Below are 51,488 nucleotides of genomic sequence, written 5' to 3'. Positions count from 1 at the left end.
CCCCGTCCTTATGCCCCTTGAACGTGGCGCGTACCTTGCCGCTCTCCACACCCCACAACCTCGCCGTACCATCGTCACTGCCCGTCGCCAACGAGTCGCCATCAGGACTGAAAGCCACCGAACTCACGTTTGCGCTCTCGTCGTGACTCTTGAACGTGGCGCGAACCTTGCCGCTCTCCACACCCCACAACCTCGCCGTACCATCGTCACTGCCCGTCGCCAACGAGTCGCCATCAGGACTGAAAGCCACCGAACTCACGTTTGCGCTCTCGTCGTGACTCTTGAACGTGGCGCGAACCTTGCCGCTCTCCACACCCCACAACCTCGCCGTACCATCGTCACTGCCCGTCGCCAACGAGTCGCCATCAGGACTGAAAGCCACCGAGCCAACGGGCCATCTGTGGCCAGCAAGGCGGCTACGGAGTGGGAAGGCAGGAGCTGCGTAAAGGGCAGCTCTGGTTTCATCATCCTCGATGGCCTTCCATGCCTTGACAGCAATGAGAGACGCGAAGTCAGGATCACTGTCTGAGATACTGCGAGACTGATCGAGGAGATGTCGCGCCCGCTCAACCTTCACGTCGACGACTCGTTTCTCGTAGAAGGCATCACATTGTGAGACGAGCGCGAGAGCCAGCACCGTTGCGAGCAGACCATTCAGAAGCCGGCCCCGCCGAACCGATGTCAGGCGGCGCTGCCAGTTCGCAGACAATAGCGCCGTAACTTCTGCTGCGACTGGGCGTTCTTCGGCCCATTTCCTGCCTTCTGCGAGTAGGGTTCCACCGAGCAGTTCGTTCTCTGGTAGGCGCCCACTTGTGTGTCGTCGGGGCTGCAGTCCAGCAGCGCGGTTCAGCCAGCTTTGGTACTGCTGGTCCCGGGCGACCCAGTCGCGGAGGTCGCTCCAGTTGCGGATGAGAGCATCGTGGATGAGTTCCGCCGTGGACTCGTCAGGGGCAGTACCTGGCTGTGTCGTCGTACCGGTGGTGATGATGCGGTAACGGGTCAGGTCCGCCAGCACGGCGTTGAAGGTGGTCTCGGCGGCAGAGCTCGCAAGCTCAGGGTCGGTGGCCAAGGTGCGGAGTCGAGTGACAGGGAGAGGCCTTCGCGTGGCAGGAAGGCCGTTGGCTTCATCAGCGGGCCGCACAAGAGCTGTCAGAATGAGCCGTGCGGTCGGTCGTTGACGGGGGGAGAGTTGCCTGAGAACGGTGTTACACCAGGCCGTGAGGCTGCCAGTGATAGTGCCGATCTTGTCATAGGCGGAATGGGTGAGGCACCCATCTTCGCGACGCCGACTCCATAGTTGGCGCAAGGCCAGTTCAAGGAGTGGGAGCTGAGTTACCGGGACCTTCCTCGCTGCCGGTTCTGCGTTCTGGAGGTCGTTGATGATCCTTTCCGGCAGGCCAGCCTCCAATGTCAGCCCGACCATATCGGCGGGCCGACTGATGATCGCGCTCAGCTCTTCGACGCTCAAAGTCGCGGGAACGTTAACCAGGCCTGGCAGAGCGGTGTCCATGAGATCAGAGGCCTGGGCACCGAGGGCGGCGTAAAAATCGTTGCGCATGATCAGGATTACGGTGACCGCGACGTTGGAGTTCATCAGCTCGACCAGTTGCCCAGCAGGAGTCAAGCCTTCGTGGGTTGGCTCGCCACTACCGCTTGGGGCAGGTTGGGTGAGGAGTTCTTCGAACTGGTCGATTACCAAGAGAAGACGGTCGTGCTCGGGTTCGGCATCCATGCGCGCTTCGACCGCCGCAGTGAGGCCGTCGCTGGCTGCTCCAGGTAGGCCAGCCTCCTCTAGTTCCGCCAGGAGGTCCTGTCCCGGCCGGGTGACCACGGGGAGCCAACGGTCGCTGCCAGGAACGGCTCCCTCAGCCAGAGCGGGTAGGACACCGGCTTTCACCACAGATGACTTTCCTGCCCCCGACGGCCCTAGCAGCATCGCCATTTGCCCGTGCCGTTCCAAAGCCGCAAGCACACTCTCAACGACCGTCTCCCGGCCGTGGAACCAGGTGGCTTGCTCTGCTGTGAAGGGTTCCAGCCCAAGATAGGGGCACACGTGGCTGACAGCCAGCCCCGGTTGGACGTTGCGTAGTTCCTCGGAGGGTGTGGCGTAGGCGATGCCCAAGCCCTTTAGGTGGGTGTCTGGGGACGTGATGGAAGTGACCATGCCGATCACTAGGCCCGTGACTTCATCCAGCACTGGCGCGCCGCTGAAGCCAGTCGTCAGGTCGTTAGCCTGCGACAACTGAAGCAGCCTGCTGTTTCCGTTGCCCTTGGGAATCAGGTCGCCGGCCTTGCCATAGCCGAAATGACCGCCAGGCGGCGCCTGGGTGGGGAAACCGAACGATGCCACCGCGTGTCCGCGGCTGCCTGCGCACACCCCCAGGGCCATGCTGCGCGCACCCGCCGGAACACTCTCGAGGTCCAGGATGGCGACGTCCTCGGACTCTGGATCCCGCCACTCCCCAGTCGACACCCGACCCCAGGTTCGCGGTTCATCGGGGAGGTTGGGGAAGATCACCTCAATCCGGCCGCCGGGGGCCTGCCCAGCGGCACGCACGACATGTGCACAGGAGAAGGCAATGCAGTCCCTGGCGAGGAACCCAGCGCCCGCAACATCCCCATCCTCCGAAAGTACTTGGAACACCGAAGCGGCCAGCGACGGACGACGATCCGCGGTGACGCTTCCTGTGTCTAGGCGCTCAGGACCCATCGGCCCACGGCTGGAAGCTAATGGGAGCTCATCCGTCATAGGTCACCTGCTTTCCCTGACATCGTCCTGATCGGAGCCCCCGTGCTTCCAGACCAGGCGGACACGAACGTGGGCGGTGGTCTCAGCACCGGTGATGACGGCCCCGGCCCTGGCCGACAGGTTCAGTCCGAACTCCGCCTCGACCTCCTGCGGTCCCGCTTCCTTCAGCTGATCCATCAACGCCCGTGCTGCCTCCCGCACTGGGACCAATGACTCCTGAACTGTGCGAGGCAACTCGCGGATCGCATCACCAACACGACCCGCTTTCACAGGCCCCCCGGGATCCGACGCGCCTTCCACGTCCTCGAACAGGATTGCCCCGCCGCCCTCAAGCGGCATGCGCGCATACCTAGACATCAACTCCCCCTCCAAACAGCCCAGTCTGTATCGCAGCCAACCAACAGGACAACGCGAGCACCCACTCACCAACTACCGCGGCACAGTCCCCGTGCATGAGTACTACGTGCGGACCGGACAAGTCCGTTTACCTCGATGGTGCCTAGCGGGGACCAGTCGCGCGGTCATCACCGCTGCAGGGAGCGCCTCAGCGAAGGAGCCAGATGCGCTGATCCTGGCCCACAGATGGCCCACACAAGCTGGTCAACGCCGAGAAACACGCGGGACTGGGTGAGACAGAGTGCACATAGAGGGTGCGTCTCCAAACCGGAGACGCACCCTCTGACCTGCCACTTCTCTCACCTCGGCGGAGGCGGTGGGATTCGAACCCACGGTGAGGGATCACCTCACGACGGTTTTCAAGACCGTTCCCTTCGGCCGCTCGGGCACACCTCCCCGCGCCGCCCTGCCCGGGCGACGCGGGGTCAGCCTAGCGAATGGCCGTCGGCGTCACTGATCGCCCTTGCGGGAGCCGAGGGTTACGTCCGTCGTCGACTCCTTGCCGTCCCGCTTGTAGGTGATCTTGACCTTCTCGCCCGGCTTGTGGGTCCAGATCGTGCCGATCAGGGTGGGGCCGCTGTCGATGGTCGTGTCGTCGAGCTTCGTGATGACGTCGCCCGGCTTCAGGCCGGCCTTGTCGGCGGGGCCGTCCTTGGTGACGGGAGCCTGGCCGTTCTGGCCCTTGTTCGCGATGACCGCGCCGCCGCCCTTCTGGTCCATGGTGACCGTGGCGCCGATCACCGGGTAGACGGGCGTGCCCGTCTTGATGAGCTGAACGGCGACCCGCTTGGCCTGGTTGACCGGGATCGCGAAGCCGAGGCCGATGCTGCCGGACTGGCCCTGCTCCAGGCCGCTGCCGCCACCGGCCGACTGGATCGCCGAGTTGACGCCGATGACCGCGCCCTGGGCGTTGAGCAGGGGGCCGCCCGAGTTGCCGGGGTTGATGGAGGCGTCGGTCTGGAGCGCGTTCATGTATGAGGCGTTGCTGCCCTGGCCGTCGCTGGAGGCGACCGGGCGGTTCTTGGCGCTGACGATGCCCGTGGTGACGGTGCCCGAGAGGCCGAAGGGGGCGCCGATCGCGATGGTCGCGTCGCCGACCCTGACGTCGTTGGACTGGCCGAGGGGAAGCGGGGAGAGCTTGCGGTCGTCGGCGTTCTTGAGCTTGATGACCGCGACGTCGTAGCCCTGTGCCTTGCCGAGGACCTCGGCCTCGTACTTCTTGCCGTCGGAGAACGTCGCGGAGAGACCGCCCCCGTCGGCCGCGGAGGCCACGACGTGGTTGTTGGTGAGGATGTGGCCCTGCTTGTCGAAGACGAAGCCCGTCCCCGTGCCCTCCTCGCCGCCGCCCTTGGTCTCGATCGTGACGACGCTCGGCAGCGTCTTCCCGGCTATCCCCGCGACGGACTTCGGCGAGCGGTTGAGCGCCCCCGAGTCCGAGCCCGAGTTGATGGTGGTGGAGGACCCCTCGTCCTGGTCGGCCAGCTGGAATCCGATGCCCCCGCCGATGCCGCCGGCGACCAGCGCACCGACGAGGACCGCGGCCAGCACGCCTCCCGGGAGGCGCTTGCCTCCCGGCGGCGGACCGGGCGGCGCGGGCGGCGCACCCCACGGATACTGCGGGCCGCCCGGGCCGCCCGAGCCTGGACCCCCCGGCCCCGAGTCGCCCGCGCCCGTACCGCCGTACGGGGAGTGGCCGCCCGGAGCGCCGCCCCACGGCGTGCCCTGCGGAGGCTGGCCGCCGGAGCCGTGCCCGCCGCCCGGGCGCCCCGGATCGCCGTACCCCGAGACCGGCAGCTGAGCCGTCTCGTGCGGCTGGCCCGGAGAGGCGGGCGGTGCGGACGGTGCAGGCGGAGTGGATTCGGACTTGCTCATGCTCTGCCCCTGACGGTCGGCGGCTTCGGGTACGGGGGCGCCGGCAGCAGCTTCGTGCGCCTCCCTGTCCCGCACCGCGGGGGGCGTGGGATCAGGCCCTGCCCCCGGAGTGGCGGCAGCGCCCTCGTTCTCGGTGCTCACAGGTATCTCCTCATCAGCTACACGCCGTCGCAAGCCGGGACGTTCACGCATTCCGGCATCCGTTGCATCCGTGCACAGCCTTTCCCATGGTGCGTCAGACGGGCGTAAGGCGCCGCCCGAACCCGGAACGCAGTCCTTTACAACGGACAACACGGGCACTACGCAGCAGGCCCCCCACTGGTCGCTCCCGCCCCGGTGGCACGATAACCCGGTGAGCAATGACAGCCGCCCCGGGCCGGACCTTCCGGCCTCCCGCCCGGTCTCCGTCATCGCGCACCGCGGCGCGTCCGAGGCGGCTCCCGAGCACACCCTGGCCGCCTACCGCAAGGCGATCGAGGCGGGGGCCGACGCCCTGGAGTGCGATGTACGGCTCACGGCGGACGGCCACCTCGTGTGCGTCCACGACCGCAGGGTCAACCGCACCTCCAACGGCCGCGGAGCGGTCTCCGCCCTGGAGCTGGCTGATCTGGCCGCGCTCGACTTCGGCTCGTGGAAGAAGGAGGGCCCCGACGAGGACCCGTACGAGTCGCCGGACCAGGAGGCGAGCGACCGTACGTCCGTGCTCACGCTGGAGCGGCTGCTGCAACTGGTGGCCGACGCGCCCCGTCCCGTCGGGCTCGCCATCGAGACCAAGCACCCCTCGCGCTGGGCCGGCCAGGTCGAGACGCGGCTGCTGGAGCTGCTGGAGAGGTACCGGTCCGTGGTGCCCTCCGTACGGGTCATGAGCTTCTCCGCGCGCTCCCTGCACCGCATACGGGCGGCCGCGCCGTACATCCCGACCGTCTATCTCATGCAGCTGCTGCTGCCGCGGCACCGCGACGGACGTCTGCCGCCGGGCGTCGCCATCGCCGGCCCGAGCCTGCGCATCCTGCGCGCGCACCCCGAGTACGTGCAGCGCGCCCACCGGCTCGGCAACGAGGTGCACGTGTGGACCGTGAACGATCCGGAGGACGTCGAGCTGTGCGTCCGGCTCGGCGTGGACGCGGTGATCACAAACCGGCCACAGGAAGTGCTGACACAACTCGGCTGAGGCGCCGAATTGTCGTCTTCGTGTTACGTGCGACACATGGCGCACCCTCCCGCCGGCGTCCGTCACGACCCAATTCGGCTGCTTTCCACGGCTCTTACCTGGGGTGCATCGGCGCATTCGCTCTGTATTCGATCCCGCGAAATGCGTCAAGCAGCCATGCGTGGCCGGTTTCCGCCAGACGTTCGCGGGGCATCCATCGAATTGGCGTGGGGCAAAGGAGGTCTCGGGGGTGGCGTTGGTTATGGCACAGGACGTGCCTGCTTCGTCGACGATGGTCGTGCCTCACGGCCCCGCCGGAGTAGGGGCAGCACGGCGCCGGATGCGCGCCGACCTGCTGGCGGGCGGGGCTTCGGAATCGGTCGTCGACGACGCCGTTCTGATCCTCTCCGAACTGCTCAGCAACGCGTGCCGGCATGCGAGGCCGCTCGGCCGCGGCGAATCCGTCCGCGCGAGCTGGAACCACGACGGCGACGGCGAGTTGACCATTTCCGTGACCGACGGCGGCGGCCCCACCCGGCCCCTTCCGGCGACTCCTTCGATCAGTGCCCGCGGCGGCCGCGGCCTGGCCATCATCGGTGCTCTCGCACGAGATTGGGGAGTACGGGAGGAACCGCAGGAATTCACGGGCGGAATACGGCAGTCGGAGAATGAACCGGGCAGGGGCGTGACCGTCTGGGTCGTGCTGCCCGTCGTTCCCGGAGGCGTCGGCGAAGGCCTCGCGGACGACCTGGCGTTCGACCTCGCGGCGGTCGACGAGGCCGGCTGACCGGAGGCCGCCTCCCAGCGCGGCAGCGGCCCGCACGGTCGGGACCGCCGCCGCGGCAGCGACACGCGGAACGCCGTACGCGCCGGAACTCACCGGCTAGGCTCGCGGCGTCAGTTGGCGCACGCGCGCCCCTTATGGGCGCGCGTCCGCATCGCCGCCCGGGCCCGTGCCCGGAGCGCCTCGAAGACTCCAAGAGCTTGACGACCGCAGACCTCGACAGCCCCGAAGTCCCGCAAGAACCGGCGGACTTCACCGACCGCAGACCTGGAGAACCGCACCCCATGGCCAAGAAGCGCCGCCCCCAGACCAAGGCGTCCGCACCGCGACACGTGGAGGGGGAAGTGCCCGTCGTCGGCGCGCGCGAGCCCTGCCCCTGCGGTTCGGGGCGCCGCTACAAGGCGTGCCACGGGCGTGCCGCGTCGCACGCCGTGACAGAACTGGTGCAGCGGCCCTTCGAAGGGCTGCCCGGGGAGCCCGACTGGGTCGCGATGCGTGAGCTCGTGCCCGCCGCCACCGCGCAGTTGACACTCAAGGACGGTCTGCCCGAGGGCGTCCCCTCGGTGACGCTCGCGACCGTACTGCCGATGGCGTGGCCCGCCCTGCGGCGCGACAACGGCGAGGTGCTGCTCGGACTTCAGAACGACACCGCTTCGGGCGACATCAGCCGCGACCTCGCGGACACGCTGCAACGCGCGCTCCAGACCGACCCCGGCTCGCCCGTGGACGCGGGACGGGCCGTGCCGGACGGCCCGCGCCTTCAGGATCTGCTCGATCCGCAGGCGGAGTTCACGCCCGAGGTGCACAGCGGGTTCGAGTTCTGGCTGGGGGACGGCAGCGACAGTGCGACGGGTGAGGTCGCCGCGTCCCTGGAGCGAGCCAATTCGGCCGCGATTCCCACGGCCCGCCTCTCCGCGGCGGAGGGCGCGTACTGGTGTGAGACGCCCGACAAGAACCACCTGCGGTGGGTCATGACGCACCCCGAGGAGAAGCTGCTCGACGCGCTCGCGCGGCTCCACGCCGCGGGCGGCTCCTCGCTCGGTGACGACACCCGGCTCGTCGGCTCCTTCCGCGCGCACGGCCTGGTGGTGCCCGTGTGGGACCTGCCGAGCAGCATGACCTCGGAGGACTGCGAGAAGCCGGCGGCCGAGTTCCAGGAGCGGCTGAGTAAGGCGCTCTCCGCCGGTTCGGCGCTGACGGCGGACGAGCGGCGCGCACGCAGCGGGCTCATGAACCGCCAGATCACCCTGAGTTGACCGGAATTGCACATTCCGCGAGGGGTACACGGAGAAAGTGTGACCGTGACTCGCGTCACACGACGCCGTTGAATGCGCATACCGGCAGGTAAATCAACGTCCGGATCTGCGCGATCGAATTTGCTAACGGCAGATCTCTTGTTACCTTTCTAGGAGCCCGGTCGCTGGTGCATCCCCCGTCGCCAGCGACCGGGTTCTTCCATGCACGGGGCCTTTCACGGCCGCCGTTCCTCTCCAAGTCGCTCAGCGCGCAAGGGAGTTGCTGAAGGAGCGCAGCAACAGCCGCTCCCCGTCGGAGGATCCGGCCTCGGCCGTCGCCGCATACGGACGGCCTCCCGCGCGGCTCTTCTCCTGAGGCGTCTCGCACACACCCGGACCGCCCGACGCCGGCATGGCGCACTCGGCGCGCAGAGAGCTCCCGTCCGGCCGTACGAGCGTGAGGGCGGCGCTCAGCGGCGACCCCGTGGCGTTGCGGTAGTGCGTACGCGCCCATGTGCGGCCGCCCTCGGAGACCACGCACGTCTGCGCCGACAGCCCTTCCGCAGCGGTGAGTTCGGGCCCGCACGACGCGGACGGGCCGCCGCTCGCCCCTTGGTCCGCCGTGGGCTCTCCCGGGCGGCCGGCATGGCCCTCACCGGCCCCGGGCCGCGCCGGCCTCCCTGACGGCGAGGGAGCGGCGAGCACCGGCGCCCCCACGCGGCCCTCGCCCTCGCCCCGCGCGGGAGCCGGCCCGGCGGTGGCGGCCGTGAGGGGCAGCGCGACGGCGAGCACCACCGTGCAGGCGAGCGCGATCAGGGAGAAGTGCGGCGCCGGCATACGGCACCGCGGATGCTGCTGAGGCATGGCGGAGGGCTCACTGGCGGGAGAGGGCGGACCGGGGGACCCGAAGGGCACCGGAGAGACGGTGAGGCGAACATATCGGGCGGAAGGGACCCGTTCTCCCGCCCGACCGCCCATTTCCCGTACAGCGCCTGCCAGTTCCTACCCGTACGAGTGACGCGTGCAGAGCGCCGCCGCGGGTTGCTTGCCGGCCGGAGCGGCGCGTGCCGCCCGTGCGGCCTCAATACGTAAGGCTCGTCCCGGAGTCGGGCGCCGTGGCGCTCGCCTCGACGAGCACGTCGAGCACGCTCTCCATACGCGGCAGGAACGGGACGGCGGTCGTGAGCCCGCCGCGGCGCGCGCCGCGCGAGCCGCCGCGCAACGGTCCGCGCCGGGGCTTGGGATCGGCGTCGCCGTGCGCGTGCCCGTCCGCCGCCGAGGGCTCCCGCTCCCAGCGCACCCGGCCCGCGCCGGTGTGCGACGGCGGCAGCGTCACATAGCCGCCCTCGCCGTGGAAGCGCAGCGAACTCGGCACCCAGTCATGGGCGTAGAGCCGCTCGCCCAGTTCCTCCAGGCCGTACGGGGCGACGAGCAGCGTGAAGCGCGTGGGCGTCGCGACGACGGGCCCGAGCCGCTGGCCGCGCCGGTCGAACTCGGCGAGCGCGCGGGCACCCGCGATCGCGGGCAGGCTGAGGGCGGAGGGTGCACGGCCGCCGGTGGCGAGAATCAGCGGTGCGGCGGGCCTGTTCGTCCACCACCAGCGGATCATGCGGGGATCCGTCGTGGCGGCCAGCAGCACCGGGTCGAACGGGTGCGCGCCGGGGACGGCGCACTCGGGGTCGGGGCAGGAGCAGACCGCGGAGAGCGGCTGCTTGGAGTGGTGCGAGCCGCCGGACCAGAGGGACGAGGGATTCGAGGCGGACGAGGGAGGGGTCAGGGTCGCTCCGGGGAGTACGGGCCACTCCCACTGGGTGGCACAGTGCAGCGCCGCGTTACGCAGCGATGACCGGTTCATGCGTCGCCTTCCGAGGATCTCGCGCATGTGCGCTCGTTCCTTTCCGTGAACGCCAACAGATCGTCCCGACAGAGATCGTTCAGCCCATCACAACACGTCACTCACTACTCACTGCGCGTCAGAAAACCGCGGTCATTCCGTAAGCCGAGCATGGAACACGGCTGTGACCGAAGCACGCCTCACGCTCGCGTGCCGTACGCCACCTGTGCTGGTGCCCTCGATAACGCTTGGTATTGCGCCTGTGCTGGCCGTGCTGGCTGTGCGTGTCCGCCGAACCGGAAAGGGGGGAGGCCACTGCCTCATATGACGCGTTGCTCCCTTACCGGGTTCCGTACCCGCGACAGTCGTGCCGATGCTCCGGCCTGCGCTTCCTCGACATCGTGGAAGCGAGCAGATGTGCGGGGCTGCTCCAGTCGACAGCAAATGCCGTCTCTCGCAGGCGATTTTACGCCAACCTCGTACAACCTCGGCCCGCCCCCCTGTAGTCAACAACTGCACACGGACACCATTCGTAGTGCAAGGACGATGCTGGACATCCCGTTACCGCTACGTGTACATCTTGTGCATTGCCAGCGGAGCAGCGTGACATGGGGGTTTGCGATGCAAAGCAGAGAGAGGGACCAGGGCGGGAGAACGTTCTCATGAGCGCCCCGCAGCGGTCGAAAGTGGCCGGATTCAAACCCGTGATCTCCCCGCCACAGCAGACTGCGCCCCCCGCTTCCGACGCGTCCGCCGAGCAGCTCGCAGCCGTCCACGACCGGCTGGCCAGCTGGGTCACGGACTTGACGACTCTTCAGGAGCTCGCCGAACGGCTGGCCGGCACCAGGACCCTCGACGACGCGCTCCGCGAGACGCTGCGCGCGGGCGCCACCCTCGTAGGGGCCCAGCGCGGCCTCGTCGCACTCGAACCCGTCGACAGCGAAAGCCCGGAGCGGACCATCGGCCTCGGGCTCGGCCGGGCCGACATCGGCGAACTGGAGACCGTGCCGCGCAGTTCCTCGTCGTACGCACGGATCCTCGACGGCCTGCCGTCGTCCGTCCCCGAGCCGGCCGACGGCACGCGCGCACGCGACGCGGGCACCGCCCCCGACGAGGACGTCGACCTCGCCCCCGGCAGGGGCGAGGACCGGGGCTATCCCGAGATCACCCACCCCGACATCGCCACCGACGACACCCTCGACCCCCGCCACCGCGAAGTCGCCGCCCGCCTCGGCTATGCCGCCAGCTACGCGACCCGCATCGCCACCTCCGACGCCCCCCGCGTCGGCGCCGCCGTCTGGCTGTACGACGAGCCCGCCGAGCCCACCGCCCGCCAGCGCCATCTGCTCGGCCTCTACCTCCGCTGCGCCAGCGAGCAGATCGCCCGCCACCTCGAACTCGCCCGCACGCGCGCGGATCTGAGCGCCCTGCGCGAGGGACTCCTGCCGAGCAGGCTCCCGCGCGTGCCCGGCGTCGCCATGGCCGTCCGGCACCTGACCGGCCCGGGCGGCGGGGGCGACTGGTACGACGCGCTGCCGCTGCCCGAAGGCGCGCTCGGGCTCTCCGTCGGCGGCGTCACCGGCAGCGGCCCCGGAACGGTCGCGGCGATGGGGCGGCTGCGCGCTTCGCTACGCGCGTATGCGGTGATGGAGGGCGAGGACCCGGTCGCCGTCCTCTCCGACCTCGAACTGCTGCTGCGGCTGACCGAACCCGCGCGTTCCGCGACGGCGCTCTTCGCGTACGCGGAGCCGTCCGTGCGCCGGATCCTGCTCGCCGGCGCCGGCCACTGCCCGCCGCTGATCGTCGGGGAGCACCGCACCGAGTACGTGGAGACGACGCTCTCCGCGCCGCTGGGCATGCTGGCGTGCTGGGAGGCGCCGAGCGTCGAGCTGTCGCTGTACGAGGGCGAGACGCTGCTGCTCTACAGCGACGGGCTGCTGCACCGCACCGGCGAGGAGATGGACCGGGCCTTCGCACGCCTGCACTCGGGCGCCGCGTGCGCCCCGGCCGCCGTACGGGCGGACCCGGAGGCGCTCATCGACCACGTGCTGCGCACGACGCTGCCCGCAGGCGCCGACGGCGACGGCGCGGGCGGACCCCACCCCCTGCCGGGCTCGGCACCGGCCTTCGGCACGAGCGGACAACCGGGGCAGCCGGCCAGCGCCGCCGAGGACGTCGTCCTGCTCGCCGCCCGCTTCTGAGCCTGTTCCGCGTTCTGAGCCCGTTCCGCGGCTCCGAAGACGCCTCCGCGCAGACCCCGATCCCCCTTCACGCACCGTCGCGGACCCCTGTCCGACGGTCGCCGACGAGCTTCCGCGGTCCTGTGGGCCCCCATACGATGGAAGCCGGTCGAACACCGGAACAGGGAGGCAGACGTGGCGGAATCCGCTGACGAGCAGTCGATCAAGCAGCGGAAGAACGGCCTTTACCGGGCCGTCTCCGACGAGCTCGCCGAGAACATGAAGACCGGCTGGGCCGACACGGAGCTGCGCGGACTCCAGCCCCTCCCGCAGGCCGGGCACACGGCCGAGCGGCGTGCCCGCCTCTCCGCGCGCTTCCCCGGTGAGCGGCTGGTCGTCCCGGCCGGCAACCTCAAGACCCGCTCCAACGACACCGAATACCCCTTCCGCGCGTCCGTCGAGTACGCGTACCTCACCGGTGACCAGACGCAGGACGGCGTGCTCGTCATGGAGCCCGACCCGGCGGGCGCCGGGCACCAGTCCACGCTCTACCTGCTGCCGCGCTCGAACCGGGAGAACGGCGAGTTCTGGCTCGACAGCCAGGGCGAGCTGTGGGTCGGCCGGCGCCACAGCCTCAGCGAGGCGCAGCAGCTGTACGGGATCCAGTGCGCGGACGTCCGCGACGTCGCCGGCGAACTGCGCTCGGCCACCGGCCCGGTGCGCGTGGTGCGCGGCTACGACGCGTCCGTCGAGCAGGCCCTGACCGACAAGGTCACCGCGGAGCGCGACACGGAGTTCCAGGTCTTCCTCTCCGAAATGCGCCTGGTCAAGGACGACTTCGAGATCGGTGAGATGGAGAAGGCCTGCGCGTCGACGGTGCGCGGTTTCGAGGACGTCGTGCGGGTGCTGGACAAGGCCGAGGCCACGTCCGAGCGCTACATCGAGGGAACGTTCTTCCTCCGCGCGCGCGTCGAGGGCAACGACATCGGCTACGGCTCGATCTGCGCCGCAGGGCCGCACGCCACGACGCTGCACTGGGTCCGCAACGACGGCGACGTCCGCTCCGGCGAGCTGCTCCTGCTCGACGCGGGCGTCGAGACGCACACGCTCTACACGGCCGACGTCACCCGCACCCTGCCCGTCGGCGGGACGTTCACGCCGTTGCAGCGCAAGATCTACGACGCCGTCCACGAGGCGCAGGAGGCCGGCATCGCCGCCGTCAAACCCGGCGCCAAGTACCTCGACTTCCACCTCGCCGCGCAGCGCGTCCTCGCCACGAGGCTCGTGGAGTGGGGCCTGCTCGACGGCCCCGTCGAGCGCGTGCTGGAACTCGGGCTCCAGCGCCGCTGGACCCTGCACGGCACGGGCCACATGCTCGGCCTGGACGTGCACGACTGCGCCACCGCACGCCGCGAGAGCTACGCCGAGGGCACGCTGGAGCCCGGCATGTGCCTGACCGTGGAGCCGGGCCTGTACTTCCAGCCCGACGACCTGACGGTGCCGGAGGAGTACCGCGGAATCGGCGTGCGCATCGAGGACGACATCCTCGTCACGGACGACGGCCGCCGGAACCTCTCCGCCGGGCTGCCGCGCAGCAGTTCGGACGTCGAGGAGTGGATGGCCCGGCTGTCGAGCTGAGCGGCTCCGTGCCTGGCTGACCAGGGCTCTTCGCCCGAGGACCGAAGGTGCCGGCCCGCGCGGGGCCGGCACCGGCCCGTCTCCGCTCCCCGGTTTCGTCACATCCCGGTCCTGAATCGGGCTTACATGCCTAACCTTGCATGTGTCCGGCATCGTCTTCGGTCGAGGAAGAGAGCTCAAGGGTGGTCACGCTTCAGTTCCGGCCCCGCCTGCTGGCTGCGCTCCCCTTCATCGCCATGGGCATCGTCGTCCTCGTCGACGTCGTAGCGGGCCCCTCGATCGGTTTCCTTCCGATGATGGCGCTGGGGCCCGCGTTCGCCGGGCTCATCGGGAACGTACGGCGCAGCGTCGTGATCGGATGCCTCGCGCTGGCGCTGTCGCTGATGCTCAGCATCTTCAACTCGCAGGTGGACGACCGACGCGGCTACACGACGCTGATCTCCGTCGCTGGCGTCGCCGTCGCCGGTGTCGCGGCCACGGCGATGCGCAAGCGGCGCGAGGCCGAACTGGCCAGCGTGCGCTCGATCGCGGAGGCCGCGCAGCGGGTGCTGCTGCGTCCGGTGCCGCGCGGCGCCGGGCAGCTGCGCGCCGCCGTCTCGTACACCTCGGCGATGGCCGACGCCCGCATCGGCGGCGACCTGTACGAGATGGTGACGTCGCCGACGGGGGTCCGGGTCATCGTCGGCGACGTGCAGGGCAAGGGACTTGAGGCCGTCGAGACCGCGGCCGTCGTGGTGGGCGCCTTCCGGGAGGCCGCGTACGACGAGCCCGACCTGATGGCCGTCGGAAAGCGCCTGGAGAGAGCGCTCGCCAGACATCTGCTCGGCGAGAAGTTCGTGACCGCGGTCCTCGCCGAGGTGCGCGAACGGGACGGTGCCACGCTGCTCAACTTCGGGCACCCGGCGCCGCTGATGATCCGCCCCGACGGCTCGGTGCACTACGCCGAACCTCCCGAACGCGCCCTGCCGCTCGGGCTCGACTTCGAGGACGCCCCCGCGCCCCAGCCGCACGTGGTGGAGTTCGTCCCCGGCGACCAGATCCTCTTCTACACGGACGGCGTGAGCGAGGCGCGCGACCGCGCCAACCGCTTCTACCCGCTCCACGAGCGGGGCGACCTGCTCAAGGACCCCGATCCGGACTCGGCGCTGGCGGCCGTGCGGCACGACCTCGCCGATCACGTCGGGGCTCCGCCGCACGACGACGCGGCGATGCTGCTGCTGCGCTACCGGGAGGGGTGACGGCAGCCCGGTCCGCACGGTTCCCGCGCTCGGTCAGCCTGCCGCGAGGAGCCGGCTGCCGCCGCCCTGCGCCGCCCGGCCGCCGTCGCCCGTACCGCGGTCGGCGTGCTGCCACTTGAGGGTCTTGTCGAAGGTGACGACGGCTCCCCCGCGGCCCGGCCGGTTCCGTACGCGCACGTGGTCCGCGATCGACTCGATCAGGAACATGCCCCGCCCGTGCTCGGCGTCCACGGAGACGCTGCGCGGAAGTGCCGCGGTACGGAAGCCGGGACCGGAGTCGGAGACCTCGATGCGGCACTGGTCGCCGTCGAGGTACGCGGTCACGCAGTAGGCGTCCGAGTGTTCGCCCCGCCCGTGCTCGACGGCGTTCGCACACGCCTCGGAGAGCGCGAGGGACAGTTCGTAGGAGATCTCGGTGTCCACCCCGGCGCTGTCCATGGCATCGAGAAGCAGCCGCCGGGCGAGCGGCACGCTGGCAGCTTCGCGCCTCAGTCGGAGACACCACCACATGCTCATGCTCAACCCTCCACAGGCCGAGGCTCGACGGTCGGCCCCGAAGGGCCACCCCGGCCATGGGCATACGTATTGCCGGTTGGGCGGGCGGTACGCACCCGTGTCTGCTCTTCCCGTCCAATCGGAGGAAGCACGGCCGCCCGGCTGAGCGGCCGCCGAGCGCCGGCGCATAGACGGCGCGGACGACGAGTGCACATGATTCCGGGCGTTTCGACCCCTCGCCGATGCGGATAGAGCGGCGGTGAGATGATGACGCCGCAATGACTGCCGGGGCGGATCTCAGACTCGTGCGGGCCGCGGTGTTCACCGCGGTCTGCGTGACGTTGTCCGCTGCGGGTCACTCGCTGACGGGCGGGCAGCACATGCCGCTGTGGTCGCTCGGCGTCGGCTTCGCCGTCGTCTTCGCGGTCGCGGCGCCGCTCGCGGGACGGGAGCGTTCGCTTCCCGGGATAGCCGCGCTGCTCGCCGCCGGTCAGATCGCGCTGCACACACTCTTCGCATGCGGACGGCCCGTCGTCGCCGGAACCGCCGTCTCCGGCGGGGGCGGTGGCGGAGGCCACGCGCACGGCACCGAAGTGCGCAGCCTGGCGGCAGAGCTGCTGTGCGACGAGCAGGCCGCGCGCGGGATGAGCGAGTCGCGGGCGCGCCAGGTCGTCTCCGATGCCGGGCTCGACGCCCGTGAACTCGGCGGCCACGGGGGGCACGGCGGGCATGCGGGGCATGCTCACGCCGGGCATATGGACCACGCGGCGCACGCCGGGCCTGGCGGTCCGCTCGGGCACGCCGGGCACGAGGCGGCCGGAAGCGCCGCGTCCGCCGCCGACACCCCGCTCGAGTGCCTGCGCTCCGCGGCCCACGCCGCCCTCAGCCTCTTCGACGGCCCGATGCTGCTGGGCCACATCGCCGCCGCCCTCGTACTCGGCTGGTTCCTGCACCGCGGGGAGGCCGCGCTGTGGCGGCTCGTACGGCTCTCGGCGCGGTCGGCGCGCACCGCCGTCCGTCATGTGCGGGCCTCGCTCGGCGAAGCGCTGGCGTGCGTACGGGCGCTGCGCCACGGTCTGGTCCCCGAGCCGCCGAAGCGCACGCGCCCCCGTGACGCACGCGAGCACGGGACGGCCCGCTCCGTACTGCTGCACCACTCCGTGAACAGGCGCGGTCCGCCGCGCGGGCCGCGGCAGAAGAGCTTCGCACTCGCGGCCTGACGCACGGCGCCCGACGACGGAACGACGGCGTGCGCCCTCGCCGCGCACGAGTGTGCCTCCCGGGCCCGCACCGCCATGTCCTCCCGGCGTTCTCGGCAGTACGGCGGTACGTGCGGTACGTGCGGTACGGCGGTACTGCCGTACGAGCGCGGTCCCGCGCCGCGCGGTGCCGTAACTCGCGCCGCCCGCACGCCCGTTCCTCCGCGCCACGTGAACGGGCCGGGCTCGCGGCGTTCCGGGGAGCACGCCGTCATGTGCTGTCACGACCCTCGTGTTCCGTCCTGTCATCAGGAGCGATCACCATGCAGAACACCACGCGCCGCCGTGTGACCACCGTCGGCGCCATCGCAGCCACATCCGTACTGCTGTGCGCGGGGCCCGCCTTCGCGCACGTGAGCGTCGACCCGGAGACCGCGGCTGCCGGCGACTACAGCGTCGTCAACTTCAAGGTCCCCAACGAGCGCGACGACGCCTCCACGACCAAGCTCGAGGTCAGCCTGCCGAAGGAGCATCCGCTCGCGTCCGTGATGCCGCAGCCGGTGCCCGGCTGGGACGTCAAGGTCACCAAGTCCAAGCTGGACAAGCCGATCGAGATGCACGGCGAGAAGATCACCGAGGCCGTCAGCAAGATCACTTGGAGTGGCGGCGAGGTGAAGAAGGGCGAGTTCCAGCAGTTCCCGGTCTCCATGGGCGAGATGCCCGAGGGCACCGACCAGCTCGTCTTCAAGGCGCTCCAGACGTACGACGACGACGAGGTCGTGCGCTGGATCGAAGAACCCAAGGAGGGACAGCCCGAACCGGAGAACCCGGCTCCGGTGCTCAAGCTCACGACGGCGACCGGAGAGGGCTCCGACGCCAAGGGCGGCGCCGGCGAGCCCGAGAACGCCTCCGCGCAGAGCGGCGCCTCGGACAAGGCGGCGGACGGCGCGAGCGCGACGGACAACACGGCGCGCGTGCTCGGCGTCGTGGGCATCCTCGCGGGAGCGGCCGGGGTCGCCTTCGGTGTGCTCGCCGGGCGCCGCCGGAACTCCAGCTCCTAGACCGACCGGGCGGGTCGCCCGTACCGCCGTACCCGCGTGGTACGGGCGCCCCGCCCAACGGCCGGACCGGCCCGTCCGGTTCGCCGTCGTACGGACAGTCCGCGCCGTTCGCGCGCCGCCCCCACGGCGGGGCGCCGACCGTACGGCAGCGACACTGCCAGGCAGAGACGACTCAGAAAGCAAGAAGGCCAGTGCTCTATGCGTAAGACCACGACTCTCAGCGCCGCCGCGCTCGCCGCGGCGGGCCTCCTCGCCCTGACGGGATGCGGAGGCTCCGGCGGCGACAGCGCCTCGGACGGCGGCGGCAACAAGGCCGTCGCCTCGGTGGAGCCGCAGAAGAAGGGCGGAGCGGTGCTCGACGAGCCCTTCGACAAGCCCGACCTGACGCTCACCGACACCCACGGCAAGGAGTACGACCTCATCGAGGAGACGAAGGGCAAGCCGGTGCTGCTGTACTTCGGCTACACCCACTGCCCGGACATCTGCCCGCTGACGATGAGCAACATCGCGGTGGCCAAGTCCAAGCTGCCCGCGGAGCAGAAGAAGAAGCTGCGGGTCGTCTTCGTCACGTCCGACCCCAAGCGCGACAAGCCGAAGGAGCTGGGCAGCTGGCTGCGCGGCCAGGATCCGTCCTTCGTCGGGCTGACCGGTGACTTCGACACCATCCAGGCGGGGGCGCGCACCGTCGGCGTGAGCATCGAGCCGTCGTACAAGAAAAAGAACGGCGACGTCGTCTCCACGCACGGCGCGCAGCTGCTCGCCTTCTCGCCGAAGGACGACAAGGCCCACGTGCTCTACACGGAGGGCAACACCACTCCGGAGATCCTCGAGAAGGAACTCCCCGCGATCATCAAGGGGGAGAACCCGTGACGCGTGCTTTCCGAGGGCGCCGTCTCGCCGCGCTCGCGACGTCGGCGGTGGGGCTGCTCGTGCTCGGCGCGTGCGGGTCCGGACCGGGTTCGGACTCCGGCTCCGGTCCGGGTTCCGGGTCGGACGGGGGCGGCTCCAAGCCGAAGCTGGCCGTCAGCGGCGCCTACATGCCCGAGCCGGTCTCGGACGACATGGCCGGCGGCTTCCTCACCGTGAAGAACACCGGCGGCACGGCCGACAGGCTCACCTCGGTCGAGAGCCCCGCCTTCGGCGAGGCGCAGCTGCACAAGACCTCCGGGCAGCAGATGCAGCACGTGAAGTCGCTGCCGGTGCCCGCGGGCGGAACGCTGCGGCTGGGCCGGGGCGGAAACCACATCATGTTCATGAAAGCGGAGCGGAAACCGCTGAAGGGCGAGAAGGTGCGGGTGACGCTCCACTTCGGCAAGTCCGGCGACATCACGGTGTCGATGCCGGTCGAGGCGACGAACTACGTACCGAAGAAATGAGGGACTGACTCGTGCCGCTCACCACCAGGGGTCCCCGTCGCGGTGCCCGTCCGCGCCGGCGCCCGCTGCCACTTGCGCGTCCGCTTGTGCTTCCGCATGCGTGGGCCGCCGGGCGCCGCGGCACGGCCGCCGCGCCGTTCCTCGCGCTGCTGGGCACGGCGCTGTGCGCGCTGTTCCTGGTGATCGGCCTCGCCGCGCCCGCCTCGGCGCACGCCGTGCAGACCGACAGCAGCCCGGCGGAGGGCAGGGTGGTGCGCAGCGCGCCCAAGCAGGTCACCGTGACCTTCTCCGAGGGCGTGTCCATGTCCGACGGTTCGATACGGGTGCTCGGGCCGGACGGCAAGCGGCTCGACACCGACAAGGTCCGCGAGGTCCCGGACAAGGCGAACACCCGCGCCGTCGGCATCAAGTCCGATGCGCCGGACGGGACGTACACCGTGGCGTGGAAGGCCGTCTCGGACGACAGCCACCCCGTCTCGGGTGCGTTCACCTTCTCCGTCGGACACACGTCGCAGACGACGGCGAACATCGCGGACGAGAGCCAGGGGACGGGCGGCGGCCCGGTCGGCGCGCTGTACCAGGTGAGCCGTTACGCGGCCTATGCGGGCTTCGTCCTGCTGGTGGGCGGCGGCGCCTTCGTCCTGACGTGCAGGCCGCACGAGGGTGCGGTGCGCCGTCTTCAGCGGCTCGTGGTCACAGGCTGGCTGACGCTCACGGCCGCCACCCTGCTGATGCTGCTGCTGCGCAACGCGTATACGGGGACGGGCCAGTTGAGCGAGGTCTTCGACCTCGGGGGGCTCAGGGACGCGCTCGGTTCGAAACCGGGAGCCGCGCTCGCCGCGCGGCTGCTGCTCCTGGGCACGGCGGCGGTGATCATCTCGGTGCTCTTCGGCTCGTACGGGAAGCGCGACGAGGAGCCGGAGACGGAAACGGAAGAGGAGACGGAAGAGGCGAGCCAGACGGCTCAGGAAGCGGACGCCGAGGACACCGCGGACACGGTGGGCGCCCGGGAGGAGGTGGACGCCCGGGAGGAGAAAGAGACCCCCGGACGCGACGTCACGCTGGGGCTGGCGCTCGGCGGCAGCGTCGTCGCGATCGGGCTGGCGGCGACCTGGGCGATCTCGGAGCACGCGTCCACGGGCGTGCAGCCGCAGGTGGCGATGCCCGTCGACGTGGTCCATCTGCTGGCGGTGGCGGCATGGCTGGGCGGGCTGGCCTCTCTGCTGACGGTGCTCCACTGGGGACCGCCGCCCGCCCGCGACGTCGTCCGCCGCTTCTCGCAGGTGGCCTTCGGCAGCGTGCTGGTGCTGGTGGCGACGGGGCTGTACCAGTCGTGGCGCCAGCTCGGCTCGTTCTCCGCGCTCACCGGTACGTCGTACGGGCGGCTGCTGCTCGCGAAGGTGGGTCTCGTCGTCATCCTCGTCGGCATCGCCTCGGTCTCGCGGCAGTGGACGAGGCGGCTCGGCGCGGCCCGTACGGACGGCACGACCGCGGAAGAGGCCGAGACGGACCGGAGCCCCCGCGAAAGCGAGGCCGAGGCCCGGGGGGCCGACACGGACGCCGCGGTACGTACGGAGGCGACGGCGGCCGTCGGAGCCTCGGCGGGCCGCACCACGGCCACCGCGACCGCGACGACGGACGCCGGGACGGCGACGGAAAGCGAGACCGGAGACGAGACCGGGTCCAAGTCCCGTGCTGGGGCGTCCGGTTCGGGCCCGGACAGCACAGGCGACGGCGGCCCCGCCAGCAACGGAAAGGCGACCGCGGGCACGGCACGAGCGGCCCAACTCGCCCGTCAGCGCGCCGCCGTCGCCCGCGAACGCCGCCGCAAGGCCCGCGAGGCCGATCCCGAGCGTGCGGGCCTGCGCCGCTCCGTACTCGCCGAGGCCTCCGTCGCCGCCGTGCTGCTCATCGTGGCGACCGTCCTGACCGGCACCGAGCCCGGCCGTACGGAAGAGCTCACCGCGGCGGGAGGCGACGGGAGCGCGGGCACCGGGCAGGTTCGCGAGGGCCTCACGATCAAGCAGAAGATCCCGTTCGACACGGGCGGCCCGAACGGCAAGGGCACCGCGACGCTGTGGATCACACCCGGCCAGGCGGGCGGCAACTCGCTGCGGGTCATGACCACGGGCCCGGACGGCAAGCAGCTGCCAACCGAAGAGGTGAAAGCGTCGATGACCCTGCCCGATCAGGACCTCGGCCCGTTCTCCGTCGACTTCGAGAGGATCAACAACGCGAAGGGGCGCTGGCGTTCGGAGACCGTGCAGCTGCCGGTACCGGGACGGTGGAAGGCCTCCGTCACCATCCGTACCTCGGACATCGACCAGGTCACCGAGAGCAAGACGGTGGTGCTCGACTGAGGCCGCGGCGGGCCGGGCGCCGTCGGCCGCGTCCCCTGATGGGCCATTCATCTGAATACCGTGACGTTCTGGGAGATATAGCTGAACACCAGAACCTCAACCGCGAACAGCAGACCGCGAACAGCAGCAGGAACAACGTCAGGAACAGCACCACGACGTACGAGCGCGAGCCCCCGCCCATGCCGGACCACGCCAGGAAGCAGAGATGACTCAGCACGACCACGAACCTCAGGGCGTCTCACGCCGCCGACTCGTCAGCACCGTCGGAGCGGCGGGCGCGACCGGCCTGGCCGTTGGCGCGACGGGCGGCGCGGTCGCGCAGGCCGCGGCCCGGGCCGACAGCAAGGCCCCCACCCCGCTCACGTCCGTCGGTTCGACGCGCGTGTCCTTCTACGGCAAGCACCAGGCCGGCATCGTCACGCCGTTGCAGGCCTTCGGCCATCTGCTCGCCTTCGACCTCGTCTCCGGCGCCCGCCGCAAGCAGGCCGCCGCTCTGCTGAAGCGCTGGTCGAGGACGGCGCGCGAACTCATGGCGAACGAGCCGACCGCCGACCCCACCGGCGTGGCACTGGACGCCGGGCCCTGCTCGCTGACCGTCACCTTCGGCTTCGGCCGCTCCTTCTTCTCCCGTACGGGACTGGAGAAGCAGCGCCCCCGCGAACTCGCGCCGCTCCCCGAGTTCTCCGGCGACGCCCTCGACAAGGACCGCTCCAACGGCGACCTGTGGGTGCAGATCGGATGCGACGACGGGCTCGTCGCCTTCGACGCACTCCGCGAGATCCAGCGTCAGGCCGCCGGCACGGCACGGCTGCGCTGGCAGATGAACGGCTTCACCCGCACCCCGGGCGCCACCCGACGCCCCATGACGGTGCGCAACCTCATGGGACAGATCGACGGCACCAACAACCCCAAGCCCTCCGAACCGGACTTCGACGGGCGGATCTTCGTGCCCTCTTCGTCGTCTCCGGCGTGGATGGCGGACGGCTCGTACGCCGTCGTGCGCCGCATCCGGATGCTGCTGGACGACTGGGACAAGCAGTCCCCGAAGCAGCAGGAGAAGGTCATCGGCCGCCGCAAGTCGGACGGCGCCCCGCTGAGCGGCGGCAGCGAGGACACCGACCCCGACCTCGACAAGCGGGGTTCGGACGGCTCCCCCGTGATCGCTGCCGACGCCCATGTGCGCGTCACCGCTCCCTCGACGAACGGGGGAGCCGCGATGCTGCGTCGGCCCTACTCGTACCACGACGGTTTCCGCGACGACGGCGCACCGGACGCCGGGCTGCTCTTCATCGCCTGGCAGGCCGATCCGCTGCGCGGCTTCGTGCCGGTGCAGCGGAAGCTCGACCGGGGCGACGCGCTCTCGCGCTTCATCCGGCACGAGGCCAGCGGCCTGTTCGCGGTGCCCGGCGGACCGTCGAAGGGCGAGTACGTGGGGCAGCGGCTGCTGGAGGGATGACCGGCGGGCGGCCGGTGACCCGCCTTTGACCGCAGCGCGCCGGGACGGCCTGTCCAGGGTTGCCGTCCCGGCGCGTTGCTCTGTCTCCGGGGCGTCCGGAGTCTCCGGGGCGTCCCGGGATCTCCAGGGCGTCCGCCGGGACGCTCAGTCCGCGGCGCCCACGCGGGCCGGATCCCAGTCTCGTCCCAGCCAGGCCGCCAGCCGTCCGTAGTCGTCCGTACCCTCGGGTGCGCTCAACACCGGCCCGAACGGGACGCCTTCGCCACGCTCCTCCGGCACGGCCCGGTGCGCGACGCCCAGCGCGAACGTGGCCAGCCCGGGGTCGAGCAGGTCCTCGCGGCCGAGCGCCTGCGCCAGGTCCCAGGAGTGGGTGACCACCTCCATCACGCTGCCCGCCAGCGCGAAGCGGCCCGGCATCGTGCCCCACGGCACCGTGACGGGCTCGTCGAGTTTCGCGTCGTCGGCCCAGGCCGCCGCGAAGCGCTCGCGTGCCTGCGCGTACGGCTTACTCCAGCCCTCCTCCGGCACACCGGAGATCCCCGAGTCGACCTTCGCTCCGGGGTCGACGTCGCCGGGGCCGCCGCCCTCGCCGACCTGGGCGATGCGCAGCGTGCCGCCGACGACATGGCTGATGAGACCGCCGACGTCGAATCCGTCGCAGGGGGTGGGGTGGTCGAGCTGGTGGGTCCGTACCTCGGCGAAGAGCGACGCCATCTGCTCGGAGGCGCGTTCATAGAGGGGACGCGGGTCCGTCGAGGGGCCGGGGACACCGGCTGCGGCGTCGGCTGCGGACGTTTGGGCGTTCATGGCGAGCAGCTCCGTTCGAGAGTCGGAAATCGGAAGTCGAGAGTCGGGAGTCGGGGGTTGGAAATCGGGCGTCGGGCGTCGGGCGTCGGCCCGTCGGAGACTCTGTCGCCGTTTCCTGACACCTGCCGTCAGGTTTTCCGCGATGCTGGCGACCGTGAAGTCGGACCGCCTGCTCTCGATCCTCCTGCTGCTCCAGACCCGCGGCCGTGTACGAGCCGACGAGCTCGCCCGGCGCCTGGAGGTCTCCACGCGCACCATCTACCGCGACGTCGAGTCCCTCTCGACCGCGGGCGTCCCCGTCTACGCCGAGCGCGGGCGGCACGGCGGCATCTCGCTGCTCGCCGGATTCCGCACCGACGTCACGGGGCTCACCTCGGACGAGGCACGCGCGCTGTTCGTGCTGGCCGCGCAGGGCGCACACTCCGCCCTCGGCCTGGACGGCGCGCTCGGCTCGGCGCTGCGCAAGGTGATGGCCGCCCTGCCCGCTCCGCACCGGCCGGCCGCCGAACTCACCAGCCGCCGCATCCTCGTCGACCCCGACCGCTGGCTGTCGGGGCGGCAGCCCTCCGTCGACCTCGACGTCCTCAACACGGCGGTCTTCACGGACCGGCGGCTGCGCATCCGCTACCGGCACGGCGGCGAGCACACCGTGCACACCTACACCGTCGACCCGTACGGGCTGGTGGCGAAGGCCGGCACCTGGTATCTCGTGGCGGACCGGCGCGGCCGGGCGCGGCTGTTCCGTGCGGACCGCATCCTGGACGCCGTCCTGACGGACGCGCCCGTGCAGCGCAGGCACGGCGTCGAGCTGGCCGATGCGTGGGAGGCGTTGCGCCGCCAGGTGGAGGAGCGCCCCGCGACCGTACGGGTCAGGGCGCGGGTGCGCCGCCGGAACCTGGAGAGGTTCCGCCGGATAGTCGGCCCGTTCGTACGGGACCGGCCGGACGGACCGGAGCAGGCGGACGGACCGGAGCGGGCTCGCTCAACGGACGGGCAGCGCCCCGAGGATCACGCCGGGCCGGACGACGACACCGCGCCGGAACCGGATCCCGATGCGTGGGTTCCCGTCGATCTCGCGTACCCGGTGCTCCAAGCCGCCCGCCAGCTCCTCCAGTTCGGCGCGGACGTCGAGGTCCTCGAACCGGCGGCGGTGCGAACGGAGTTGGCGCGCGCCGCCGCCTCGGTCACCGCCCTCTACGGCGACGCCGCGCGCTAGACCGGCCCCCACAGCCTGTGGACAACTCCGCGAACTACGTGGTCAGACCGGGTCAGTTCGGTCAGCTCCATCAGGACGCCTGGGGCTCGAAGCGTCACGCGGCGAGCAGGCGCTCCAGCACCACGGCGACGCCGTCGTCCTCGTTGGACCCGGTGATCTCGTCGGCCACCGCGAGGAGTTCGGGATGCGCGCCGGCCATCGCGACGCCGTGGGCCGCCCAGCCGAACATGGCGACGTCGTTGGGCATGTCGCCGAACGCGATGGTCTCCCGCGCCGATACGCCCAGCCGCCGCGCGGCGATCGCCAGCCCCTTCGCCTTGCTCAGCCCGAGCGGCAGCAACTCCACCAGGTCCTCCCCGGCCATCGTGATGCCCACCAGGTCGCCCGCCACGTCGCGGGCGGCCTTGGCCAACTCGTCGTCGCCGAGCCGGGGATGCTGGAGGTAGAGCTTGTTCAGCGGCGCGGCGAACAGCTCCTCCACGTCCGAACAGTGCACCGCGGGCAGCCCCTTGCCCTGCTCCCGGTAGCCGGGGCCGACGAGCACGCGGCCGTCGAGGCCGTCCTGCGAGGCGGCCACCAGCAGCGGACCGCCCGTCTCCGCCTCGATCTTGGCGAGGGCGAGCCGGGCCAGCCGCCGGTCCAGCGTCACCGACGTCAGCATGCGCTCCGCGCCCGCGTCGTAGACCTGCGCGCCCTGCCCGCACACGGCCAGCCCGGTGTGGCCCAGGTCGGCCAGGATGTCCTTCGTCCACGGCACGGCTCGCCCCGTCACCACGATGTGCGCCACTCCGCGCTCGGACGCGGCGGCCAGCGCCGCCCGCGTACGCGGGGAGACGGTCGCGTCGTCGCGCAGCAGAGTGCCGTCGAGGTCGGTCGCGATCAGCCGGTACGGGAACGAGCCGTCGCCGCCCGTGCCGTGGGGCTCGCGGATCACGCCGGTCGGGCCGGTCACTCGCTCACCGGCTCCAGCAGCTCGCGCCCGCCCAGATACGGACGCAGCAGCTCCGGCACCCGGACCGAGCCGTCCGCCTGCTGGTGGTTCTCCAGCAGCGCGACGATCGTGCGGGGCACGGCGCACAGCGTGCCGTTGAGCGTGGCCAGCGGCCGCACCTGCTTGCCCTCCCGCATCCGGATCGACAGCCTCCGCGACTGGAACTCGGTGCAGTCCGAAGTCGACGTCACCTCGCGGTACTTGCCCTGTGTCGGGATCCACGCCTCGCAGTCGTACTTGCGGGCGGCGGAGGAGCCCAGATCGCCCGTGGCGACGTCGATCACCTGGAAGGGCAGGCCGAGGCCGGTGAGCCACTGCTTCTCCCACTCCAGCAGGCGCAGATGCTCCGCCTCGGACTCCTCGGGAGCGACGTACGAGAACATCTCGACCTTGTCGAACTGGTGCACCCGGAAGATCCCGCGGGTGTCCTTCCCGTACGAACCGGCCTCCCGGCGGAAGCAGGGCGAGAACGCCGCGTACCGCAGCGGCAGCCGGGACGCGTCGATGATCTCGTCCATGTGGTAGCCGGCGAGGGGGACTTCGGAGGTGCCGACGAGGTAGAGGTCGTCCTGAGCCAGGTGGTAGACGTCCTGCGCGGCCTGGCCGAGGAAGCCCGTACCGTCCATGGCCTGCGGCTTGACCAGCGCCGGGGTCAGCATGGGCGTGAAGCCCGCCTCGGTGGCCTGTGCGATCGCCGCGTTGACCAGGGCGAGTTCGAGCAGGGCGCCGACGCCGGTGAGGTAGTAGAAGCGCGACCCGGAGACCTTCGCGCCGCGCTCGACGTCGATCGCGCCGAGCCGCTGCCCGAGTTCGAGGTGGTCCTTCGGCTCGAAGCCCTCGGCCGCGAAGTCACGGGGCGAGCCGATCGTCTCGCGGACGGTGAAGTCCTCCTCGCCGCCGACCGGCACGTCGGGGTGCACGACGTTCCCGAGCAGGCGCAGCAGACGCTGGGCCTCCTCCGCGGCCTCGTTCTGCTCGGCGTCGGCGGCCTTCACCGCAGCGGAGAGTTCGCCCGCCTTCTTCAGCAGCTCGGCCTTCTCGTCGCCCTCGGCCTTGGGGATCTGCTTGCCGAGCTGCTTCTGCTCGGAGCGCAGTTCGTCGAAGCTGACGCCGGACGACCTTCGCCGTTCGTCGGCGGAGAGCAGGGCGTCGACGATGCCGACGTCCTCTCCACGGGCGCGCTGGGATTCGCGGACACGGTCGGGGTCGTCGCGGAGCAGTCGGAGGTCAATCACCCCGTCAGGGTACCGGTGGGATCACGAGGGCTCGACCGAGTACCGGGCCGTGGCGGGGCGGTCCGGCCGGGACGGCCGGAGCCGGGAAGTCCGTGAAGATCGCGTCGTTTCAAGGGACTTGGGCGGTAATGCGGTGGTTCGCCGCGTCGCCGCGAGCGGGGCGCGGCGGGCCGGCGGACGCGCTCCCACCAGCCATGTCGCAATGTCCGGCGGGCAGTTGAGGCCGAACCGGAGGGCGAGTGTCCACGGACTTATCCACAGCTCCCTCCACGCGCCGCAATCTTTTCCACAGGGTCTGACGTGAGGCTGTGGATAGCGGAAAGCGGGGTTCCTCCGAATCTCCTCCCGGCTCGGAAATCCCGGCGCAAACCTGTAATAAGCACTCATTCGAGCGGGGTTGACTCACACCGAAGGATGATCAAGGAGATTTGGAGTGACGAAAGGGGACGGACCGCGTTGGGGACGCCTTTGCGGTCTGCATGAGGCTTTGTCGATATTGCCCGTTTCGGTCTCCGAAGTTGTGCACAGCCGCCGGGCCACCCTGTGGATAACTTTCGGGAGGGCCGCACCGGGGGCGGCACCGGCGCCCGCCACGACCGCGCACCGACTCGTTCAGCCCCGTCCGTCCAGACAACGAGTGAGCCAGTCCGCCGCCTCCACGAACTCGGCGTCCGTCGTGCCCGGGCGCTCCTTGGCGTGCCCGCCGTCCGCACGCGGATACGAGCCGAGGTAGCGCACCTGTTCGCAGGCGCGCTTCAGACCCATGAGCACGTCCCCCACCCGGCGGTCCTGCAGATGGCCCTCGCAGTCCACCGAGAAGCAGTAGCGCCCGATGCCCTCGCCCGTCGGCCGGGACTCGATGCGCATCATGTTCACGCCGCGCGACGCGAACTCCTGAAGGACCTCCAGCAGCGCGCCGGGGTGGTCGTCTCGCAGCCAGAAGACGACGGAGGTCTTGTCCGAGCCCGTCGCCGCGGCGGGCCGCGCCGGGCGGCCCACCAGCACGAAGCGCGTGACCGCGTCGTCCGCGTCGTGGATGCCCGTGACCAGCGGCTCCAGCGCGTACGTCGACGCCGCGAACTCACCGGCGAACGCCGCGTCGTAGCGGCCCTCCTGCACCAGCCGCGCACCGTCGGCGTTGGACGCGGCGGACTCCCACACCGCGTCCGGAAGGTGATCAGCCATCCAGCGCCGCACCTGCGGCTGCGCGACGGGGTGGCCCGTGACCGTCTTGATGCTCTCCAGCGGTGTGCCCGGGCGGGCGAGCAGCGCGAAGGCGATGGGGAGCAGCACCTCGCGGTAGATCATCAGCGGCCGGCCGCTCGCCAGCTCGTCGAGCGTCGCGGTGACGCCGCCCTCGACCGAGTTCTCGATGGGAACGAGGGCCGCCGCGGCCTCTGCGTTGCGTACGGCGTCCAGCGCCGTCGGCACGGAGACCATCGGCGTCAGTTCGCGGGTGGCGGCTTCGGGAAGGGTGCGCAGGGCGGCCTCGGTGAAGGTTCCTTCGGGGCCGAGGTACGTGTAGCGGCTCGCTGGTGACATGAGGCCACGTTAGTCGCGCCGGCGACGCAGCGTGTCCGGCGTCTCATCTGCCGGTCGGAGGCCGCCCCGCCGTTGACGTGCGGGCCCTTTCGGGAAGCCGACATGGGACCCGGCTGCCGACGACGCAGGGGTGGGGGCTACGGTCACGCGTGACCGTAGCCCCCACCCCTGCGTGTACCGCCCGGAGCGTGCGCCGTCACTCCTCCCCTGCGAGCGTGAACCTGCGCAGCCTGCGGCTCGCATACCAGGCGCCGCCGACGGTGGCGACGGCCAGCAGCGTCACGCCGGTCGCCATGCCGACCTCGGAGGTGATCCCGGCGCCGCTGCCGCCCACCTTCTGCGCCAGCGTCAGGGCCCACTGCTGTACGGACAGCTCCCGCGCGCCCGGCACCATGTTGCCGAACAGGGCCTCCCAGATCAGCGCGTAGACCAGGCCGATCACGACGGCGTGCCGGGAGACGGTCCCCAGCAGCAGGAACAGCGCGCTGTAGGCGACGGAGGCCGCGGCGGCGGCCACCGCGTACGCCGTGGCGATCTGCTGGCTGTTGCCGTTGAGGATGTAGCCCGCGAGGAGCGTGGGGACCGCCGAGAACGCGACGGACACCCCGATGGCGACCACGAGCTTGGTGACGATGACGCTGTGCCGCTTGACCGGCTTGGCCAGCAGATAGACCACCGATCCGTCGTCGATCTCCGGGCCGATCGCCCCCGTACCGGCGACGACGCCGATGAGCGGGACGATCGTGGCCATCGCGAAGCCGCCCAGGAGCTGCTTGGTGACGTCGTCGTCCACGTCGCCGAGGAGGCGCACCGCCACGGCCACGACGAGCAGCAGCAGTGGGAGCGCGCACAGCAGCAGCGCGCGGCGGCGGCCCAGCAGCGCCTTGTAAGTGAGCCGTGCGACTGTCTGGTTGTACATCGTGAAGGCTCCCTTCAGGCCGCGACGAGGTACGAGAAGACGCTCTCCAGGGACTCGTCCGACGGCGAGACCGTGTAGAGCCGGATGCCGTGCTCCCGTGCGAGCCGGGGAAGGACGTCCGTGAACCGGCCGAAGTCGATGGCCTGGATCTGGAGGGCCTGCTCGTTCCAGTCGAGCTGGATGCCCGCCGTCGAGGCGTCGGCGATGAGGGCCGCCGCGAGGCGCCGGTCGTCGCTGGAGCGTACGAGATAGCGGTGCGGACGGTCCGTCATCAGGCGGCGGATCTTGCGGAAGTCGCCGCTGGCCGCGTGCCTGCCGGCGACGACGACCTCGATGTGGGAGGCGAGCTGCTCGACCTCCTCCAGGATGTGCGAGGAGAACAGCACCGTCCGGCCCTGGTCGCCCATCTGCCGCAGCAGCTGCATGAGTTGCATGCGCTGGCGCGGGTCCATGCCGTTGAACGGCTCGTCGAGCAGCAGCACCGAAGGCTCGTGGACGAGGGCGGAGGCCATCTTCACGCGCTGCCGCATGCCCTTGCTGTACGTGGAGATCTTGCGGTCCTGCGCCTGTTCCATCTCGACGGTGGCCAGCGCCCTTCGGGCGGCCTCCTCGGGGTCGCGCAGCTTGTGGAGCTCGGCGTTGGCGACCACGAACTCCCGCCCGGTGAGGAAGTCGTACATCCCCTCCCGCTCGGGCACGAGCCCGATCTCCTTGTACGCCTGCTCGTTGCGCCAGATCGGCGCGGTGTCCAGGGTGACGCTTCCGGTCGAGGGCGGCAGGAATCCGCCCATCATGTTGATCAGCGTGGACTTGCCGGCGCCGTTCGGGCCGAGGAGGCCCGTCACGCCGGGCCCGATGTCCATGGTGATGTCGTTGACGGCGACGACGTTCCCGAACCAGCGGGACGTGCTGTCGATGTGAAGAGTGCTCATGGGCGCGGCCCGTTCCTTCGAGAGTGGCGGCGGGTGACGGTCACAGCCCGGCCTTCCGGTAGCGGCGCAGCAGCAGGGCGTACGTGCCGGCGATGAGCAGGACGGTGAGCGCGAGGTACGCGGACGTCTGCGCGGCGTTCAGCGCCTCGCCCCGCGGGAAGGCGTTGTCCCCGTCGAGGAGCTTGCTCTGGAGGCCGTCGACGAGCGACCCGGGCGAGGCGAGGCCCAGCCAGCCGATGGCGGAGGCCTCGTCCTGCGAGGCGACGATCCCCTGGAGAGCGGTGACCAGCATGTACGGAATGGTCAGCACGGCGATGATGGCGGCGACGCCGAAGCCGCGCCGCGGGGTCGCGGCGGCCACGGCCAGGGCGACGCCCGCGTGCAGCACGGAGAAGACCAGGCAGCAGACGAGCCCGTACGCGAAGCCCTTCGTCTCGTCGCCGAAGTCGAGCTTCGCCAGCAGGGCGCCGACGTAGAGGATGAGGACCGACGTCGCGGTGAAGACGAAGATCGCGGCGGAGAGCGCCGCGTACTTGGCCCCGACGTAGTCCCCGCGCTCGATCGGGCGGGAGAAGTACAGCGGCACGACGTTGAAGCGCAGGTCGAGCGAGACGGCTTGCGGCGCCATGGCCGCGATGTAGACGCCGATGACGGGCTGCATCACGATGACGTACTCGTTGTAGCCGACCGGCATCTCCTTGGCCTTGGTGAAGACCGTGACGGCGACGACGATCGCGGCCGGGACGCACATGACCGCGAAGAGCAGCATCGGCAGCACCTTGGACTTCGCCGAGCGGCCGAGCCCGTACGCGCCGCGCAGGGACTGCTCGAAGAGGGAGGTGCGGGCGTAGCCGCGGCCGAGGCGGGAGCCCTCGTATTTGCGGTAGCCGATGTTGTGGATGACGTCCTCGCCGCGCTGTCCCGGCGGCTTGGGGGCCGTCGCGACGGGGCTGGCGGAATCGGTGGCTCGAGGCTCAGACGGCATCGCCGCTGCCTCCCTTCTGCGGCTGGAGTTCGCGGTCGGCGTCGCCGGGGCGGGCGCCGGCGGGAGCGCCGGTGCCGGCAGCGACGGCGCCCGGGTCGCCCGACGGGGCGGCGGACGCGGAGGCTCCCGTGCCGTCCGTGTGGAAGACCTCGGCGATGTGGTGGCGGCGCTGTTCCATCCGCACCAGACCGAGGCCGAGCTCTATGACGGTGTCGCGGACGGTGTCGTACGCGGACTCGTCGGTGGCGTCGACCATGAGCAGATGACCGGCGCCCGGGGCGCCCGCGGTGCCGGGGGCCTGCGCGGAGAGCCCGGCCGCGACGAGCGCGGCGCGCAGCGCCTCCGCGCCGTCCGGGTGCGCGTCGGTGTCGGTGACCTCCACCGCGAGGGACGGGGTGCGCTTGGTGAAGTCGGCGGTGCTGGAGGCGCGCAGCAGCTTGCCGCCGTCGATGACGACGACGTGGTCGCAGGTGCGTTCCAACTCGCCCAGCAGATGGGACGTGACGAGCACGGAGATGCCGAAGTCCGTGTACACGCGGCGGATCAGGGCGAGCATCTCGTCGCGGCCGACGGGGTCGAGGCCGTTGGTCGGCTCGTCTAGGAGGACCACCTTCGGGTCGTGCACGAGGGCCTGCGCGAGCTTGACGCGCTGCTTCATGCCCGTCGAGTAGCCGCCCATGGGGCGGTAGCGCTCCTCGTACAGGCCGACGTGGCGCAGGGTGTCCGCCGTGCGCTCGCGCGCGGCGGTGAAGGGAAGCCCGGACATCCGCGCCATGTGGACGACGAACTCGGTGGCCGAGACGTCCGGCGGCAGGCAGTCGTGCTCGGGCATGTAGCCGACGCGCTCGCGGATCGCCGAGCCCTCCCGTGCCACGTCCATGCCGAGGACGGTGGCGCCGCCCTCGGAGGCGGGGGAGAGCCCGAGCAGGATCTTGATGAGGGTCGATTTACCGGCCCCGTTGGCGCCCACCAGGCCGGTAACACCCGGTGTGATGCCTACGGTCAGCCGGTCCAGCGCGGTCACCCGTGGGTACCGCTTGGTCAGGCTTTCGATAGCAATCACAGTCACGCCTCAGACGCTAGGGCCTCACAGCCCTGTGTCACGTCCCTCCTGGGGGCTGGATCCGACTGGTACCGAAGGGTGATGCTCCCTTAAGGGGGCGTAGGACAAGTAGGGCCAAAGCCTGCCGCTCGGGCACACGGGCGGGCAGACATCAGGCATGCGTCAGGCATGCGTCAGGCATCCGTCAGGCATCCGTCACGCACGCGAGCTCGGCGTTACCTCAGGTATCCACAGCCGTGGAAGTCCTCTTGACCTCGCCATCGTCCGTTGTCACATTGACTGGTGTCGAATACGCGGATGAGGGCGGGGCGTTGAGCCCCGCCGGCCTCGATCGGTGGGGGGACCTGTGAGCGAGCGGAACGGCGGCCGGAACGCCGGGCTGGGCGGAAGCGAGAAGCGCGGCACGGCCCCGGAGGAAGATCCGGGACAGGAGCAGGAACAGGATTCAGGACTGGATCCGGGTCTGGAGGGCGCGCGTGAGCGCCGGGTGCGCACACCGGAGGGCATCGAGCTGTGCGTCGCGGAGCTCGGCGACGCGGCACTGCCCACCGTGGTGCTCGTGCACGGCTATCCGGACAGCAAGGAGGTCTGGTCGAAGGTCGCCCGGCGGCTGAGCGACCGGTTCCACGTCGTCGTGTACGACGTACGGGGCTGCGGCCGCTCCTCGGCGCCCAGGCCGCTGCGCGGAGGCTTCACCCTGGAGAAGCTCACGCAGGACTTCCTTGCCGTGGCCGGTGCCGTCTCCCCCGGGCGGCCCGTCCACGTGGTGGGGCACGACTGGGGATCCGTGCAGGGCTGGGAGTTCGCCACGTCGTCGGAGACCAGAGGCAGGATCGCGTCCTTCACCTCGATGTCGGGCCCGTCCCTTGACCACTTCGGGCACTGGATCAAGAAGCGCGTGAGCCGCCCGACACCGCGGCGGCTGGCGCAGGCACTGGGTCAGGGCGGGCGCTCCTGGTACGTCTACATGCTGCACACGCCCGTGCTGCCGGAGCTCGCTTGGCGCGGTCCGCTCGCGCGGCTGTGGCCGAAGCTGCTGCGGCGGGCCGAGAAGGTCCCGGCCGACGGATACCCCACGTCCTCGCTGCCGCGTGACGCCGCGAACGGCGCATGGCTCTACCGCGACAACGTGCGCTTCCGGCTGCGCCACCCCCGGGACGACTGCCACGCCCATGTCCCGGTCCAGGTGATCACGCCGACGCGTGACGTCTTCCTGAGCGAACGGCTCTACGACGACGTGGAGTTGTGGGCACCCGGGCTGACGCGGCGCACGCTGGACGCCAAGCACTGGATTCCGCGCACACGGCCCGACCAACTGGCGGTCTGGATCGCCGACTTCGTGGAGGCCCAGGAGTCCGGCCGTGCGGTGGAAGGGCCGCAGGCGGCGGCACCGGCAGCCGCGAACGACAGGGGCTTCGCCGCGCGCTTCGGCGGGCTGCTCGTGCTCGTCACGGGTGCGGGCAGCGGCATCGGCCGGGCGACGGCCCTCTCCTTCGCCGCGGCCGGTGCTCGGATCGTCGCCGTCGACGTGGACGGCGAACAGGCGGCGCGCACGGCGGAGTCGGCGGAGCGGGCGGGAGCTCCGCGTGCCTGGGCCGAGACCGCCGACGTCGGCGACCAGCAGCAGATGGAGAAGCTGGCCGCCAGGGTCGCCGCCGACCACGGAACCGTCGACGTGCTCGTCAACAACGCGGGCATAGGCATCGCGGGCCCCTTCCTGGAGACCAGCGTCGAGGACTGGAAGCGGACTCTGGACGTCAATCTGTGGGGCGTCATCCACGGTTGCCGGCTCTTCGGCAGGCAGATGGCCGAGCGGGGCCAGGGCGGGCACATCGTCAACGTCGCGTCGGACGCGGCCTATCAGCCCACGAGGCTGCTGCCCGCGTACGGTGCGTCGAAGGCGGCGGTGCTGATGCTGAGCGAGTGTCTGCGCGCCGAGCTGGCGGGGCGGGGCATCGGCGTAACCGCCGTGTGCCCGGGCCCGGTCGACACCGGCATAACGCGGACGGCGCGCTTCGTCGGCCTCGACGAGGCAGGGCAGCGGCGCCGCCGGGAACGGGTGGCTCGCCTGTACAAGCTGCGCAACTATCCGCCGGAGAAGGTCGCGAGGGCGATCATGCGAGCGGTCGTACGCAACCAGGCGGTGGTCCCCGTGACACCGGAGGCACGCACCGCGCGTGCGCTCTCCCGGGTCGCTCCGCGCGTGCTGAGGGCCATCGCGAGGATCGAGCCACCGCTGTGACGACGGGCGGAGACGGCCTCGCCGCACACGCCGGCCACACGGCAAGCGAGCGTAGGAGGGCAAGCGGCAGGGACAGCAGAAGTGACGACGGCGAGTACCGGATCGAGGATCTGGCGCGGCACAGCGGCGCCACGGTGCGCACGATCCGCGCCTACCAGGACCGGGGCCTGCTCCCGCGTCCCGGCCGGCGCGGGCGGGCGAACCTCTACGACGACTCGCACCTGACGAGGCTGCGCCAGATATCCGCTCTGCTGGAGCGCGGATACACCCTCGCGTCGATCAAGGAGCTGCTTGCGGCGTGGGACGAGGGCCGGGGGCTGAGCGGTGTCCTGGGGCTCGTCTCGGAGGTCGAGGGACCGTGGTCGGACGAGGAGCCGGAGCGCCTCACCCAGGCCGATCTGGACGAGCTCTTCGGGGCGGGCTCCGCCCGCGGCGACGGCGCCGTGGCGGAGGCGGTGGAGCTGGGGGTGCTGGTGCCGCTGCCGGAGCGGCCGGGAGAGTATCTCGTCCCCAGCCCTCAGGAACTGGCCGTCGCCGCCGAACTGCACCGGGCGGGCGTGCCGTTGCTCGCGCTCACCGAGCATCTCCGCGAGCTGCGCGCGCAGGTCGAGCACATAGCGGCCCGGTTCATGGACTTCACCGACCAGCACATATTCGGGCGCTGCCCGCACACGCGCCCTTCGGACGAGGAGGCCACGGAGGCGGCCGGTCTCGTACGGCGGCTTCGCCCGCTCGCGAAGCAGACCGTCGACGCCGAACTGGCCCGCGCCATGCGGACGTTCGCCTCCCGAAGCCTGCGTGAACACCTGCGGCGGGCGGACGCCGGAGCGGAGGGGCGAGGGGAAGGGGAAGAGGAAGGGGAAGGGGCGGAGGACGAGAAGGGGGCGGGGGTGGGGGAGGGGGAGGGGGCGCCCCAAGGGCAGCCGACCGCCTCGCCCAGCACCGCCGCACCCGCAGCCGTCGCCCCCGCGGCTGCCCCACCCGCAGCCACCATCCCGGCCACCGCCACCGTACGGCTTCCCTCGGCGACCGTCGCCGCCGTACGCGACCTGGTCGGGCCGGAGCAGACCGCGGCGTTCGTCGCCGCCGCCGCGGAGCGCGAAGTGCGGGCCCGCGCGATGGACGGCCTCGCGGCCGCATGGACCGGCCGGGTCGAGCGCCCGGAGCGTTAGGCCGTGCCGCCGAGGAGACCGGGCGCTCCCCAGACGGGGAACCAGCGGCCGAGGTCCGGTTCGGTCGGCAGGTCGTCGGTCAGCAACCCGCGAATCTGCAACTCCAGTGCGCTGTCGCGCTTCTCGCGCCGTCCGGGCCGGGGCGCGAAGGGATAGAACGTGCCGCGCTTGTAGAGGTAGACGAGGGCGAGCGGGCGGGCCGTGGAGGCTTCGGCCTTCTCCTCCGCCGCACGGAACCCGACCAGCGAGCACAGCAGCTGCGGCCCGAACCCGTTCTCTTCGAGCAGGGTGTTGACCGCGTGCAGATCGTTGACGAGCTCTCCCAGATCCTCCGGCGCGTGCCGGGCGACCAGCCAGGTGTAGCCGTACTCGTCCTGGCTGAACTCCACCGGGATCCGGGCAGGTTGAGGGGCACCGTTCCCCGGCCCGGAATCCGCGGGGAGGTCCGCGTCGAGCAGCTGCCGTACGTCACGCTGTAGCTGTTTGAAGGCGCCGCCCTCGACGCTGGCGAAGCACACCGATCCCAGTCCCGTCGGCACGAGGTCCGCGCCCGCCTGGAGTGTGACGGCGGCGGCCGGGAGGGCGAAGAGCTGGTCGAGGTCGGGGCGTACGGGCTTGCTGCGGCCCAGAAGCGCGTCGAGGAGGCCCACGGAGTTCACGTCCCTTGTGCTGGATGGCGGCGGTGTTCACGATGTCGGCTCCGGCGGCTCCGGCGTTACGGCCCCGGGGTCGAGCCCGGCTCCGGCCCGAGCGTCCCGGCCCCGGCCTGCCGCTTCTCGCCCGTCCCTCAGTGCTGCCCCAGCTGCGCCGAGATCCGGCTCAGCTGCTCCAGGCGGCGCTCCAGCGGCGGGTGCGAGGAGAGCAGCGTGGCGACCGTCTCGCCCGAGAACGCCGGCGCGAAGAAGAAGGCGTTGAACGGCTCGGCCTTCCGCAGGTCCCGGGTCGGGATGCGGGAGATCTGGCCGGTGATCTTGGTCAGTGCGGAGGCGAGCGCGGACGGCCGTCCCGTGAGCAGCGCGCCCGCGCGGTCCGCGGACAGCTCGCGGTAGCGCGAGAGGAGCCGGGTCAGCAGGAAGCTCAGGATGTAGACGAGGATACTGACCAGCGGGATCACCAGCAGGATGATGCCGAGGCCGCTCTGGTCGTTCCGCCCGGCGCCGCTCAGACCGCCCCACAGGGCGACCCGGGTGAGGATGCCCGCCAGTACGCCGAGGAAGGACGCGATGGTCATCACCGCTACGTCGCGGTGGGCGACGTGCGACAGCTCGTGGGAGAGCACGCCCTCGATCTCTTCGGGCTCCAGGCGGCGCATCAGCCCCGTCGTCGCGCAGACCATCGAATTGCGCTGACTGCGGCCCGTGGCGAAGGCGTTGGGCACATCGCTGTCGGCAATGGCCACCTTCGGCTTCGGGACGTCCGCGAGCGCACACAGCCTGTCCACCGCACCGTGCAGCTCGGGTGCCTGCTCGGGCGTCACCTCGCGCGCCCCCATGCTGAAGGCGGCGATGCGGTCGCTGAACCAGAACTGCGCGATGAAGAGACCACCCACCGCGATCACGATCAGTGGCCAGGCGTTGCTCAGCGCCGCGATCAGGGAGCCGACCAGCGCCACGTAAAGCAGTCCGATGAGGAACATCGTGACCACCATGCGGCTGGTCAGTCCACGGTCGGCGACGTATCGCCCACGAGCTGCTGCCATGACGGACGCTCCTCCCTCACCAGTACAGAAGCCGGGCCACCGGCCGCCGTGCGCCAGGCTGCGCCCGCGTGCGACGGCGCGGAGTCCGCGCTTCCGTGAGCCGTGCCCCGCGTGTGCCGTACCGCCCGCCCACTCCTGGCTCGGCACCAGGGAAGGCGGCCGGACGCCCCTACGGGACCGACACCTTTGCGGTAATTGTCCTCTCTTTGCCTGCCTCGTGGCGAATGACGGAGAGCAGCCGGAGGCCGACCCGGCGCGACCGGCGCCCGGGCCCCGCACCGTAGGCTCGGCGCCATGCCTTCCTCCCCAGGACCCGCCTCTCCACAGCCCGGACCTGCGCGGTCCGCGTCCCCGCGGCCCGGTTCCGGGCGCCCGGCGCGCGTGCCGCGGCTGAGCACCGTGATCCTCCCCGTCCGGCGCTGGCACGAGGGCGGGCGCGAGCGGTGGCGGCGGGCCGAAGAGCTGGGCTTCCACACCGCCTACACCTACGACCACCTCTCGTGGCGGGCCGAGTTCCGCGACGGCCCGTGGTTCGGCGCCCTGCCCACGCTCACCGCCGCCGCTGCCTCGACCTCGCGGATGCGACTGGGCACCCTCGTCTCCTCGCCCAACTTCCGGCATCCCGTGACGCTGGCCAAGGAGCTGATGTCCCTGGACGACATCAGCGGCGGCCGCCTCACCCTGGGCATCGGCGCGGGCGGCAACGGTTTCGACGCGACGGTCCTCGGCCAGGAGCCGTGGACTCCGCGGGAGCGCGCCGACCGGTTCGCCGAGTTCGTACCGCTGCTCAGCAGGCTGCTCAGCGAACCGGCCGTCTCGTACGAGGGCGCCTTCTACTCCGCGCACGAGGCACGCGGCATCCCGGGCTGCGTGCAGCGGCCGCGCCTCCCGTTCGCCGTCGCCGCCACCGGTCCCCGGGGCATGCTGCTCGCCGGGCGCTACGGCCAGGCCTGGGTGACCACCGGCGATCCGCACATCGCCGCGACGGGCACGCCCGCGGAGGGACTCCAGGCCGTACGCGACCAGATCGTGCGCCTCGGCACGGCCTGCGACCAGACGGGACGGGACGCGTCCGAGCTGGAGAAGGTCCTGCTCACGGGCTTCGTTCCCGGTACGCCGCTGGCCTCCGTCGACGCGTTCGTGGACTTCGCGGGAAAGTACGCCGAGGCCGGCATCACCGAGATCGTGCTGCACTGGCCCCTCCCGGACACGCAGTTCGCCGCGGACGAGAAGGTCTTCGAGCGGATCGCCACCGAGGGGCTCGCGCAGCTGCGGGGAGGGAGCTGACGGGGCCGAGGCCCGGGTCCGCTCCTGCCCGCTCCCGTACCGATGGCGACCCCGGTCCGGTTCGTCCCGGAGTGCCCGCACCGCTCATCGGGGGAACCCTCCGCACGGTTGTGCGTACATGTGCGGGAAGATGGTCGCTGTGACTGAGCCGCCCGCATTCCGTGTCCCCAGCGCTCCCCCCTCCGATCCGGCCCACGGCCCGGGCGCACCGGCACCCGCACCCGCACCCGGACCGGCACCCGGACCGGCACCGGCCGCCGCTCCCCCGGTGTCCGCCGCGCCCGCCGCCGTCCGTCCCCGCCTCATCGCGACCGACCTCGACGGCACGCTGCTGCGCGACGACAAGACCGTCTCCGAGCGCACGGTCGCCGCCCTCGCCGCCGCGGAGGCCGCGGGCCTCGACGTCTTCTTCGTCACCGGCCGCCCCGCCCGCTGGATGGACGTCGTCAGCGACCACGTGCACGGTCACGGGCTCGCCATCTGCGCGAACGGTGCCGCGGTGGTCGATCTGCACCGCGGACGGCGGGTCGTCGCGGTCCGGGCGCTGGAGCGCCACGACGCGCTGACGGTCGTCGCGGCCCTGCGGAGGGCGGCTCCCGGGGTGAGCTTCGCCATCGAACGCAGCGGCGGCATCCACTTCGACCCCGACTACCCGGCGCTGCACCCCGATCCCCTCGGGATCGTCGCACCGGCGGAGAAGCTGCTGGGCCCGGAGCACGAGGAGCCCGTGCTGAAGCTGCTCGCCCACCACCCCGAGCTGGAGCCGGACGAGTTCCTCGCCCTGGGGCGTGAAGCGGCCGGAGCGCACGCGCAGTTCACGCGCTCCAGCAAGTCCGCGCTGCTCGAGATCAGCGGCTCGGGCGTGAGCAAGGCCAGCACGCTCGCGCGGTGCTGCGCGGAGCGCGGCATCCTGCCGGAGGAGGTCGTCGCGTTCGGTGACATGCCGAACGACCTCGACATGCTGGGCTGGGCCGGTACGTCGTACGCGATGGCCAACGCGCATCCCGATGTGCTCGCGGCGACGACGAATCACACGTCGTCCAACGAGGCGGACGGCGTCGCCACGGTCATCGAGGAGTTGCTGCACCGGCACGCGATGCTGCGCCCGTACGCGCCTGCCGAGGGGGCTCTGGAGGGGACGGCTCGCGGCGGGAGTCCTGGTGATCCGCCCGGCCGGGGCCGTCCGCGTCCGGCGGGACGGGGCTCCGCGGGGCCGGGGCGCCGCTCGCCGCTTCCCGGTCGAGCATCCGGCTGAACGGGCCGCCCGCGCCCGCCAGTTCACCGTAGGTTCCGCGCTCGACGGTGCGGCCCGCGTCGAGCACGATCACCTCGTCCACGGCGTCCAGGCCCTTGAGCCTGTGCGTGATGAGGACCGTCGTACGGCCCTCGGTGGCGGCCAGCAGATCCGCGGTGAGGGCGTCCGCGGTGGGCTGGTCGAGGTGTTCGGCGGGCTCGTCCAGTACGAGAACGGGGAAGTCCGCGAGCAACGCGCGGGCGAGCGCGAGCCGTTGGCGCTCGCCGCCGGAGAGGCGGGCGCCGTGCTCGCCGACGAGGGTGTCGAGCCCGTCCGGGAGCGTGTCCGTCCAGCCGTCGAGGCGGGCCGCCTTGAGGGCGCCGCGCAGGTCGGCGTCGGAGGCGTCCTTGCGTGCGAGCAGGAGGTTCTCGCGCAGCGAGCTGTCGAAGACGTGGGCGTCCTGGGCGCACAGGCCGACGTAGCGGCGCACGGTGTCCGAGTGCAGGCCGGTGGCCGGGACGCCGCCGTCGGCGATGTCGCCGCCGAGGGTGTACGAGCCGCTCTCCGCGTCCAGGAAGCGCAGGAGGGTGCGGGCGAGCGTGGTCTTGCCGGAGCCCGAGGCGCCGACGACGGCGACGCGGCGTCCGGGCGTGAGCTCCAGGTCGAAGCCGGCGAGGGGCGCGGGGAGCCGACGCGCCACGGTACTGGCGGGCGCCTCGTCCGGGTACCGCACGGTGATCCCGTGGAGCCGGAGCGGGAAGGGCGAGGCCGGAGCGGGCAGGGGACGCTCGGGCTCCCGTACGGGTTCGGGTGCGTCCATGACGTCCCGCACGCGTTCCGCGGAGCGCCGCGCGCGCTGCCGGTACTGGACGGCGAGCGGCATCCCGTTCACCGCTTCGAACGCCGCGAGCGGCGTGAGCACGACCGCCGCGAGCCACACGCCGTCGAGGCGGCCCGAGTGCACCGCCGCGGTTCCGGCCCATGCGGCGGCGGTGACGGTCAGGCCGCACACGAGGGTCGTCAGGCCGGCGCCGAGTGCCGTCGCCGCGGAGGAGCGGGCGGCCAGGCGCGTGAGGGAACGGTCCGCGGAGCGCGCCGTCGCCGTACGCGCGGGCAGCGCCCCCGCGACCGTCAACTCGCCTGCCCCGGCGAGGAGATCGACCACCCGTGTCGTGAGCGCGGCACGGGACGGCGCGAGCCGGCGCTCCGTGCGGCGCGAGAGCGCACCGGTGAGGGCCGGTACGGCGGCCCCCGCGGTGAGCAGCCCGGCGGCGAGAGCGCCGCCCGCGGCGGGGAGCAGCGCTCCGGTGAAGGCGACGGCGGCGAGACCGGTGACGGCGGCGACGACTGCCGGGAGCAGCCAGCGCAGATAGCGGTCCTGAAGGGCGTCCACGTCGCCGACGAGCCGGGTCAGCAGGTCGCCGCGGTGGGTGCGGTGCAGGGCGGCGGGGGCGAGGCGTTCGAGCCTCGCGTACACGCGGGCGCGTACGTCGGCGAGCACGCGCAGGACGGCGTCGTGCGAGACGAGGCGCTCGGCGTAGCGGAAGACTGCCCGGCCGAGGCCGAAGGTGCGCGTGGCGGTGACGGCGACCATCAGATAGAGGACGGGCGGCTGTTGGGAGGCTCGGGAGATCAGCCATCCGGAGGTGGCCATGAGGCCGACGGCGCTGACGAGGGCGAGCGAGCCGAGGGCGGCGGACACGGCGAGGCGGGGGCCGGGACGGGCGCCGGACCGGGGGCCCTCTCCCGGGCCGGCCGCCCCTCGCGTTCCCTCGTCGTCCACGACTGCCCCGACTTGCCCGGCTTGCCCGACTTCCCGCGTATGCACGGCAGTCGGCGTCCGGTCGTGTGCGAGAACCCCTGACTCCGGCAGCGCCGCGGGGTCCGTTCCCGGTGCGCTGCCCGCGGCAAGCCGCACCACACGGTCCGCCGCCGCGAGCAGCGCGGGGCGGTGGGTGACGAGGAGGACGGTGCGGTCCTCCGCGAGGCCGTGGATCGTCTCGATGACGGCGGCTTCGGTCTCCCCGTCGAGCGCCGCTGTCGGCTCGTCGAGCAGCAGAAGCGGCCGGTCGGTGAGGAACGCCCGTGCCAGGGCGACCCGCCGCCGCTGGCCCGCGGAGATGCCCTCGCCCTGGTCGCCGAGGGCGGCGCCGGGGTCCAGGTCGGCGCCCGCGGCGGCCAGGGCGGCCCGCACCTGGCCGTCCGTGGCGTCCGGGCGCGCGAGCCGTACGTTGTCGGCGATCGTGCCCGCGAAGAGCTGCGGATGCTGCGGCACCCAGGCGATCTGCGCGTGCCAGGAGGCGAGTTCGAGGTCGCGCAGGTCGGTGCCGTCGACGCGCACGGACCCCGAGTCGGGCCGGGTGAAGCCGAGCAGCGCGTGCAGCAGGGTGGACTTGCCCGCGCCCGACGGCCCCGTCAGGGCGACCGTCTCTCCGGGCCGCAGCGTCAACTCGGTTGCCGGCAGGGAGTCGTGGGCGCGGTTCTCGTGCCGTACGCGGAGCCCGTCGAGCGTGATGACGGCGGTACGCAGATCGGGCGCGGGCAGGCCCGAGCGCTCGGGTGCCGGTTCGGCGAGGACGGCGAACACCTCGTCCGCGGCGGAGAGTCCTTCGGCGGCGGCGTGGTAGTGGGTGCCGGCCTGGCGCAGCGGCAGATAGGCCTCCGGCGCGAGTACGAGGACCAACAGGCCGGTGTAGAGGTCGAGTTGGCCGTGGACGAGACGCATGCCGATGCCCACCGCGACCAGCGCGACGGACACGGTGGCCACGAGCTCCAGCACGAGGGAGGAGAGGAACGCGATGCGCAGCGTCCGCAGCGTCGCGCGCCGGTAATCGTCGGTGATGGCGCGGATGTTGCGGGCCTGCGCCTTCGCCCTCCCGAACACCTTCAGGGTGGGCAGCCCGGCGACGACGTCCAGGAAGTGGCCGGAGAGCCGGGAGAGCAGGCGCCACCGGCGGTCCATGTGGGCCTGCGTTGCCCAGCCGACGAGGGCCATGAAGAGCGGGACGAGGGGGAGGGTGACGAGGACGACCACCGCCGAGACCCAGTCCGTGGTGACGATGCGCGCCAGCACGGCCACGGGTACGACGACGGCCAGGGCGAGTTGGGGCAGGTAGCGGGCGAAGTAGCCGTCGAGGGCGTCGATTCCGCGCGTCGCGAGCGTCGCCAGTTCGCCGGTGCGGCGGCCGGAGAGCCACGACGGTCCGAGAGCGAGGGCGTGGTCCACGAGGCGCGTGCGCAGCTCGGACTTGACCGCCGCGCTGGAGCGGTGCGCGGCGAGTTCGGTCAGCCAGGAGACCAGGGCGCGGCCCGCGGTGACCGCGAGAAGCAGCAGCAGCTGGGTGCGTACTCCCTCGCGGTGCCGGAAGGCCCGTACGACGACGTCGGCGATCAGCGTGGCCTGTGCGATGACGAGCAGCGCCCCGGCCAGGCCCAGCACCACCGACGCGGCGAGGAAGACGCGGGTGGTGCGGGCGTGGGTGAGCAGCCGCGGGTCGACGGGCCTCATCGGTGGTGTCCCATCAGTGGTTCTCCGCGATGTGCTGGGTGCCGATGCGCTTGCGGAAGACCCAGTACGTCCAGCCCTGGTAGAGCATCACGACGGGTGTGGCCAGCGCCGCGCACCACGTCATGATCTCCAGTGTGTACGGGGTGGACGAGGCGTTCTCCACGGTCAGGCTGAAGCGCGGGTCGAGCGAGGAGGGCATGACGTCCGGGAAGAGCGCGATGAAGAGCGTGGCCACCGTCGCGGCGACCGTCACCCCGGACATCGCGAAGGCCCAGCCCTCGCGGCCCGCGGCGTTCGCCACGAGGGCGGCGAGCAGCGCGGCGACGGCCACCGCGGCGACGCCGAGGCTCTTGCCGTCCCCGGAGTGCAGCTGTGTCCACGTGAGGAAGCCCGCGGTGACCACGACGGCGGCCAGGCCGAGGACGGTGGCCAGCCGGCGGGCGCGCGGCCGGATGTCGCCGGTCGTCTTGAGCGCCGTGAACACCGCGCCGTGGAAGGTGAACAGGGTGAGGGTGACCACTCCGCCGAGCAGTGCGTACGGGCCGAGCAGATCGCCGAAGTCGCCGACGTAGTCCTTGTGCGAGCCGATGGGCACGCCCCAGGTGATGTTGCCGAAGGCGACGCCCCACAGGAACGCGGGCAGCAGCGAGGTGACGAACAGCGCGCGCTCCCAGCGGTCCTGCCAGACGGTCTCGCTGCGCTTCGCGCGGTACTCGAAGGCGACTCCGCGGACGATGAGGCACAGCAGGATGACCAGCAGCGGCAGGTAGAAGCCGGAGAAGAGCGTGGCGTACCACTCGGGGAAGGCCGCGAAGGTGGCGCCGGCGGCGGTGATGAGCCACACCTCGTTGCCGTCCCAGACGGGCCCGATGGTGTTGATCAGCACGCGCCGCTCGCTCCGGCCGCGGGCGAGGAGCCGCGTGAGCACGCCGACGCCGAAGTCGAAGCCTTCGAGGAAGAAGTAGCCGATCCACAGGACGGCGATCACCGCGAACCAGAGGTCGTGAAGCTGCATCGCTCGCTCCTCAGCAGGCGTCAGTAGGGGGTCACGGGGTCAGTACGAGAAGGTCATGGGCCGGTCGGGGTCGTCGCTGTCGTGACCGCCGATCCGGGTGGGCGGGTTGAGATCGGCGTCGGTCAGCTCGGGCGGTCCGGCCTTGACGTACTTGACCAGCAGCTTGACCTCGATGACGGCGAGCACCGCGTACAGGGCGACGAAGACGCTCATGGACGTGACGACCTCGCCCTGGCTGACGGTGGGCGAGACGCCCGCGGCGGTCGGCAGCACGCCGTAGACCACCCATGGCTGGCGCCCGGTCTCGGTGAAGATCCAGCCCCAGGAGTTGGCGATCAGCGGGAAGGCGAGCGTCAGCAGCGCGAGCCGCCAGTACCAGCGCGAGAGGGCCGGACCGAGTTCGCGGTCGCGGGTGAGTGCGAGGCGCGGCACCTGGTCGTCGTCCGTACGCAGACGAGGAGAGAGCCAGCGCTTGCCGCGGGTGAGATACAGCCCGGCCGCACCGAGCGCGAAGGAGGACATCCCGAAGCCGATCATCCAGCGGAACGACCAGTAGGCGACGGGGATGTTGGGCCGGAAGTCGGCGATGTCGAGCTTGCCGCCGTACTTCTCGCGGAGCTTCGCCTCGGTGTCCTTGATGCCGGGGACGGACTCGGAGAAGTTGTCGTGCGCGAGGAAGGAGAGCAGCCCCGGGATCTCGATGGCGACCTTGTTGTGGCCGGTCTTCGGGGGGCCCACGTCTCCGTAGGCGAAGAGCGAGAACGGCGCGGGCGCCTGGGTGTCCCAGAGCGCCTCGGCGGCGGCCATCTTCATCGGCTGCTGGTCGTACATGATCTTCCCGAGCCGGTCGCCGCTGATGGCGGTGAGGAGGCCCGCCACGACCATCGTGACGAGCCCGAGCCGCAGCGAGGTGCGCATCACGGGCACGTGCCTGCCGCGCATCAGGTGGTACGCGGCGATGCCGACCACGAACGCCCCGCCCGTGAGGAACGCGGCGACGAGGGTGTGCCCGACCTGCGCCAGCGCCGTGTTCTGGGTGAGCACCCTGCTGAAGTCGTGCAGTTCGGCACGCCCGTTGGCGGCGTTCATCTCGAAGCCGACGGGGTGCTGCATCCAGGAGTTGGCGGCGAGGATGAAGTACGCGGAGAGCACGGTCCCCACGGCAACCGTCCACATGCAAGCCGCGTGGATGTGCTTGGGCAGCTTGTCCCAGCCGAAGATCCACAGGCCGATGAACGTGGACTCGAAGAAGAAGGCGATGAGCGCCTCGAAGGCGAGCGGCGCTCCGAAGACGTCTCCGACGAACCGCGAGTAGTCCGACCAGTTCATTCCGAACTGGAACTCCTGGAGGATTCCGGTCACCACGCCCATCGCGATGTTGATCAGGAAGAGCCGCCCCCAGAACTTGGTGGCCCTCAGGTACTTCTCCTTGCCGGTGCGCACCCACGCCGTCTCCAGACCGGCGACGACCGCGGAGAGCGAGATCGTCAGGGGCACGAACAGGAAGTGGTAGACGGTCGTGACGCCGAACTGCCAGCGCGCCAGGGTCTCCGGCGCCAGTGCTGTCATCTCCACCGGCTCTCTCCTTTGCCTCGCGGCTGTGGCCGGCGTCCGGCGAGGAGGTTCGTCCGCGTTCGGACAGGTGTGACCGGACCACAAAGCGTGCTCGTGAATGCGTTCACATTCACAAGTAATACTACGACCGGGCTTTTCGGACACTACGAGGGGGTCCCCCGACACTCATCGCCGTGGCCGACCGCCACCGTGACCCGACACCGTCACGGCGGAACAGACCGGACACAACGGTACGGAACCACCCCGTACTTGGGCCCGGCGACTCGTCGGCCGCCGCCGGTCAGAACTCGCTCTTGCGGAAGCCCGCCGCGGTCTGGAGGAAGATGTCGTTCGCCTCGGTCTCCCCCACGGAGACGCGCACGCCCTCGCCCGGGAAGGGCCGGATCATCACGCCCGCCTTCTCGCAGGCCTCCGCGAACGCGGTCGTACGGTCGCCGAGCCGCAGCCACACGAAGTTGGCGTGCGACTCCGGGACGGTCCAGCCCTGCGCGACCAACTCACGTGATACGCGGGCCCGTTCGGCCACGAGCTGCTCGACGCGCTCCAGCAGCTCGTCCTCGCTGCGCAGGGAGGCGACCGCGGCGTCCTGCGCGATCTGGCTGACACCGAAGGGGACGGCGGTCTTGCGCAGCGCCGCGGCGACCGGTTCGTGCGCGACGGCGAAGCCGACCCGCAGTCCCGCCAGTCCGTAGGCCTTGGAGAAGGTGCGCAGCACGCACACGTTGGGGCGGTCGCGGTAGAGGTCCAGGCCGTCGACGACCCTCTCGTCGCGTACGAACTCGCGGTAGGCCTCGTCCAGCACCACGAGCACGTCGTCCGGAACCCGGTCCAGGAAGCGCTCCAGGGCGTCGCCGGGGATGGCGACGCCCGTGGGGTTGTTGGGGTTGCAGACGAAGATCAGCCGCGTGCGGTCGGTGACGGCGGCGGCCATCGCGTCCAGGTCGTGCTCCTCGCCGTCCGTCAGCGGCACCTGGACGGAATCGGCCCCGGAGATCTGGGTGATGATCGGGTACGCCTCGAAGGAGCGCCATGCGTAGATCACTTCGTCGCCCGGACCGGCCGTGCACTGCAGCAGCTGCTGCGCGACGCCGACCGACCCCGTGCCCGTGGCCACGTGCTCGACGGGAACGCCGAAGCGGGTGGCGACCGCGTCCATCAGGCCGGTGCAGGCCATGTCCGGGTAGCGGTTGGCGCTGCCCGCGGCGCCCGTCATCGTCTCCAGCACCCCCGGCAGCGGCGGGTACGGGTTCTCGTTCGAGGACAGCTTGTACGCGGCGGGGCCCGAGGCCGCCGGCCGGCCCGGCTTGTAGGTGGGGATGCCTTCGAGTGCGCTGCGCAGCCTGGGCTTCTTCTCGCTCACCGCTGACTCCTCCTCGTACCTGCCTCGCACCTGCCGCAGACCTGCCGCGGACACCAATGCTGCTAACCCTAAGAGGAATCGGGCAAGGGGCGTACGGGCTTGCAGCATGAGCCCCCTCACGCACTTCCGCGCTGGTGGCTTGAGCCGTAGCGCGCATCACTCATGAAGGTGAGTTGAGACCTCCTCGAGACTTCGCCGTATCCGGGGGCACAATCGCCCGCCGAGGAGGCCAAAGTTCGTGATGGGTCGTCAACTGACGTGTATTCCAAGGTAGTTGGCCGTAACGGCACATGCAGAATCGTGCCTTCTGGGGTCCCCCGAACGTGGCCCGCGCCCCCTCCGTCGCGGGCCTACGATCGGGGCGCCATGACAGCAGCAGAGAAGCATCAGGTAAGCCGGGCGTCGGCCTCACGCCGGGCACACGGGGGAAACCGCCTGAGCGGGCGCGCGGGCATCCGCGATGTCGCCGCCGCGGCCGGTGTCTCGATCACGACTGTCTCCGACGCCCTCAACGGCAAGGGCCGCCTCCCCGACGCGACGCGCAGCCATGTGCGCGAGGTCGCCCAGCGCCTCGGCTACCGGCCCTCGGCCGCCGCCCGTACGCTCCGCACCGGAAAATCCGGCCTGATCGGGCTCACGGTCACCACGTATGGCGAAGAACCGTTCACCTTCACCGAGTTCGCTTACTTCGCCGAGATGGCACGAGCCGCCACCTCGGCGGCGCTGGCCCGCGGCTACGCCCTGGTCATCCTGCCCGCGACCTCCCGTCACGACCTGTGGTCGAACGTCGCGCTCGACGGCACCGTCGTGATCGACCCCTCCGACGAGGACCCGGTCGTCACCGAACTGGTCCGCTCCGGCCTTCCCGTCGTCTCCGACGGACGCCCCGCCGGCTCGCTGCCCGTCACGGCCTGGGTCGACAACGACCACGAGGAGGCCGTGCGCGGCCTCCTCGACCACCTCGCCGAGGCGGGCGCCCGCCGCATCGGCCTGCTGACCGGCACCAGCACCGACACCTACACGCGGCTGTCCACCACCGCCTACTTCGACTGGTGCACCCGCGCCGGCCAGGAACCCGTCTACGAGCAGTACCCGGCGCACGATCCGCGCGCGGGCGCCGTCGCCGCGGACCGGCTGCTGGCCAGGCCCGACCGTCCCGACGCGGTGTACGGACTCTTCGACCCCAACGGCACCGACCTGCTCGCCGCGGCACGCCGCTACGGTCTGCGCGTGCCGGAGGACCTGCTGCTGGTGTGCTGCAGCGAGTCCAGCGTCTACGCCACCACCGAGCCGCCCATCACCACGCTCTCGCTCAAGCCCGGCCGCATCGGCAACACCGTGATCCACCTCCTCATCGACGCCATCGAGGGCGTCGGCGGCGACGCGCCGGTTCAGCAGGTGATGCCGACGGACCTCATCGTCCGTACGTCCTCACAGCGACGGCCGCCCCGCACCACCGTCAGCGCGCCGCGCGCACCCCGGCCCGGGAACGGGTCCGGCACCGACTGATCCCGCAGACGTACGACGGGCATTCGGGCCACGCGAGCGGCCGCAGAGGAGAGGGAGATTTCCGGAAGAATGCGCCACCTCCCGGCCCGCGAGCCGCAATTGCCACCCCCAGGTGCGTCACAAGCCGCTACCGGCGTTCCTATGATGGGGCGCACGACACCGGGACCCGGTCCCGGCCTGTGCGACCGTGGACCCACGGGTCGGCGTGACAGGCGACGGGCGGGAATCCCCGCCGGAGCAGGCAGGGCGAGGTCCGGACAGGTGCACGGCGGCGGCGCGATGGTGGAGGGGTCGATGACTCAGGGGGCCGGTCAGGGACCCGGTATCTGGCAGGGCGGCGGTGCCGCCGCGCACGGCACCGGGGTTCCGGAAGCGCCGTCCGCGCCCCTCGCGGACCCGCAGCCGACGCGGCCCGGCCGGCCCGGCCGGCCCGGCCGGCCCGGACAGCCCGCGCAGGCACAGGCCGCACAGGCCGGTCCTCTCGCTTCCGTGCAGTCCACCACTCCCGTACGGGAGGAGACCCGGACCGGCGAGCCGGACGACGGATACACCCCGACCGAGCGCGACCTGCCGGTCGTCGGCAGCGGCGACGACGAGGGCCGTGAGCCCACACTCGTCGACGTTGCAGCCCAGCCCGTCTCCGAGGAGGGCGACGGCCCGCTCTACGTCGTCGGCGACGTGCACGGCTATCTCGACGAGCTGCGCGAGGCGCTGCACGCCGCCGGTATCACCGACGACAAGGACGAGTGGGCCGCGGGCAACACCCGTCTGTGGTTCCTCGGCGACTTCACCGACCGCGGCCCCGACGGCATCGGCGTCATCGACCTCGTGATGAACCTCTCCGCGCAGGCGGCGGCCGCGGGCGGCTACTGCAAGGCGCTGATGGGCAATCACGAGCTGCTGCTGATCGGCGCCAAGAAGTTCGGCGACACCCCCGTCAACTCCACTGCCGGCACAGCCTCGTTCCAGGCCGCGTGGCTGCTCAACGGCGGCCAGCGCTCCGACATGGAGCGCCTGGAGGACCACCACATCCAGTGGATGTCACGGCTCGACGCGATGGCCCTCGCCGACGGCCATCTCCTCCTGCACTCGGACGCCACCTGCTACCTCGACTACGGCAACACGATCGAGGGCGTCAACGACGCGATCACCGAGGCGATTCAGCGCAACGACGCCGACGAGATGTGGGATCTGTTCCGGAAGTTCACCAAGCGCTTCGCCTTCCGGGACGAGTCGGGTTCCACGGCCGCCCGCGAGCTGCTCACCGTCTTCGGCGGGCGTCAGATCGTGCACGGGCACAGCCCCATTCCGTATCTGGTGGACGAGCTCGCCGCCAACGGCCTCGGCGAGGCGGGGGGCGCGGAGGGGGAAGAGGACGGCGTCCCCGAGGTGACCGGTCCGCATCTGTACGCCGACGGGCTCGCCGTCGCCATGGACGGCGGCGTGACCATGGAGGGGAAACTCCTCGTCACACAACTGCCGTTGGCCGAATAGCCTGTCAGGGCACTCCCCCTCGGACCGCTCGGAGAACCCGCACCGGGGCCGGCGGGCTCGGGGCGAGGACGGGCGTACGCGGGCACGGGCGGGCGCACAGCGGCGCGGAAGACGTTGCCGTGGAGAGCCAATTACCGGAAACTCTCTCTCAGGAAGTCCCGGACTCCCTCTAACATCGGTTCTGCCGCTGCGAATTCCCCTACCCTTCGCCGTGGCTGCCCCGCCCTTCCCCTTGGCCTGCCGGCCCGGGTGGGGGTCCCCCCAGCAGGGCGAGGGGGAGTGCCCCCATCGGCATCGGACGGCCCTACGGAGCATCGGGGGATGCACATGAACAGCGCTCCGCACCTGCTGCCGGAAGACCGGCCCGAGTTTGAGCGGGCCGTGGACGAGGCTCTGCGTGAAGCGGGCCGGCGTCCTGCCCTGGCGGCAGTGGGCGAGCAGATCAGCGCAGAGCAGCTGCGCGTGATGGCGCTCAGCGCCGCCACCGCGATCGCGGCCGACGCGGCCGAGGAGTACGAGCGGTATGTCGCGCTGCGAACTCGGCTGCGGCAGACGGCAGTCGGCGCCTCGTCCGCGTCGTCTTCCTCGGCGTCGTCTTCCTCCGCGCCGTCTTCCTCCGGCTCGGCGTCCTCGTCCGGGTCCCAGGCCTCCGGCTCGTCGGCCGCGCGGTCGCGCACCGG

General features: G+C 71.3%; 39 protein-coding genes, 1 tRNA gene and 1 pseudogene (1 of these 41 running past the window's edge). 20 read left to right on the top strand and 21 right to left on the bottom strand.

Going from position 1 to position 51,488, the window contains the following annotated elements; genetic code table 11:
- The 4 genes from QQM67_RS23635 to QQM67_RS23620 form a co-directional block, all read right to left on the bottom strand.
- A partial coding sequence (locus QQM67_RS23635) for an nSTAND1 domain-containing NTPase (protein WP_399067454.1) occupies positions 1-2,710 on the bottom strand: 2,710 nt, incomplete at its 3' end.
- Between the two features lie 42 nt (positions 2,711-2,752).
- Positions 2,753-3,088 carry a CU044_2847 family protein gene (locus QQM67_RS23630; protein WP_314176161.1) on the bottom strand — a complete coding sequence of 112 codons (336 nt, stop codon included), beginning with the start codon at positions 3,086-3,088 and terminating at the stop codon, positions 2,753-2,755.
- 365 nt (positions 3,089-3,453) lie between these two features.
- A tRNA-Ser gene (locus tag QQM67_RS23625) sits at positions 3,454-3,541 on the bottom strand.
- Between the two features lie 54 nt (positions 3,542-3,595).
- On the bottom strand, positions 3,596-5,158 hold the full coding sequence (locus QQM67_RS23620) for a S1C family serine protease (protein ID WP_314176159.1): 1,563 nt from the start codon (positions 5,156-5,158) through the stop codon (positions 3,596-3,598).
- A 211-nt stretch (positions 5,159-5,369) separates the two neighbouring features.
- On the opposite strand from QQM67_RS23620, the gene QQM67_RS23615 reads away from it, so the two are divergent.
- The 3 genes from QQM67_RS23615 (at position 5,370) to QQM67_RS23605 (ending at position 8,207) form a co-directional block, all read left to right on the top strand.
- Positions 5,370-6,188 (top strand): glycerophosphodiester phosphodiesterase, encoded by an 819-nt coding sequence (locus QQM67_RS23615; protein WP_314176157.1) that lies wholly within the window; start codon positions 5,370-5,372, stop codon positions 6,186-6,188.
- Between the two features lie 229 nt (positions 6,189-6,417).
- Positions 6,418-6,954, top strand: a complete 537-nt coding sequence (locus tag QQM67_RS23610) for an ATP-binding protein (RefSeq protein ID WP_314176156.1) — start codon at positions 6,418-6,420, stop codon at positions 6,952-6,954.
- A 281-nt stretch (positions 6,955-7,235) separates the two neighbouring features.
- Positions 7,236-8,207 (top strand): DUF5926 family protein, encoded by a 972-nt coding sequence (locus tag QQM67_RS23605; RefSeq protein WP_314176221.1) that lies wholly within the window; start codon positions 7,236-7,238, stop codon positions 8,205-8,207.
- 243 nt (positions 8,208-8,450) lie between these two features.
- Here QQM67_RS23605 and QQM67_RS23600 read toward each other — a convergent pair whose 3' ends face one another.
- Positions 8,451-9,023: a hypothetical protein gene (locus QQM67_RS23600; protein WP_314176154.1), complete on the bottom strand. Its 573-nt coding sequence runs from the start codon at positions 9,021-9,023 to the stop codon at positions 8,451-8,453.
- Between the two features lie 244 nt (positions 9,024-9,267).
- Positions 9,268-10,068 (bottom strand): bifunctional DNA primase/polymerase, encoded by an 801-nt coding sequence (locus QQM67_RS23595; protein ID WP_314176153.1) that lies wholly within the window; start codon positions 10,066-10,068, stop codon positions 9,268-9,270.
- Between the two features lie 614 nt (positions 10,069-10,682).
- Between QQM67_RS23595 and QQM67_RS23590 the strand changes: the two genes are divergently transcribed.
- The 3 genes from QQM67_RS23590 (at position 10,683) to QQM67_RS23580 (ending at position 15,076) form a co-directional block, all read left to right on the top strand.
- Positions 10,683-12,221, top strand: coding sequence for a PP2C family protein-serine/threonine phosphatase (locus QQM67_RS23590; RefSeq protein WP_314176151.1), 1,539 nt, complete (start codon positions 10,683-10,685; stop codon positions 12,219-12,221).
- Between the two features lie 174 nt (positions 12,222-12,395).
- Complete coding sequence (locus tag QQM67_RS23585) at positions 12,396-13,838, top strand: aminopeptidase P family protein (protein ID WP_314176150.1); 1,443 nt, start codon at positions 12,396-12,398, stop codon at positions 13,836-13,838.
- Positions 13,839-14,074: 236 nt separating this feature from the next.
- Positions 14,075-15,076 (top strand): PP2C family protein-serine/threonine phosphatase, encoded by a 1,002-nt coding sequence (locus QQM67_RS23580; protein ID WP_314176219.1) that lies wholly within the window; start codon positions 14,075-14,077, stop codon positions 15,074-15,076.
- 33 nt (positions 15,077-15,109) lie between these two features.
- Here the strand turns inward: QQM67_RS23580 and QQM67_RS23575 are convergent, their stop codons facing one another.
- Positions 15,110-15,592: an ATP-binding protein gene (locus tag QQM67_RS23575; protein ID WP_314176149.1), complete on the bottom strand. Its 483-nt coding sequence runs from the start codon at positions 15,590-15,592 to the stop codon at positions 15,110-15,112.
- Positions 15,593-15,906: 314 nt separating this feature from the next.
- Here QQM67_RS23575 and QQM67_RS23570 point away from each other — a divergent pair, with 314 nt between their 5' ends.
- From QQM67_RS23570 to efeB, 6 genes are all read left to right on the top strand, one after another.
- Positions 15,907-16,791: a hypothetical protein gene (locus QQM67_RS23570; protein ID WP_314176147.1), complete on the top strand. Its 885-nt coding sequence runs from the start codon at positions 15,907-15,909 to the stop codon at positions 16,789-16,791.
- 302 nt (positions 16,792-17,093) lie between these two features.
- A complete protein-coding gene (locus QQM67_RS23565; protein WP_314176145.1) occupies positions 17,094-17,831 on the top strand; it encodes a YcnI family copper-binding membrane protein in 738 nt (245 codons plus the stop codon).
- Between the two features lie 198 nt (positions 17,832-18,029).
- The gene (locus tag QQM67_RS23560; RefSeq protein WP_314176143.1) at positions 18,030-18,701 is read left to right on the top strand and encodes an SCO family protein; all 672 of its coding nucleotides are present in this window, start codon (positions 18,030-18,032) and stop codon (positions 18,699-18,701) included.
- Positions 18,698-19,207 carry a copper chaperone PCu(A)C gene (locus QQM67_RS23555; protein ID WP_314176141.1) on the top strand — a complete coding sequence of 170 codons (510 nt, stop codon included), beginning with the start codon at positions 18,698-18,700 and terminating at the stop codon, positions 19,205-19,207. Before QQM67_RS23560 ends, QQM67_RS23555 begins: the two co-directional genes overlap by 4 nt.
- 86 nt (positions 19,208-19,293) lie before the next feature.
- Positions 19,294-21,567, top strand: a complete 2,274-nt coding sequence (locus tag QQM67_RS23550) for a copper resistance CopC/CopD family protein (RefSeq protein ID WP_314176139.1) — start codon at positions 19,294-19,296, stop codon at positions 21,565-21,567.
- A gap of 205 nt (positions 21,568-21,772) precedes the next feature.
- A complete protein-coding gene (efeB, locus tag QQM67_RS23545; RefSeq protein WP_314176138.1) occupies positions 21,773-23,023 on the top strand; it encodes an iron uptake transporter deferrochelatase/peroxidase subunit in 1,251 nt (416 codons plus the stop codon).
- Between the two features lie 144 nt (positions 23,024-23,167).
- Here efeB and QQM67_RS23540 read toward each other — a convergent pair whose 3' ends face one another.
- A complete protein-coding gene (locus QQM67_RS23540; RefSeq protein WP_314176136.1) occupies positions 23,168-23,830 on the bottom strand; it encodes a TIGR03086 family metal-binding protein in 663 nt (220 codons plus the stop codon).
- Positions 23,831-23,984: 154 nt separating this feature from the next.
- Here QQM67_RS23540 and QQM67_RS23535 point away from each other — a divergent pair, with 154 nt between their 5' ends.
- Positions 23,985-25,046 (top strand): helix-turn-helix transcriptional regulator, encoded by a 1,062-nt coding sequence (locus tag QQM67_RS23535; RefSeq protein ID WP_314176217.1) that lies wholly within the window; start codon positions 23,985-23,987, stop codon positions 25,044-25,046.
- A gap of 94 nt (positions 25,047-25,140) precedes the next feature.
- Here QQM67_RS23535 and QQM67_RS23530 read toward each other — a convergent pair whose 3' ends face one another.
- From QQM67_RS23530 to QQM67_RS23500, 7 genes are all read right to left on the bottom strand, one after another.
- Entirely contained in the window at positions 25,141-25,998 is an 858-nt protein-coding gene (locus tag QQM67_RS23530; protein ID WP_314176134.1) for an HAD family hydrolase, read from the bottom strand.
- Positions 25,995-27,272, bottom strand: a complete 1,278-nt coding sequence (serS, locus tag QQM67_RS23525; protein WP_314176132.1) for a serine--tRNA ligase — start codon at positions 27,270-27,272, stop codon at positions 25,995-25,997. The genes QQM67_RS23530 and serS overlap by 4 nt, the downstream gene beginning before the upstream one ends.
- Before the next feature lie 612 nt (positions 27,273-27,884).
- Complete coding sequence (gene pheA / locus QQM67_RS23520; protein WP_314176130.1) at positions 27,885-28,814, bottom strand: prephenate dehydratase; 930 nt, start codon at positions 28,812-28,814, stop codon at positions 27,885-27,887.
- 196 nt (positions 28,815-29,010) lie between these two features.
- Positions 29,011-29,733: an ABC transporter permease subunit gene (locus QQM67_RS23515; protein WP_314176129.1), complete on the bottom strand. Its 723-nt coding sequence runs from the start codon at positions 29,731-29,733 to the stop codon at positions 29,011-29,013.
- Between the two features lie 14 nt (positions 29,734-29,747).
- Positions 29,748-30,665: an ABC transporter ATP-binding protein gene (locus QQM67_RS23510; RefSeq protein ID WP_314176127.1), complete on the bottom strand. Its 918-nt coding sequence runs from the start codon at positions 30,663-30,665 to the stop codon at positions 29,748-29,750.
- Positions 30,666-30,705: 40 nt separating this feature from the next.
- Positions 30,706-31,650, bottom strand: a complete 945-nt coding sequence (locus QQM67_RS23505) for an ABC transporter permease subunit (RefSeq protein WP_314176125.1) — start codon at positions 31,648-31,650, stop codon at positions 30,706-30,708.
- On the bottom strand, positions 31,640-32,713 hold the full coding sequence (locus QQM67_RS23500; protein ID WP_314176215.1) for an ABC transporter ATP-binding protein: 1,074 nt from the start codon (positions 32,711-32,713) through the stop codon (positions 31,640-31,642). Before QQM67_RS23500 ends, QQM67_RS23505 begins: the two co-directional genes overlap by 11 nt.
- A gap of 451 nt (positions 32,714-33,164) precedes the next feature.
- Here QQM67_RS23500 and QQM67_RS23495 point away from each other — a divergent pair, with 451 nt between their 5' ends.
- Both QQM67_RS23495 and QQM67_RS23490 read left to right on the top strand, forming a co-directional pair.
- Positions 33,165-34,955, top strand: coding sequence for an SDR family oxidoreductase (locus QQM67_RS23495; protein ID WP_314176213.1), 1,791 nt, complete (start codon positions 33,165-33,167; stop codon positions 34,953-34,955).
- Positions 34,956-35,056: 101 nt separating this feature from the next.
- On the top strand, positions 35,057-36,127 hold the full coding sequence (locus QQM67_RS23490; RefSeq protein WP_314176211.1) for a MerR family transcriptional regulator: 1,071 nt from the start codon (positions 35,057-35,059) through the stop codon (positions 36,125-36,127).
- On the opposite strand, the gene pspAB is transcribed toward QQM67_RS23490, so the two are convergent.
- Positions 36,124-36,777, bottom strand: coding sequence for a PspA-associated protein PspAB (gene pspAB / locus QQM67_RS23485; protein WP_314176210.1), 654 nt, complete (start codon positions 36,775-36,777; stop codon positions 36,124-36,126). The genes QQM67_RS23490 and pspAB overlap by 4 nt on opposite strands.
- A 137-nt stretch (positions 36,778-36,914) precedes the next feature.
- Positions 36,915-37,826, bottom strand: a complete 912-nt coding sequence (gene htpX / locus QQM67_RS23480; protein ID WP_314176124.1) for a zinc metalloprotease HtpX — start codon at positions 37,824-37,826, stop codon at positions 36,915-36,917.
- 399 nt (positions 37,827-38,225) lie between these two features.
- Between htpX and QQM67_RS23475 the strand changes: the two genes are divergently transcribed.
- Both QQM67_RS23475 and QQM67_RS23470 read left to right on the top strand, forming a co-directional pair.
- On the top strand, positions 38,226-39,113 hold the full coding sequence (locus QQM67_RS23475) for an LLM class flavin-dependent oxidoreductase (protein ID WP_314176122.1): 888 nt from the start codon (positions 38,226-38,228) through the stop codon (positions 39,111-39,113).
- Between the two features lie 130 nt (positions 39,114-39,243).
- A pseudogene (locus QQM67_RS23470) lies at positions 39,244-40,197 on the top strand (HAD family hydrolase); the annotation flags it as partial.
- Here QQM67_RS23470 and cydD read toward each other — a convergent pair.
- The 4 genes from cydD to hisC all read right to left on the bottom strand — a co-directional run bounded on the left by cydD (position 40,181) and on the right by hisC (position 47,805).
- Complete coding sequence (gene cydD, locus QQM67_RS23465; protein WP_314176121.1) at positions 40,181-43,855, bottom strand: thiol reductant ABC exporter subunit CydD; 3,675 nt, start codon at positions 43,853-43,855, stop codon at positions 40,181-40,183. The pseudogene QQM67_RS23470 and the gene cydD overlap by 17 nt on opposite strands.
- A gap of 13 nt (positions 43,856-43,868) precedes the next feature.
- Positions 43,869-44,870, bottom strand: a complete 1,002-nt coding sequence (cydB, locus tag QQM67_RS23460; RefSeq protein ID WP_314176119.1) for a cytochrome d ubiquinol oxidase subunit II — start codon at positions 44,868-44,870, stop codon at positions 43,869-43,871.
- 39 nt (positions 44,871-44,909) lie between these two features.
- On the bottom strand, positions 44,910-46,439 hold the full coding sequence (locus QQM67_RS23455; protein ID WP_314176209.1) for a cytochrome ubiquinol oxidase subunit I: 1,530 nt from the start codon (positions 46,437-46,439) through the stop codon (positions 44,910-44,912).
- A 286-nt stretch (positions 46,440-46,725) separates the two neighbouring features.
- A complete protein-coding gene (gene hisC, locus QQM67_RS23450) occupies positions 46,726-47,805 on the bottom strand; it encodes a histidinol-phosphate transaminase (protein WP_314176117.1) in 1,080 nt (359 codons plus the stop codon).
- Positions 47,806-48,171: 366 nt separating this feature from the next.
- On the opposite strand from hisC, the gene QQM67_RS23445 reads away from it, so the two are divergent.
- The 3 genes from QQM67_RS23445 to QQM67_RS23435 form a co-directional block, all read left to right on the top strand.
- A complete protein-coding gene (locus tag QQM67_RS23445; protein ID WP_314176116.1) occupies positions 48,172-49,314 on the top strand; it encodes a LacI family DNA-binding transcriptional regulator in 1,143 nt (380 codons plus the stop codon).
- Positions 49,315-49,608: 294 nt separating this feature from the next.
- Positions 49,609-50,808: a metallophosphoesterase gene (locus tag QQM67_RS23440; RefSeq protein WP_314176114.1), complete on the top strand. Its 1,200-nt coding sequence runs from the start codon at positions 49,609-49,611 to the stop codon at positions 50,806-50,808.
- A gap of 321 nt (positions 50,809-51,129) precedes the next feature.
- Positions 51,130-51,488 carry the start of a hypothetical protein gene (locus tag QQM67_RS23435; RefSeq protein ID WP_314176113.1) on the top strand. Its footprint extends 784 nt past the window's final position, so only the first 359 of its 1,143 coding nucleotides appear in the window; its start codon is at positions 51,130-51,132; the stop codon falls past the right edge of the window.

It is taken from the genome of Streptomyces winkii (genome assembly GCF_032248595.1).
In the GTDB taxonomy this organism is placed as follows: Bacteria; Actinomycetota; Actinomycetes; order Streptomycetales; family Streptomycetaceae; genus Streptomyces; species Streptomyces winkii.
The sequence above is the reverse complement of the archived record's forward strand: the minus strand, read 5'-3'. Positions and strand labels throughout refer to the sequence as shown.

Coding starts and splice junctions, on each gene's coding strand:
- QQM67_RS23515 (WP_314176129.1), bottom strand. CDS start 29,733: ATGTACAACCAGACAGTCGCACGGCTCACTTACAAGGCGCTGCTGGGC.
- htpX (WP_314176124.1), bottom strand. CDS start 37,826: ATGGCAGCAGCTCGTGGGCGATACGTCGCCGACCGTGGACTGACCAGC.
- QQM67_RS23590 (WP_314176151.1), top strand. CDS start 10,683: ATGAGCGCCCCGCAGCGGTCGAAAGTGGCCGGATTCAAACCCGTGATC.
- QQM67_RS23605 (WP_314176221.1), top strand. CDS start 7,236: ATGGCCAAGAAGCGCCGCCCCCAGACCAAGGCGTCCGCACCGCGACAC.
- QQM67_RS23580 (WP_314176219.1), top strand. CDS start 14,075: ATGGGCATCGTCGTCCTCGTCGACGTCGTAGCGGGCCCCTCGATCGGT.
- QQM67_RS23565 (WP_314176145.1), top strand. CDS start 17,094: ATGCAGAACACCACGCGCCGCCGTGTGACCACCGTCGGCGCCATCGCA.
- cydB (WP_314176119.1), bottom strand. CDS start 44,870: ATGCAGCTTCACGACCTCTGGTTCGCGGTGATCGCCGTCCTGTGGATC.
- QQM67_RS23445 (WP_314176116.1), top strand. CDS start 48,172: ATGACAGCAGCAGAGAAGCATCAGGTAAGCCGGGCGTCGGCCTCACGC.
- cydD (WP_314176121.1), bottom strand. CDS start 43,855: ATGAGGCCCGTCGACCCGCGGCTGCTCACCCACGCCCGCACCACCCGC.
- QQM67_RS23595 (WP_314176153.1), bottom strand. CDS start 10,068: ATGCGCGAGATCCTCGGAAGGCGACGCATGAACCGGTCATCGCTGCGT.
- QQM67_RS23440 (WP_314176114.1), top strand. CDS start 49,609: ATGACTCAGGGGGCCGGTCAGGGACCCGGTATCTGGCAGGGCGGCGGT.
- QQM67_RS23600 (WP_314176154.1), bottom strand. CDS start 9,023: ATGCCGGCGCCGCACTTCTCCCTGATCGCGCTCGCCTGCACGGTGGTG.
- QQM67_RS23575 (WP_314176149.1), bottom strand. CDS start 15,592: ATGAGCATGTGGTGGTGTCTCCGACTGAGGCGCGAAGCTGCCAGCGTG.
- pheA (WP_314176130.1), bottom strand. CDS start 28,814: ATGTCACCAGCGAGCCGCTACACGTACCTCGGCCCCGAAGGAACCTTC.
- QQM67_RS23540 (WP_314176136.1), bottom strand. CDS start 23,830: ATGAACGCCCAAACGTCCGCAGCCGACGCCGCAGCCGGTGTCCCCGGC.
- QQM67_RS23630 (WP_314176161.1), bottom strand. CDS start 3,088: ATGCCGCTTGAGGGCGGCGGGGCAATCCTGTTCGAGGACGTGGAAGGC.
- QQM67_RS23510 (WP_314176127.1), bottom strand. CDS start 30,665: ATGAGCACTCTTCACATCGACAGCACGTCCCGCTGGTTCGGGAACGTC.
- efeB (WP_314176138.1), top strand. CDS start 21,773: ATGACTCAGCACGACCACGAACCTCAGGGCGTCTCACGCCGCCGACTC.
- QQM67_RS23560 (WP_314176143.1), top strand. CDS start 18,030: ATGCGTAAGACCACGACTCTCAGCGCCGCCGCGCTCGCCGCGGCGGGC.
- QQM67_RS23455 (WP_314176209.1), bottom strand. CDS start 46,439: ATGACAGCACTGGCGCCGGAGACCCTGGCGCGCTGGCAGTTCGGCGTC.
- QQM67_RS23505 (WP_314176125.1), bottom strand. CDS start 31,650: ATGCCGTCTGAGCCTCGAGCCACCGATTCCGCCAGCCCCGTCGCGACG.